Origin of the sequence: Caballeronia terrestris, from assembly GCF_001544515.1 — a bacterium.
GTDB classification, from domain to species: Bacteria; Pseudomonadota; Gammaproteobacteria; order Burkholderiales; family Burkholderiaceae; genus Caballeronia; species Caballeronia terrestris.
The window spans coordinates 55,973-112,549 of sequence record NZ_FCOL02000017.1 but is presented as its reverse complement, the minus strand read 5'-3'; the positions used below and the strand labels follow the sequence as shown (position 1 = coordinate 112,549).

The following is a 56,577-nucleotide window of genomic DNA, read 5'->3' as shown; positions in this document are numbered from 1 at the left end:
GCCGCTCGACGACGATCCCCTCGCGATCCACCGCCACGTGCGCGATTTTTGCGCCGAGCGCGGCGAAAAGCGCGCGCGCCGGCGGATAGCCCGGCTCCTCCAGCGCGACGGTATCGCCCGGCTGCAGCACGACGCGCGCGAGCAGATCGAGCGCCTGCTGCGCGCCCTGCGTCACGACGACGTCCTGCCAGTTGCACACCACCGCGCGACTGAACGCCAGATAACGCGCGATGCCGAGCCGCAGTTCCTGCTCGCCGCCCGGCTCGCGATACCCGCCCACGCCGCTGCCCGCGCGCTGCTGCGTGCGCAGCGCCTGATTGATGCAGCGGCGCCAGACGTCCCACGGAAAAAGCGTCTTGTCGGTGACGCCGCCCTTGAAGTCGTAGGCAAACGCGGGGCCCGAAACCGGCAGCGGAATCGACATGTCTTGCGGCATAGCGCTCCAGATTCCGGCCGCGCGCGCCTTCGCCGACGATGGCTCTTTTGGCGCGGTCGGCAGGCGCGTGAGTCCGTCGGCGACGAACGTGCCGTCGCCGGCGCGCGTCGTCAGGAAGCCTTCGGCAATCAGGCGTTCGAAAACGTCGAGCGTCGTTTTTCGGGATACGCCGAGTTGTGTCGCGAGGTCGCGCGTCGACGGCAGGCGCGCGTTCGCGGCGAGCCGTCCTTCGATGATGCCCGCGCGCAACTGCCGGTAGATCTGGCCGGTGAGATCGCGCCGGCCTTCCAGCGTGACGTGGATATCCATTTCAGTGAAGCGGTCCGCCGAAAACCTGCGAGCACAGGACCTTGCCCATGCCGGTCAGGCGCGCGGTACCGGTACCCTCCTCAGTGAACGTCGTCTCGACGATTCCGCCGTCGGCGAGCGCGGTTAGTTGCCGGCGAAGCGCGCTCATCGGCAGGTTGGCTTGCTTCGAGAGCTTTGCTAAAGACCAGGCGTCGTTGGGCCTTTCCTGTTCGGCGCGCCAGAGTTGTGAGAGCACGGCGGCGAGGGCTGGGTCAATTTCTTCGGTCATTCGGATTGGTTCCTTTGTCGGCTGGAGTTAGCGCTGTCGATCAGAGATGGCGCTGTCGGCCAGAGTTGGCGCTTTAGCGCTTACTCTGGCCCCATGCGCCTTACTCTGATCCCATGCGCTTACTCCAGCTTCATGCGACGAAGTTGCGGTCGGCATCGACGCCTTGCTTTGGTCCAATGCGCCCCACTCCGGCCCCATGCAACGAAGTTGCCGTCGGCCAAGTTGGCGCTTTAGTGTTTTACTCCAGCCCTACGCGCCTTACTGTGGCGCCAGCAACGAAGTTGCGGTCGGCCGGAGGTTAGCGCTTTAGCGCATGCTTCGGCCCTATGCAACGAGGTTGCAGTCGGCCAAGTTGGCGCTTTTGTGCTTGCTCCGGCCCGTGCAACGAAGTTGCTGTCAACCGTGGTGGGCGCTGTCGGCCGGAGCCGGCGCTCTAGCGCCTTAATCTGATTCCATGCGCCTTACTCCGGTCCCCTTGCAACGAAGTTGCTCAAGCCATCTGCGCCACCAACTCACCCAGCGTCCGCAGCGCGCTTTCCGTCTGCGACGTCCACGGATAGCTGTAGTTCAGCCGGATAAAGTGGCGAAAGTCATTTTTTGTCGAAAACATCATGCCGGGGCCGATCGTGATGCCATGCCCGAGCGCCGCCTGATAAAGCCGCATTGAATCGACGCGTTCCGGCAATTCCACCCACAGCACATACCCGCCCTGCGGCGACGAAACGCGCGTACCCGCCGGAAAAAACCGCAAGACCATCGCGCTCATGATGCGCGCCTGCTGGCGATACGCCTTGCGCACCTGACGCAGATGTCGGTCGTAGCCGTCCTGCCGCAGATAATCCGCGACCGCGACTTGCGGCACCGAAGGCGTCGTCAGCGTGTTGAGGAACTTGAGCTTTTCGACCTGCGCGCGATAGCGCCCCGGCATCGCCCAGCCGATCCGATACGACGCCGTCAGGCTCTTCGAAAACGACGCGCAATGCAGCACCAGGCCCTTCGTATCGAAATTCTTGAGCGTCGAAGGCCGCGTCTCGCCGAAATAGAGCTCCTGATAGACATCGTTTTCGATCACCGGAATCTCGTGCGCGGCGAGCAGCGCGACGAGCCGCTCCTTTCTCGCATCCGGCATCTGAAAACCAAGAGGATTCTGAAAATTCGGCATCACCATGCAGGCGGCGATCGCCTGCTTTTCGATGATCTGCGCCAGCACGTCGATATCGATGCCGTCGGCGGGATGCGTCGGCACTTCGATCGCGCGCATGCCGAGGCGCTCGATCGCGTGGAGCATCGCGTAGTAGGTCGGCGACTCGACGGCCACCGTATCGCCCGGCTTCGCGACCGCCTGCAGGCTCAGGTTGATCGCTTCGGTCGCGCCGACGGTGATGATGATCTCGTCCGGATCGACCGGCACGCCGTTCTCGGCATAGCGGCGCGCGATCTGGCGAATCAGCTCCGGATTGCCTGGCGGCAGGTCGTCGATCAGGTTCCAGCTCGCGTGACGTCGCGCGATCGCGTTCGCGTACTGGTTGATACGGCGCCAGGGAAAAAGCGTCGGGTCGGGATACGGCGAGCCCAGCGGCACGGCGTCGTTCGCGCGGATGCTGCGCAACGTGGAAAGCACGAGCCGGCTCACATCGACCTCCGACGCGACCGTGCTCGCCTGCGCCTTCTTCCCAACGGCGCGCGGCGCGGCGAGTTCGCGCACGAAGTAGCCCGACTGTGGGCGCGTCTCAACGATGCCCCGACTCTCCAGCAGCGCATAGGCATGCAGCACGGTCTTGATGCTCACGCCGTGTTGCTGGCTCGCGTGCCGCACCGACGCGATCCGCTCGCCGGGCGCGAACACGCCGCGCCGTACAGCTTCCTCGATTTCGTCGGCAAGCTTTTCGTAGAGGTTCAAGGTTTCTCGCGCACTTGAGATCACGCCAGTCTATGACAAATATCAACGAACTGTATCCCTCAATTTTTCGGATTTCTGTGCGCCGCGGTGATTTCGGAACACAGTAGTCTTGAGTCCATCGGCTAGTTCGCCTGATCCCGGTCCCAAGATCATGAAAAAACCAGAAGCCCGCATCGAACCCTATACCCATCCGGCGGCCGGCTGGGGCGCGCTCAAGTACGTCGCAATCAACCTCATCAAGGAAAAGGTGACGGGCGGCAACTACCGCACGTTGTTTTCCCAAAACCAGCCGGACGGTTTCGATTGCCCGGGCTGCGCGTGGCCGGATCGCGAGCATGCATCGACGTTCGAGTTCTGCGAGAACGGCGTGAAGGCAGTGGCCGCTGAAGCGACGAGCAAGCGCGTGACGCCCGCGTTCTTCGCGCAGCACACGGTTTCGGAACTGATGGCGCAATCGGACTTCGAACTGGAGCAGCACGGCCGGCTGACCGATCCGCTCGTCTACGACGCCTTGAGCGATTGCTACGTGCCAATCGCCTGGGACGACGCGTTCGCGTTGATCGCCCGCCATCTCCACGCGCTCGACGACCCCAACCGCGCCGCCTTCTACACCTCCGGCCGCGCGAGCAACGAAGCGGCGTTTCTGTATCAATTGTTCGTGAGAATGTTTGGCACGAACAACTTCCCTGACTGCTCGAACATGTGCCACGAAGCGACGAGCCGCGGCCTGCCGCACACGGTGGGCATCGGCAAGGGCACGGTCACGCTCGACGATTTCGAGCACGCCGACACCCTGCTCCTCTTCGGCCAGAATCCCGCGACGAACCACCCACGCATGCTCGGCGAACTGCGCGAGTGCGCGAAACGCGGCGCGACGATCGTCTCGATCAATCCGCTGAAGGAGCGCGGGCTTGAGCGCTTCGCTAGCCCGCAGCACCCGGTCGAAATGCTCACGATGGGCAGCACGAAGATCAGTTCCGTGTTCATCCGGCCGAAGGTCGGCGGCGATTTTGCGCTGATCAAGGGCGTCGCCAAGCGCGTGATCGAACTGGATGACGCCGCCCTGCTGACCGGCGCCGAACGCGTGCTCGACGTCGAATTCATCGCCGAACATACCGTCGGTTTCGACGCCTTCGCCGCGGACCTGCGCGCCGAAAACTGGGCGTCGATCGTCGCGGAATCGGGCGTCCCGATGGACGACATCCTGCAACTCGCCGACATCTACGCGAAGGGGCGTGCCGTCATCGCGACGTGGGGCATGGGGCTCACGCAGCACAAGAACTCCGTGCCGACGGTGCAGATCCTGTCGAACCTGATGATGATGCGCGGCAATATCGGCCGGCGCGGCGCGGGGTTGTGCCCGGTGCGCGGGCATTCGAATGTTCAGGGCGACCGGACAGTCGGTATCGAGGAGCAGCCGACGCAGGAATTTCTCGACCGCCTCGGCGAGGTTTACGATTTCAAGCCGCCGCGCGAACACGGACTCGACGTCGTAAGCACAATCCAGGCGATGCTCGACGGTCGCGTGAAGGTGTTCATCGGCTTGGGCGGCAATTTCTCGATCGCGACGCCCGACACGCCGCGCACCTGGCAAGCGATGCGCGCATGCGACCTGACCGTCCACATCACGACGAAATTGAACCGAAGCCATCTCGTTCACGGTCGCGACGCGCTGATCCTGCCGACGCTCGGCCGCACCGAGATCGACGCGCAGAACGGCTTGGCGCAAGGCGTGAGCGTCGAGGATTCGATGAGCATGGTGCATATTTCGTACGGTATGAACAAGCCTGCTTCGCCGAATCTGCTGTCGGAGATCGCGATCGTCGCGCGGATGGCGCACGCTACGCTCGGCAGCGGCAAGGTTGATTGGCTCTCCCACGCGAACGACTACGCGCTGATCCGCGATGGCATAGCGCAGGTGATCGACGGTTTTCATGACTACAACGAACGGCTGAAGCATCCTGGCGGGTTCCATTTGGGTGTGGCGTCACGCGATCGCGTCTGGAAGACGCCCAGCGGCAAGGCGCAATTCCTCGTGCACGCGATTTCCGTTGATACGCCGATCCATCGGGCACGCGCGCAGCACGGCGAACGCCTCCTCACATTGATGACGACGCGCTCCCACGATCAATACAACACGACGATCTACGGTCTCGACGATCGCTATCGCGGCGTCTACGGCCAGCGGCGCGTGCTGTTCGCCAACCGCGAAGACATCGACATGCTCGGCTTCGAACCCGGCGAGCGCGTGGACATCACGAGCGTATGGGACGATGGCATCGAGCGGCGCGTGGACGGGTTTTTACTCGTCGAGTACGACATTCCACGCGGTTGCCTCGGAGCGTACTACCCGGAAACAAACCCGCTCGTGCCGCTTTCCTCAATTGCAGATGGAGCGGGAACGCCGACTTCGAAGTCGATTCCGGTGCTGCTGACGAGGGCGCTGGAGGTGCTGGCGGCTTGAAAACGCAGAGCGGCGAACCTCCCTACTTCGCCGGAGCGAGCTCGTTCTGCTCCTCGACATCACCCGGAACCGGCACCACGCCCGACGGGCCGACCTCGCGCGGCTGCAGCAATAGCGCGACGAGCCCCGTCCAACCGGTTTGATGCGATGCTCCGACGCCACGTCCGTTGTCGCCGTGGAAGTATTCGTGGAACAGCACGAGATCGCGTGAACGCGCGTCGGTCTGAAGCAGCGGATAGGCAGCCATCACCGGGCGCTCGCCGTTCTTGTCGAGCAGGAATAGCGTGGTGACACGGCGCGCGAGTTCGTCGGCGATTTCGGAGAGCGAGAGCGTCGTGCCCGACCCGGTCGGATACTCGACGCGAAACTCGTCGCCGTAATAGCGATGGAATTCGTACAGCGATTCGATCAGCAAATAGTTGACCGGCATCCACACCGGCCCGCGCCAATTCGAGTTCCCGCCGAACACGCGCGAATTCGATTCAGCCGGCAGATACCGCACGCAGAAGCTGTCGCCGTTGTGGTGGAACACAAACGGCTCGTCGCGATGCACGCGCGACAGCGCCCGTACGCCGTGCGCCGACAGAAATTCCGATTCATCCAGCATGCGCTTGAGCAGCGCCTTCATCCGATGCCCGCGCAATAGCGACAGCAGGAGGCTATTGCCCTTGCCCGGTTGATTCCACCGAGACACGAGCCGCGCGAGATCCGGCCGATGCTCGAGGAACCACACAAGGCGGTCGCGCAGCCCCGGCAGATCGCCGTGGACGCTCTGCTCCAGCACATGGACGGCGAATAGCGGAATCAGCCCGACGATCGAGCGGATGCGCAGCGGAAAATTCGTACCGTCGGGCAGGCGCAGCTTGTCGTAGAAGAACTCGTCCGGCGTGTCCCATAGTCCTGTGTCGCAGCCGTCCTCGCAACTGACGGCTTCCGCGATGTACAGGAAATGCTCGAAAAACTTCACAGCGATATCGACGAACACATGGTTTGCGTAGGCGAGTTCGAGCGCGATGCGCATCAAGTCGAGCGCGTAGGCCGCCATCCACGCGGTGCCGTCGGCTTGATCGATGTGGCCACCTGTCGGTAGCGGCGACGAACGGTCGAAGATGCCGACGTTGTCTAGCCCCAGGAAACCGCCTTGGAAAATGTTGTGACCGTCGGCGTCCTTACGGTTGACCCACCACGAAAAGTTGAGCAGCAGCTTGTGGAACACTAGTTCCAGGAAGTCGCGATCGCCCTTGCCGGTGATCGCACGATCGATTTCGTAGACACGCCACGTGGCCCACGCATGCACCGGTGGATTGGCGTCGCTGAACGCCCATTCGTAAGCCGGCAACTGGCCGTTCGGATGTTGATAGCGGTCCTTCACCAGCAACAGCAACTGACGCTTTGCGAACGCCGGATCGATCAGCGCGAACGCCGCCGCGTGAAACGCGAGATCCCATGATGCGTACCACGGGTACTCCCACTTATCCGGCATCGACACGATGTCCGCGTTGCACAGATGCCGCCAATCGGCGTTACGCCCATGCCGGCGGCCTTTCGGCGGCTTCGGCTGCGCGGGATCGCCGTCCATCCAACGTGTGACGTCGAACTGGTAGTACTGCTTCGACCACAACATGCCCGCAAGCGCTTGCCGTTGGACGAGGCGTGCGTCGGCATTGTCGATATCGGCTTGCAGTGCCGCGTAAAAAGCGTCGGCCTCTGCGATGCGTCGCGCAAAAAGCGCGTCGATGTCGAGCGGCACGACGTCCGGCGCTGACTCCGGCCGCCAGCGCATCACCACGACTGCGCGGCCGTGAGCTTCCAGTGTCAGATGCACATGCGCCGCTGCGCGCGTGCCCGACGTGTGGCTCACGGCGTCTTGATCGTGCTGCACGATGTAATCGTTAAAGCCGTCCTTGAACGGGCCCGGGCCGTCCATGTTGAACAGGCGCTTGACATTGGTTTCGTTCTCGCAGAAGAGCCACGTTACGTTCGCGCCATTCGCCGATGCCGTGACGATCATCGGCTCGTGCCCGTCATGCCGCGCGACGAGGTGCGGTTCACCCGAATTCGTCATCATGGTCAGCGACGGCTTCTTCGACGCAGCCTTCCACGACCACGTATTGCGCGCCCAGATGAGCGGCAGCACGTCGATCGCGGCTTCGTCCGAGGCGCGGTTCTCGATCGTCACGCGCATCACGATGTCGTCGGCCGTGTGCTTCGCGTATTCGACCTGGACGTCGAAGTAACGGTTGTCATCAAATACGCCAGTGTCTAGCACCTCGTACTCGGGAAGATCGGGACCGCGACGTGCGTTCTCGCGAATCAGGTCATCATACGGATACGCGCCCTGAGGATACTTGTACAGCATGCGCATATACGAATGCGTGGGCGTGCCGTCGACATAGAAATACAATTCCTTCACGTCCTCGCCATGATTGCCCTGCGCGTTCGTGAGGCCGAAGAGGCGCTCCTTCAGGATCGGGTCGCGGCCGTTCCAGAGCGCCAGCGAGACGCACCAATTCAATTTATCGTCACCGAAGCCGGCGACGCCGTCCTCACCCCACCGATACGCCCGACTGCGCGCGTGATCGTGCGGAAAATAGTCCCACGCGGTGCCGTTCTCGCTGTAATCCTCGCGGACAGTACCCCACTGGCGCTCGCTGAGATACGGCCCCCAGCGCTGCCAGCGGGCGCACTCGCTGGAATGGAGCCGGGCACCTTCGATGGTGTCGAGAAGGTTGGTGGCGCGCAGAGGTGGCATGGATGTCTCCTTCGTACTGAACTTCAGGGTTTCCCACCGCGGAAAGACCCACAATTTAGCGCTTTTGGCCAGTGATGTGTTTGACCATTGCTTAACGGAAAACTTAGCGAAGCCGCAGTATCGCTCATGACTTTGGCGAACGGGTATCGATGAAAACTCATAACCGCCATGATGAAATTTCGCTGGACAGCCAAAAGCTCGGTATTGCTAACATCGGCCCGTCGATTGAACAAGGCAAGCACATGAACACAGGCACCACTCACGCACATCGGTCATCGTCTGCCGATCAGCTTCTCCATTCGCAGCAGTTCCCCGAGCGACCACGCCTGGCACGGCGTGCCGCCGGGCATATGCGGCGCGTCGCCATCCGCCACTTCGCAAATGTGACCGAGGCCGCCATGATCCAGATGCGCGTAGAGCGGCGCGAGGAAGCGCTCGCGTACGCCTTGCGTCCCGTGCAGCCTGATCCACGCTTCGATGAACGGGCCGATGAGCCACGGCCACACCGTGCCCTGGTGATAGGCCGAATCGCGTTCAAAAAGACCACCACTGTAGAGCCCTCGATAAGCCGGGTCGGAAGGCGCGAGCGTGCGCAGCCCAAGCGGTGTGAGCAGATGCGCTTCGACCTGCGCGACCACGGCATTTGCGGCGGCGCCGTTGAGCAACGCGAACGGCAAGCCGCCCACAGCGAAAATCTGGTTCGGACGAATCGAGCGGTCGATTTTCCCCGGCTCGTGATCCACATCGACGACGTCGAACAGCGCACCCGTCGACGGATCGACGAAACGCTGTTCGAACGAGCGCCGGGCGCGCGCTTCGAGTTCGCTCCAATTCGGGTTCCAGTCGAGTGCGATGCGCAGCGCGTTGATCCAGAGCGCCTGCACCTCGACCGGCTTGCCGATGCGCGGAGTCACCACCCAGCCGTCGACTTTCGCGTCCATCCACGTCAGTTGCACGCCCGGCACACCGGCGCGCACGAGGCCGTCGTCATCGACCGCGATGCCGAAGCGCGTGCCTCGCGTATAACCGTCGAGGATCGCGTCGACGGCCCGTTGCAGCCGGCTGCGAGTAGCGGCGAGCGCGTGATTTGTCGCAAGGTAATCGTGCACAGCCACCGCAAACCACAGCGAGGCATCGACCGAGTTGTATTCCGGCATGCCGCCGCGGTCGGGAAAGCGGTTTGGCAGCATGCCATCGGAAAGCATGTCGGCCCATTCGAGCAGGATCGATTCCGCGTATTGAAGGCGTCCCTGCGCGATCAGCAGGCCGCGCATCGAGATGAACGTGTCGCGGCCCCAATCGGTGAACCACGGGAAGCCCGCGAGGATCGTGTGCCCGTCACCGCGCGCGATGACGTAGGCGTCGGCAGAACGCTGGAGGCGCGAGCCGAGCGCGGCGCGGCGTTCCACTTCGATTTCAGCGAGTCCAACTACGCGTTCCCGCGCAGGGCTCGCAGTGCCTGTCTCTGCGCTCAGGATCATCACTGCCTCGCCTTGCGTCAGGTCGAACGAAAAGACGCCTGGCGTCGCGAGGTCCTCAGTGAAATCGAGGCCCCGCTCCCGCTCGCGGACATAGCAGAAATTGCGATACCAGTCGGGCGCATGGGCATACACGCCATTCGTCGACGCCACGACGACAGGCAAGCCGCCGTAGGGCTGCCAACTCACGCGCTCGCCATCGACATGCGCGTCGAAGCCGAACGCCGGATTCTCGTGATGCATCGAGTGGTAGTCGCGGCCCGAGAGCAGCGGCCGCACGTGCAGCGTGGCGGCGTTCGGGACGTCAGCGCCTTCGAAGCGCCATCTCAATACCGTTTCGCGGCTCTCTTTCGCGACAAACACTTCCGCAATGACCACCAACCGCTCATTGATTCGGAAACGCCAAGTGGGCCAAGGCGTGGTGTCGAAAGAAAGCAGGCTGGCGGAGGCGTCGGGGTAGATCACGTCCGGCGCGTAGCACTGCATCGTCAGCGGAAAACGCGTGTCGTTCACGTCGAGCCAGGCCTCGATGCCGTTCACCAGCACGACGCGGCCCGTCGGCGGCTGCGTCGCGGTGAGCAGCAGCGCGTGATAGCGGCGTGTACGCATCAAACCGACGGTGCCCGACGCGAAACCGCCGAAGCCATCCGCTTCGAGCCATTCGTCTTCGAGGCGCGCGCGATCGAAAGGCTGATCGACGCGCGTCATGACGCGGCCTGCCTGCGATATTCCGCCAGACCTTTGCGCGCTTCCTTGCGGATCTTGTCTTGCACGAACGACGTCCCGCCGAGCAGCCAGCCTTTCAGGCCGAGCGCCTGCCGGCTCCAGCGCCAGAGATCGAAGGTATCGGTGTGTTCGACGATCAGGCCATCGCGGATCGCGAACTTCGAGTGGATTTCGTTGATCACCTTGCGTCTGGTGCGCGAGAACAGATACGTCGCGACGCAGCTTGCGGTCGCGGTCTGGCCCGAAGTCTTGATATCGCTATACGTCAGCGAAAAGTCCGACGCGCGCGCGAGCAGCATGCGCCACATGTCGCCCGCTTCGCGGCCGCGCAGCGTGCCGAACACCGGGTCCTCGAAGCGGATGTCGTGCGCGTAGCACTCGGTCATCGCTTCGGCGTCGAGGTTCTGAAAGGCGCGGTAGAAGCGCTCGATCAGTTCGGTGTTCGGATTGGCCATATTTAACGAGCTCACGAAAATGTTCGAAACCCCTCAGACCGCGCGATTCGTCTCAAACGGTCAAAAGCGACACCGCATGAATCAGCAGCCCGACCGCGCCGCCTACCAGCGTACCGTTCACGCGGATGAACTGCAGGTCGCGACCGATGTTCAGTTCGACGTCGCGTACGAGCGTGGCATCGTCCCATTGGCGAACGGTCGTCGCGATGTGCTTCGCGATGCCTTCGCGCAGTTCGGGCGCGAGCGCCTTCAACGCATCGCGCATGTGCTCGTTGATCGAGCCGCGCAGCGCCGGATCGCTGCCGAGCGCCTGCGCGAAAGTCGCGGCCACGCTGACCACCTTGGTATGCAGCGTCGAAGACGGGCGTTCAAGATCAGCGTGCAGCCAAGCGGTGAACTCGTCCCACAGGCCGTTGACGTACGCGCGCAGTTCCGGCCGATCGAGCCATTGCCGCTTGTGCTCGTCGATGCGCGACTTGAACGCCGGATCGGACTTCAGCCGTTCGACGAACCCTTCCACCGCGCGGTCGAATGCCTTGCGGCGCTCGTGTTCCGGGTCGCTGCTGATGTCGTGCAGCCACGTGTTCGCGCCGCGCACGAGGCCCGCAGCGAACTTGTTGCCGAGTTCCTCGGCGTTCAGTCCGATGAAACCAAGCGCGCCGACGAGCTTCGGATACTCCTCGCCCGCCACTTGCACGATCTTGTCGGCGAGCATCTGCTGCACGTCGCCGCGGTCCAGCCAGTCGGCCAGTTCGCGCAGGCCTTCGTCGAGCAGCAGTTGATGGCGCTGGTCGGCGGTCAGCGTGGAGAGCAGGCCACCCGCCGCGCCCGCGAGGTCGAATTTCTCGGCGCGGCGGCGCAGCGCGTCGTAGAGCATCGTCTTGATGCGCGCGTCGTCGATGAAGTTCAAGAGCTGGCTTGCCGACGTCACCGCCTTTCTGCCGAGCAGTTCGGCGTTCTTCGGCTCGGCGAGCCATATCGAGAGACGGCCGGCGGGGTCGAACGCGTTCACGCGATCGACCAACGCGTCGGTGCCGAGAAAGCGGTCGCGCACGAACGCGGCGAGGTTGTCGGCGACGCGTGCCTTGTTCGCGGGCAGGATCGCCGTGTGCGGGATGGGCACGCCGAGCGGATGGCGAAAGAGCGCGACGACCGCGAACCAGTCCGCGAGCGCGCCGACCATCGCCGCTTCTGCGAACGCCGAGACCCACGCCCACGCGCCGGCATCGTGCTGGCTCTTGGCGAGCGCGAACAACGCGCCAGCCGCCACCAGCAAGGCCGCCGCGAACCACTTCATGCGTTTGAGTGCTGCTGCTTTATCCTGCGTTTCCATCTTGAAGTTTGTTCTGGTCCTGATTGGTCGAGGGGGCAAGCATACCAGCGTGTAGCGTGTGCTTCATTCTCTCGCCGAAGCGCGTTTTTGGAGCGCTTCGAGCGCGGCCAAGGCACGCCCGGCATCGTCGACAGGTACGAAAATATGGTCATGAAACGCGGCCGCGACGACATTGCAACTGATGTTCGCGTCGCCGAGTGCGCGGGCGAAGGCGGCGGTTAGGCCGACGGCGTTCAAATCGGAGTGAACCGTCAGCGTAATCCAGGCAGCGCGAAAGAGTGGTGTCAGCCCGGCTCTCGCGGCTTCGCTTTCCTCGACGACCACGGTTAGCCCTTCCCATTCGCGGACAGTCGCGATCGGTTCAATACCACGCAAATCGGCATCGAACGGCACCGACGCGAAAACATACACGCCCGCGTGCAATTCGGGTTGCATCGAAGCAAGCAGCACGTCGAGATTCGAGATCGCCTGAGTCATGATTTTTGTCCACCTAAACTCGATCGGTTTCTTTCAAGGAGTGACAGCGATGATTTCAGATCGTAGCGAAGTGACGCGGATGATTCTCGCCGCGAAGGTCGGCAAGGGGCTGAAATGGGCCGATGTCGCGCAAAAAGTCGGCCTGAGCAAGGAATGGGTGACGGCTGGCTGCCTCGGCCAGATGACCTTCACCAAAGACAAGGCGACGACCGTAGGCGAAATATTCGAACTTTCCGATGAAGCCGTCGCGTGGCTTCAGATCGTTCCGTATAAAGGCTCGCTGCCAAGCGCCGTGCCGACCGATCCGCTGATCTACCGCTGGTACGAAATCGTCAGCGTCTACGGGACGACGATCAAGGAACTGATTCACGAGGAATTCGGCGACGGCATCATGAGCGCGATCGATTTTTCGATGGACATTCAGCGCCAACCCGATCCCAAGGGGGATCGGGTCAACGTGGTGCTGTCGGGCAAGTTTCTGCCCTACAAGAGTTATTGAACGGTGACCCAACCGCAGTCAGGCGGCGTTTTCCTCCGCCGCCACCCGCGCCAGCACCGGCCGCAACGCCGCGCCGGTATGGCTGCGCGCGTTGCGTGCGAGCGTCTCGGGATCGGCGGCCGCGACGATCATCCCGCCGTTCACACCGCCTTCCGGGCCGAGGTCCAACACCCAGTCGGCTTCAGCGATCACGTCGAGATCGTGCTCGATCACGACGACGCTATGGCCGCCGTCCACCAGCCGGTGAAGCACGCGGATCAATTTTGCGACGTCCGCCATATGCAGGCCGACAGTCGGCTCGTCGAGCACGTAGAGCGTGTGTGGCACTTTTTGCCCGCGCCGTGTGACATCGTCGCGAACCTTGCTCAGTTCCGTCACGAGCTTGATGCGCTGCGCCTCGCCGCCCGAGAGCGTCGGCGACGGCTGGCCGAGCGTCAGATACCCGAGCCCGACGTCTTTCATCAACTGCAGCGGATGCGCGATGCTCGTCATCGAGCCGAAAAATTCGACGGCCTCGTCGATTTCCATCGTCAGCACTTCGCCGATATTCTTGCCGCGCCACGTCACCGCGAGCGTTTCCGGGTTGAAGCGCTGGCCGTGACAGACATCGCACGGCACTTTCACGTCGGGCAGGAAGCTCATCGCGATCGTGCGCACGCCCTGCCCCTCGCACGCGGGGCAACGGCCGTCGCCGGTGTTAAACGAAAAACGCGACGGCGTGTAACCGCGCGCGCGAGCTTCGAGCGTATCGGCGAACAGCTTGCGGATCGTGTCCCACATGCCGATATAGGTCGCCGGACACGAGCGCGGCGTCTTGCCGATCGGCGTCTGGTCGACTTCGAGCACGCGATCGATCGATTCCCAGCCGGTGACACCCGAGCAGCCCTGCCAGTTGTGCGCGACGTCGAATTTGGGACGCGGCGCCTCGCGGGACAGGACGCTCGAGCGGTTGCGCGCGGGCGCGTCGGCTTGTGCGGCTTTGCGCGCGCGGCGCGTCGCGGGCGACGACAGCACCGAACGGCCGACCGCATCGAGCAGATTCGTCATCAAAACGTCGCGGGCGAGCGTCGATTTGCCGGAGCCGGAGACGCCCGTAATCGCGACGAGACGCGTAAGCGGCATGCTTGCCGTGATGTTGCGCAGATTGTGCAGCGTTGCGCCTTCGACCGTCAGCCATTGCTCGGGCGTCGCCGCGCGCTTGGCTGTGCCCGCGCGCACGTCGCGGCGCGGTTTGAGCGGATGCACGATCGGGTTGGCGAGAAACTGGCCGGTCAGCGAATCCTTGTGCGCCGCCAGATCGCCGACGCCGCCCTGCGCGACCACCGTCCCGCCGCGCTTGCCCGCGCCCGGCCCGATATCGATGATGTGATCGGCGCGCCGAATCGTGTCCTCGTCATGCTCCACGACGACGAGCGTATTGCCCTTGTCGCCGAGCTTTTTCAGGGCGTCGAGCAGGATCTGGTTGTCGCGCGGATGCAGGCCGATGGTCGGTTCGTCGAGCACATAGCAGACGCCCTGCAGATTGCTGCCGAGCTGCGCCGCGAGCCGGATGCGCTGCGCTTCGCCGCCCGAGAGCGTCGGCGCGGCGCGGTCGAGGCTCAGATAGCCGAGGCCGACCTCCTCCAGAAACTGCAGGCGCCCTTCGATTTCGCTGACGACGTCGCGCGCGATATCGGCGTCGCGGCCTTTCAACGCGAGCTTGCGCACCCACTGGCGCGTGTCGCTGACCGTCCAGCGGCCAACTTCCGTGATCGGGAAGTTGCCGAATGTCACGGCGCGCGCGACCTCGTTCAGGCGCGTGCCTTCGCAATCGGGACACGGCACGTCCACGACGTCGTCCGGTTCCTGATCGACCGAGCCGATGGTCTGCTCGCGGCCGCGGTCGTCGCCGGCGAGGATCGTGTCGTCGTAGGCGGCGCGTTGTTCGCGCGTGAGCTTCAGGCCCGTGCCGACGCAGGTCCCGCACCACCCGTGCTTGCTGTTGTACGAAAACATGCGCGGATCGAGTTCCGGATAGCTCGTGCCGCACACCGGACAGGCGCGTTTTGTCGAGAACACACGCGTTTCCTCCTTCCCGCGACGATGCCCGTTGCTGAGCGCGCCGTGCAGGTCGTCGAGCGGCGCGAGCAGATGCATCACGCCTTTGCCGATTTCGAGCGTCTCGTCGAGCAGCTTGCGCAGAGCCGATTCGTCGTTCGCCGACACGACGAGATCGCCGACCGGCAGTTCGATCGTGTGCTCGCGAAAGCGATCGAGCTTCGGCCACGGGCTGACGGGCAAAAACTCGCCGTCGACGCGCAGATGCGTATTCCCGCGCGCCTTCGCCCATTTCGCAATATCGGTATAGACGCCCTTCCGGTTCACGACGAGCGGCGCGAGCAGCCCGACGTGCTGGCCCTTGAAATCGCGCAGGATCTGCGCGGCGATCGATTCGGCGCTCTGCGCCTGAACCGGCGCGCCGTCGTGGACGCAGTGCTGGATGCCGAGCTTCACATACAGCAACCGCAGGAAGTGCCACACCTCGGAAGTCGTCGCGACCGTACTTTTGCGCCCGCCGCGCGACAAACGCTGTTCGATCGCGACCGTCGGCGGAATGCCGTAGACGGCATCGACTTCCGGGCGTCCGGCCGGCTGCACGATCGAGCGCGCGTATGCGTTGAGAGATTCGAGATAGCGGCGCTGGCCTTCGTGAAACAGGATGTCGAATGCGAGCGTCGATTTGCCGGAGCCGGAGACGCCCGTGATCACGTTAAACTTGCCGTGCGGAATGTCGACGTCGAGCGACTTCAGGTTGTGCTCGCGCGCGTTGACGATGCGCACCACGTCCTCGCCCTGCAACGCGCGCCGCGCGCTCGCGACTTCCGCCGCGAGCTGCAGCGGGACGCCCGACGCGCGTTTTTCGGCGGCGCCGGGCGCCATCGATTCCTCGTAGTCGAGGAGCGCGCGGCCCGTGTGCGACTGCTCGCACGCGGCGACGTCGTCCGGCGTGCCGATGCACACGACCTGCCCGCCACCGTCTCCGCCTTCCGGGCCGAGGTCGATGATCCAGTCGGCGGCGCGGATCACGTCGAGGTTGTGCTCGATCACGATCAGCGAATGGCCGCGCTCCAGCAACCGGCGCAGCGCCTGCATCAGCTTGGCGATGTCGTCGAAATGAAGGCCGGTCGTCGGTTCGTCGAACATGAAGAGGCGGCCTTGCTTTCCGCCCTTCGCTTGAGACGTTTCCGCAAGGAAGCCAGCCAATTTGAGACGTTGCGCCTCGCCGCCGGAAAGAGTGGGAACCGGCTGGCCGAGTTTCACGTATTCCAGCCCGACATCGACGATCGGTTGCAGCACGCGCAGCACTTCGGCGTCGTTCGCGAAGAGCGCGACGGCCTCGCTCACCGTCAGTTCGAGCACGTCGGCGACGCTCAGATGACGCCCGCCGCGTTCGATCTTCACTTCGAGGATTTCCGCGCGATAACGCCGTCCGTCGCAGTCCGGGCAGCGCAGGTAGACGTCGCTCAGGAACTGCATTTCGACGTGCTCGAAGCCCGAGCCGCCGCAGGTCGGGCAGCGCCCGTCGCCTGAGTTGAAGCTGAACATACTGGCGCCGTAGCCACGCTGGGCGGCGAGCGGCGCCTTCGCGAACAGCTTGCGGATTTCGTCGAACGCGCCGACGTAGCTCGCCGGATTCGAGCGCGCCGTGCGCCCGATCGGCGACTGGTCGACGAAAACGACGTCGCTCAACTGGTCGGCGCCTTGCAGCGTACGGAACGCACCCGGCGCTTCCGTCGCCTTGCCGAAATGGCGGGCGAGCGCGGGCGCGAGCACGTCCTGGATCAGCGTCGACTTGCCCGAACCGGATACGCCCGTCACGCAGACGAGCCGTTGCAGCGGAATCTCGACCGTGACGTCGCGCAGGTTGTGGTCGCTCGCGCCTTCGAGAATCAGGCGCGGCGTGCTGCCGTCGACCAGACGGCGCAGCCAGTTCGACGCATGCGCCACGTGTTTCCGGCCACCGAGATAGGCGCCGGTCAGCGTGTCACTGTTCTGGATTTCGTTGGGCGAACCGTCGTAGACAATGTCGCCGCCGCGCTCGCCGGGGCCCGGCCCCATGTCGATCAGGCGATCGGCGGCCAGCATCACCGAAGGATCGTGCTCCACCACGACGAGCGTGTTGCCGGCGTCGCGCAGCCGGTGCATTGCCTCGACGATTCGGTTCAGGTCGCGTGGATGCAGCCCGATGCTTGGTTCGTCGAGGACGAACAGCGTGTTGACGAGCGACGTTCCGAGCGCCGTCGTCAGGTTGATCCGCTGCACTTCGCCGCCCGATAGCGTGCGGCTCTGGCGATCGAGCGTCAGATAGCCGAGGCCGACGTCGCACAGGTATTTGAGACGCGTGCGGACTTCGGCGTGCAGCAGCTTCAGGGCTTCGTCGAGGAGCGTGCTCGGCAGCGTCAGCGAATCGAAGAAACGGCGGATACGCTCGATCGGCATCAGCATCAGGTCGTGCAGCGTGAGGCCGGGCATCGCTTCGAGCTGCGGACGTGTCCATTCGACGCCGGTCGGCATGAAGCGATCCGCCGGCGAAAGCACCGCGTCGGCCTGTTCCTTCGTGCCGAGCCGCCACAGGAGCGCTTCGGTTTTCAGGCGCGCGCCGTCGCAAGCGGGACACTTCGTGTAGCTACGATATTTGGACAGCAGCACGCGGATGTGCATCTTGTACGCCTTCGACTCCAGATAGTCGAAGAAGCGCTGCACGCCGTACCACTGGTTGCCCCATTTGCCCGTCCACTCCGGCGAGCCCTTGATGACCCAGTCGCGTTCCTTTTGCGTCAGTTCGCTCCACGGCACGCCGAGACGAATGCCCGCCTTCGCGCCGTAGCGCACCAGATCGTCCTGGTTCTCCTTCCACGCGGGCGTCTGCAGCGTCTTGACCGCGCCTTCCTTGAGCGTCTTGCGCTCGTCGGGGATCACGAGCCCCAGATCGACGCCGATTACCCGGCCAAAGCCGCGGCACGTCTCGCACGCGCCATAGGCCGAATTGAAGGAAAAGAGCGCGGGTTGCGGATCGGCATAGCGGATATCGCTCTCCGGGCTGTGCAGGCCGGTCGAAAAGCGCCAGATTTCCGGCTCCCCTTCGTCGGCGAGGACGTAGACGTTCACGCGCCCCGTACCCCGCAGCAGCGCGCCTTCGATCGCCTCCAGCGCGCGCGAGCGCTCGGTGTTCTGCAAGCGGAACCGGTCCGCGACGACATCGAGCAATTGCCGCGCGCCGCTCTCCGTCTCGACGTGGCGCTTCGCCTGCACGCGCGTGTAGCCGCTCGCGGAGAGCCATTGCGTGACTTCCTCGTCGCTGGCGGTATCGGGGAGTTCGACCGGAAACGTGATCGCGATGCGCGGATCGCCGGCGCGCGTGCGTTCCAGCAGCTCGGCGTAGATCGTTTCGGGCGTATCGTGCCGCACCTGATGCGACGTCTTTCGATCGAACAGTTCGGCGGCGCGCGCGTAGAAGAGCTTCAAGTGGTCGTTCAGCTCGGTCATTGTGCCGACCGTCGAGCGCGAACTGCGCACCGGATTCGTCTGGTCGATGGCGATCGCGGGCGGCACGCCGTCCACGCGATCCACCTGCGGCCGGTCCATCCGGTCGAGAAACTGGCGGGCGTAGGCGCTGAAGGTTTCGACGTAGCGACGCTGGCCTTCCGCGTAAAGCGTGTCGAACACGAGGCTCGATTTACCCGAGCCCGACGGGCCCGTGACGACCGTCATCTGGCCGGTGAAGAGGTCGAGATCGAGGTTCTTGAGGTTGTGCTGACGGGCGCCGCGGATGCGGATTGCGTTATTCAATGCCACTTTTTTGCTAACCGGTTCAATGAGTTATGTCGCTCAGGTCCGGCTCGGTGTGCACACGGCTTATGCCATCCGCAGGCTCCCGGCCGCCAAGCTCGCCACTGTACACTCATACAGTGTTTGTCGCAAAAAGAGCCGAGCACGCGGTAGTCCAGCAGAAGCCGTTCCGCCCCAGCGGAATCCACGAAAAATAGTTTGCCGCTTGCCGGCAAACGGCATAGAATAACGACCAATGATTGTTTCTTTCGAGTGCGCCGAAACGAGGGCGCTGTTTGAAACCGGGAGCTCCCGGCTCTTCGCGAACATTCTGGCCGCAGCCGAGCGCAAGCTCACGTTGCTCGACGCCGCCGCCACGCTCAGCGCGTTGCGCACGCCGCCGGGCAATCGGCTCGAAGTATTGCGCGGCGATCTCGCCAATACGTACAGCATTCGCGTGAACAATCAGTGGCGCCTTCTTTTTTCATGGACGCCGGACGGACCCGCCGACGTGCGGCTAATCGACTACCACTAAGCGACCACCATTAAGCGAGACTACACACATGGCCAATTTCACGAACGGCATGCGGCCGGTCCACCCGGGCGAAGTGCTGCGCGAGGACTATCTCGTGCCGCTCAACATGACCGCGAACGCGCTCGCCCGCGCGCTCGACGTCACGGCGAACCGCATCAACGACATCGTGCTCGAGCGGCGCGGCATCACGCCCGAAACGGCGCTGCGGCTCGCGCGCTACTTCGGCGGCGACGCCCAGACGTGGCTCAATCTGCAAGTGACGTACGACCTGAAGATTGCCGAGCGGGAGCACGCGGAGGAGATCGCGCGCACCATTGCTCCGCGCGAAGCGGCGTGACCCTGCACGAGCCATGAAGACGGGAAAAACCGGATGCTGAACAGAGACGCCATCAACTCGGGAGCGTATCTCGAGAGCTTCGACACGCTGCCGAAGGAAATCCTCTGGAGCCAGGAGCGCATCGATCAATCGCTCACGGAGACCATGCGGTTGCGTCCCACCGACGGCGACGTCTGGGTTTTCGCCTACGGCTCGCTGATGTGGAACCCGATTTCCGTCTACGACAGCCGGCGTATCGCGACGCTGCACGACTGGCACCGCAGCTTCTGTCTCAGCGTGATCGCCGGGCGCGGCACGCCAGAGCGGCCCGGACGGATGCTGTCGCTGGAGCCGGGCGGCAGTACGCAAGGCGTCGCGCTGCGGCTGTGCAACGCCACGCTCGACGAAGAACTCAGAATCCTCTGGACGCGCGAGATGGTGACCGGCGCCTATCGCCCAACGTGGGCGCCCGTCACGCTCGACGACGGCACCGAAACGTCCGCGATCGCCTTCGTCGCGGATCACGAAAAGTCACAATACGAAGCCGACGCGCGCCCGTCCACGATTGCGCCGCTGATGCACGTCGCGGCGGGTTTGTTCGGCACGAACGCGGAGTATGTGTTTATGCTGCAGCACGCGCTCGCGGAGTGCGGCCTCACCGACGCCTATATCGACGAACTCGCCGCGGAACTCGCCCGCCTCGCCGTAAGCGCGCCCTTTACCGGTCGATGACAAGTAGCGTCGAGGTCGCGGAGGCGTGCAGGCGGCCGCTCGCGTCCTTGAGCGTCGCCTCGGCGAACGCGGCGCGCCGTCCGATCGACAGCACTCGGCCTTCGGCGCGCAGCAGACCCGAATCGCGCGTGATCGCCTTGTGGTACGCCACCTTCAGTTCGAGCGTCGTGTAGGCCTGCGCCGGCGTGAGACACGAGTGCACGGCGCATCCGCACGCCGAGTCGAGCAGTGTGGCCGCGTAGCCGCCGTGCACGGTGCCGATCGGGTTGTATGCGTGTTCGCCCGCGATGCCCGCGAACACCGCCCTGCCCGCCTCGACTTCCACGAAGTCGAAATCGAGCGCGACGAGAATTCCGGGCTTGCGTCCCGAGGCGATCAGCGCGCGCAGTTGCGACAGGCCGTCGAGGCCGGCGCCGGTTTCTTCGATCAGGCTCATATTCCCGTTCTCCTTACTTGACCGCTTCGACGAGCGACGGCGTGCGGCTCGCGAGCGCATCGGCATCGGCGGGCGTCTGGCTCCATCCGCCGCCGAGCGACCGGTACAGCGCCACCGCCGCCAGCGCATGCTCGCGCTTCGCCAGATTCAGTGAATCCGCGTCCTGCAGATATGACTCCTGCGCCGCCAGCACGTCCAGGAAGCTCGCCGCGCCGCCTTTGTATAGCTGCGTCGAAAGTGTCAACGACTTGTCCGATGCGGCGAGCGCATCCGTGAGACGCGCGGACTGCTCGGTCGTGCTGACGAGGTCGCTCCTCGTATCTTCGACTTCCTTCAGCGCCTGGAGCATCGTCTGCCGCAGGTTCAGATCAGATTCGCGCAACCGGCTCTCGCTCTGCTCGATCCCGGCCGTGATCCGGCCCGCATTGAAAATCGGGCTGGTCGCGTTGAGGGCGGCGCTGAAGAGGTTGTCGGTGAGGGTGGGCAGTCCAAGATACGACGACGCCAGCAAGCCGTCCGTCAGCCGCAGCGAAAACTTCGGATAGCGCTCCGCCCTCGATACCCCGACCTCCGCCGCGCGCTGCTGGACGGTCGCGTACGCGGCGAGCACGTCGGGGCGGCGCAGGAGAGCGTCCGACGGCAGCGTCTGCGGCACGCCGCTCGCGGGCATCGGGATCACGGGTGCGTCGCCAGCGTTCGCGAGCATCAGCCGGTCGACGGATTCGGGCGTCCGCCCCGAGTACACGGCGATCAGGCTCAACTGATGCTGAATCGTCGACTGAGCGCGCGGAATGCGCGATTGGAGGTCGCTCAACTGATTCTGCGCGCGCGAGACGTCGAGTTGCGTCGAGAGGCCGTATTGCAGGCGGCGCTGCGTCAGCCGCAGCGCGCGTTCGCGGATCGCGAGATTGTCCTGCAGGATCTTCAGTTCCGCCTGCGCCCAGCGCAAATCGACATACGCTGACGCCGTATCGGCTGCGAGCGCGAGCCGCAACTGATCGGCGGCATGTTCGCGTCCGACGAGTTGCGCCTGCGACGCCAGCAGTTCCAGCCGCTCACCGCCGAACACATCGGGCGTCCAGCTCAACGACAACCCGATCCCCGCCTGACGCACGTAGCCGAGCGGCGGCGGCGTGTTCTGGCGGGCATCGGAGGCGCCGGCGTTCGCATCGAGTTGCGGGAGGAGCGCGGCGCGGCGCTGCGTCGTGAGCGCCTGCGCCTGCTTCACGCGCTCGACGGCGGCTTGCAAGTCGAGGTTGTCGTTCAATACCGACGCCACGAGTTCGTGCAGCACCGGGTCGCCGAACTGGGTCCACCACGCGGCAGGATCGGCGGGATCGCGCGGCACGTCCACGCTCCAGGCGGCGGGTGCCGTAGCTGTGACCGTGGCCGGCAAATCGGCGTGCGTCGCGGGTTGCACCGCACACGCGGCCAGCGACAGACAAGCCAGGATTTCAACGAGAAGTTTTCTCATGATCGTCTCAAATTTCCGCGTGGAGGCTCAGTGCGCGTCGGAAGAAGGCGGCGCGCTAGTGATCGGCCGCGAGAACAGGACGCTGACCACGCCCACCGTGAAACACAGCGCCAGCAAGTAGAAGCAATCGGCGAACGTCAGTACGAGCGCCTCGCGAAACACGAGCGCGTGCAGGTTCGCGAGCCCGGCCTGCGTGGCGTCGAGCGCATCGCCCGCCACCGACGCGAAGTGCCCCGCACTGCGCGCGAGCAGCCCCTCGACCTGCGGATTGCCGACCGTCACGCCCTCGTTCAGCCGCAGATAGTGGAGATTCAGGCGATCGTTGAGCATCGTCGCGCTGACCGCGATGCCGATCGCGCCGCCGAGATTGCGCATCAGGTTGAAAAGCCCGCTCGCCGATTTCAGCCGCGACGGCGGCAACGAGCCGAGCGCCATCGTGACGATCGGCGGTACGGCGAACTGCTGGCCGATGCCGCGCAGCGCCTGCGGCAGCAGCAGTTCATGCCAGCCCCACTGGTTCGTGAGCGGTGTGTAGAGATAGCAACCCGCGCCGAAACACACGAGGCCGAAAACCAGCAGCACGCGCATATCGATGAACTTCGTCGCGAGCGCGTAGGCGCCGAGCGCGAGCAACTGGAAACATCCGACCGACAGCAGCGCGATCCCGATTTCGAGCGAATCGAAGCCCCGCACGCGGCTCAGGAACACCGGCGTCAGGAACACCGATACGAAAATTCCGATGCCCGTCACGAACGACAGCAGGCTGCCGATCGCGAAATTGCGCACCGCGAGCGCCTTCAGATCGACGATCGGGTCCTTCGCCGTGAACGCGTGCACGAAGAACAAAAAGCCACAAATCGCCGAAATCCACGTACACGCGACGATGACGTGATCGCCGAACCAGTTCTTGCGCGGCCCTTCTTCCAGCACATATTCGAGACAGCCGAGAAAACCGGACATCAGCACGATGCCGAGGTAGTCGCCTTTTTTCAGGAGCGAGAGATCGGGCTCGTCGATGTGCACGAACTTCGGCACGAGCGCCGCGACCGCGATGCCCGGCACGACGTTCAAATAGAACAGCCAGTGCCACGACCATTGCGACGTGATCCACCCGCCGATCACCGGGCCGATCGCCGGCGCCAGCGAGGCGAGCGCGCCGATCGTCGTCGAGGCGATCAGGCGCTGCTTGCCGGGGAATAGCACAAAGGCAGTCGTGAAGACGGTCGGGATCATCGCGGCGCCGAGCGCGCCCTGCAGGCCGCGAAAGAGGATCATCGAGTTGATGTCCCATGCGATGCCGCACAGCATGCTCGTAATCGTGAAACCGACCGCCGACGCGGCGAAGAGCCAGCGCGTGGAGAACACCTTCGAGAGCCAGCCGGACATCGGGATCACGAGGATTTCGGCGATCAGGTACGACGTCTGGACCCACGAAAGCTCGTCCTGGCTCGCCGATAAACCGCCGCCGATGTCCTTCAGCGACGACGCGACGATCTGGATGTCGAGCGTCGCCATGAAAAAGCCGAGGCACATCAGCGCGAACGCGAACACGCGCTGTTTCGTGGGCTGGCTGGCGGGATCGAGTGGAAGGGTCGCGGTCATGTCAGTTCGCGCCGGCCAGATGCACCGTGACCGTCGCCGACAAGCCCGGGCGCAGCACCGCCTGCATCTCCTTCGGTATGTCGAGTCGTACGCGCACCGGCACGCGCTGCACGATCTTCGTGAAGTTGCCGGTCGCGTTTTCGGCGGGGAGCACGCTGAAGGTTGCGCCGGTCGCCGGGGCGAGGCTTTCCACGCGGCCGTGGATCGGCGTGCTGGAGGCGTCGAGATCGACGTCGACTTCATCGCCGACGCGCATCTTTTTGAGCTGATCCTCCTTGAAATTGGCGTCGATCCAGAGTCCCGACGACGGCACGATCGTCAGAAGCGCCACGCCCGTGTTCGCCAGCATCCCGACCCGCGCCGTGCGGTTGCCGACGTAGCCGTCCACCGGCGAGCGGATCGTCGTGTACTCGACGTTCAGTTCCGCGACGCGACGCGCCGCTTCGGCCGTCGCGACGCGCGCATTGGCATCGGCGATCTGCGCTTCGATCACGGCCAACTGGCGTTTTGCCGCGACGAGCGACGCCCCGCTGCGCTCGACGGACGCGCTCGCCTTCGTGTAATCGGCGTCCGCGCGCTCGACGATCTGGCTCGATACGGCGTCGTCCTTCACCAGCTCGCGATAGCGCACGCGGTCCGACGCGCTGCGCGTCAATTCCGCCGACGACGCCCGCACTTCCGCCTGCTGCTGGTTGATCACGGCGGCCTGCAAGTCGCGCTTCGCCTGCAATTCGGCGACGGCGGCCTGTGCGCTCGACACTTCCGCGCCTGCCTGCGCGAGGCGCGCGTCGTAGTCGCGGGCATCGAGGCGCACGAGTTCCTGGCCCGCGGTCACGCGCTGGTTGTCCTGTACGAGCAGATCGGCGACGAAGCCGTTGACCTTCGGCGCCATCACCGTCACGTTGCCGCCGACGTAGGCATCGTCGGTCGTCTGGACGAAGCGCAGCACGAGCGCCCAGTACGTCGTTGCAGCGATCACCACGACACCAACCGCGCCGAGGGCGAGCAGCATCCACGGCGTGCGCCGCGCCGCTTTCGGCAGCGCTGGGGTAATTACCGGTGAAACGTCAGTTGAGGGGCTGGACATTGTCGTATAAAGTGCATATGCACCATAGAGATTGGAAGAAGTGCCTTTCAATGACACTTGTGGATAGGCGACAGGCTAGTTGTGCATATGCACCACGTCAAGCCGCATCGCGCACATGAGTGAATAACGCGGCTGGCAATAATCGGCGGTGAGGCCTATCGGATAAGCCTCCGCGCGGTTCAGGCCGGTCCGCCGCCGTCGAAGAATTCCGCCGCGAGATCGACGAACGCGCGCACTTTTGCGGGCAGCAGCGCGCGCGTGCTGTATGCGAGCCGGATCTCGATCGCGCCGCTCATCAGTTCGAACGGGTCGAGCAGCGTCACCATCCTCCCCGACGCGATTTCCCCCTGCACCAGCCCAAGCGGCAATATCCCGATTCCGAAGCCCTCCAGCACCATTTGTCGATTGAAATCGGCGCTGTTCGACGAGATGTCGAACCTCAGCGGCACCGTGATTTCCTCCCCGCCGATGCGAAACGTCAGCTCGGGCTTGCGTATCGATGCCGACATCGGCACGAATTCGTGATCCACGAGTTCCGACGGATGCCGCGGCGCCGGATGCGTTTCGAGATAAGCGGGCGCCGCCACGAGCACGAGCGGAATGCGCTCCAGAAGACGCGTGATGACGTTATCGGTCGTCAGCATGAAGGGCAGCACGAGCGCGAGGTCGTACCCTTCCGCGACGAGATCGACCGGGCGCTCGGTCAGCGTCACGTCGAGCCGCACCTGCGGATGCCGGCGCCGGAACGCGGCGATCAGCGGCACGAGGCGATTGACCGTCGCGGTCGTATGTGCGACGAGCCGCAGCACGCCGGTCGCCTCGCTCGCGCGCGTCGAGGCGCTCTCCTCGAGCGCGTCGAGTTCGTCGAGCAGGCGCGAGCAGCCCGCGAAGAAGTGCTCGGCCGTCTCGGTCAGCGAAATCTGCCGCGTCGTGCGGTTGAAGAGGCGGCTGCCGAGGCGCTGTTCGAGCGTCGAAATCGCACGCGAAACGACGGGCGGCGTCACGCCGAGAATGTCGGCCGCGCGCGTGAAGCTCTTTGCCTCGACCACCGTGCAGAACACCTTCAGGGTCGTCAGGTAGTCCATCCGGAATCCTTCTCTTTTTTGAAACCACAAAGACTTCAACCAGGAAAGCAATTTCAAGCACGGCTAGCGTCCCGAATCACCTTCTGCAAGGATACAATTCCCGGCCTTCCATCAGGAAAGCCAACTAAAAAAGGAATCGCTCATGTCACGCCTCGCAACCATCAACGTCAACGAAGCCACCGGCGTCACCGGCGATCTCTTCGCTGGCATCACCAAGGCCATCGGCCGCGTGCCGAACGTCTACGCGACCATCGGTACGCACAGCCCGGCAGCGCTTTCCGTGGCACTCGGCGGCGACGCCGTGCTCGCCAAGAGCGGGCTCGACAAGCGCGATATCGAAGCGATCATGCTCACGGTCAGCGAAGTGGCCGGCTGTGACTACTGCGTCGCCGCTCATAGTGCGATCGCCAAAATGGTGGGCCTGCCGCCCGATGATGCGAAACGGATTCGTGCGGGCCACGCAACGGGCAATGAAAAACGCGACGCGCTCGTTGCTTTCGTTCGCCACCTTGTGACCACGCGCGGCACCATCGACCAGGCGAGCCTCGATGAGGTGCGCGCGGCCGGCTACAGCGAAGCCCAGGTGATCGGCATGCTCTACGCCATCAGCGCGGTCACGTTCACGAACCTGGTGAACCGGGTCAACGACACCGTCATCGACTTCCCTGCTGTCTCCTGAGCCTGCACGCTATCAATCCCGCTTCAGCTTGTCCAGCAGGGACGTAGTTGAGTCCATCGGCATCGGGGACGCGATCGTCGGATTCTTGTCACCGGCGATCGTCGTCAAAGTCTGAAGGTAGCGAAGCTGCAACGCCTGCGCGACCATGCGCGCCGCCTGCCAGCCTTTCCGATGCCTGCAACTCGCCTCCCGCATGAATGACCTTCGTGCGCCGCTCGCGCTCGCCTTCGGCCTCGCGGGCAAACGCGCGGCGGATCATCGTCGTGGATATACACCTTCGATTCCTTGATGCCCCAGACGCCGGTCTGCACGTCGAGTACGCGCTGGACGTTCGCGTTCCGGCGCTCGCGCCCGGCGAGCCGCTCTTCGTCAGCCGCGCGCGTGCACGGACGATGCAATCGGCGCTCGCCGGTCCGATCGTCCCCGCGATCAGGGTCGTCAGGTATTCCATTGCTCTCGTTCACTCCGACATCGTGAGCCGATCGAGCATGTTTGCGATCCCGTCGCGCATTCACGCGCCAGGCGCCGCGCCATAAAGTTCAATCACGCCATACGGATGGCTGTCCAACGAATCAGGAGCTCACCATGTCACGTTTTTCCCAAATCAACGTCAACGATGCAACCGGCGTCACCGCCGACCTTTTCGCCGGCATCAAGCGCGCGATGGGCCGCGTGCCCAACGCCTACGCAACCGTCGGCACGCACAGCCCGGCCGTGCTCGCCGCCGCGCTCAACGGCGACGCGGTGCTCGCCAAGAGCAGCCTCGACAAGCGCGACGTCGAAGCGATCAAGCTCGCCGTCAGCGAAATCGCCGGCTGTGACTATTGTGTGGCCGCGCACACCGTCGTCGGCAAGATGGTGGGATTGTCGCTCGAAGAAACGAAACAGGTGCGCGCAGGCGACGCCACCGGCAACACAAAGCGCGACGCGCTCGTGCGCTTCGTGCGCCACGTCGTGACGACGAGCGGCACGGTCGATCAGGCGCGCGTCGACGAAGTGCGCGCGGCCGGCTACAGCGAAGCGCAAGTCGTCGAAGCGCTGTTCGCGATCAGCGTGATCACGTTCACGAACCTGCTGAACCGCGTCAACGACACGGAAGTCGATTTCCCCGCGGTCGACTGAGCGGCTAGTCCTTCCTCAGCTTGTCGAGGAGGGACGTAATCAGGTCGATCGGCATCGGGAAGACGATCGTCGAATTCTTGTCGCCGGCGATCGTCGTCAGAGTCTGAAGGTAGCGAAGCTGCATCGCCTGCGGCGCCTGCGCGAGCATCTGCGCCGCCTGCAGCAGCTTTTCCGATGCCTGCAACTCGCCCTCCGCGTGGATGATCTTCGCGCGCCGCTCGCGCTCGGCCTCGGCCTGGCGGGCGATCGCGCGGATCATCGTCTCGTTGATATCGACGTCCTTGATTTCTACATTCGACACCTTGATGCCCCACGCGTCGGTCTGCGCATCGAGCACCCGCTGAATGTCCGCGTTCAGGCGCTCCCGCTCGGCGAGCAGTTCGTCGAGTTCGTGCTTGCCGAGGATCGCGCGCAAAGTCGTTTGCGAGAGCTGGCTCGTCGCCTCCAGGAAGCGCGCGACCTGGATCACGGCCTTCTCCGGATCGACCACGCGAAAGTACACGACCGCGTTCACCTTCACCGACACGTTGTCGCGCGTGATCACGTCCTGCGGCGGCACGTCGAAGACGACGGTGCGCAGGTCCATCCGCACGACTTGCTGCACGGCCGGGATAATGAGCACGAGCCCCGGCCCTTTCACCTTCCAGAAGCGCCCGAGCATGAACACGACGCCGCGTTCGTACTCGCGAAAAATCCGTATCGATGAAAACAGCAGCAGGATGATCAGCGCCAACAGCACGCCGCTGAAACCGAATGTGAAACCCATCATTGCCGCTCTCCTTCGTTCGTGGCTTCGTTCAATGGCTCGACCGTGAGTGTGAGACCCTGGCGTGCCGTCACGCGCACGCGTGAGCCACGTGCGGGAAGCGCGCGCGGCTCGGCGGTACGCACGCGCCAGCGCTCGCCGTGGACGCGCGCCCAGCCGGCGCCGTCGCCCTCTTCCAGCATCACGCCGATGCTGCCGAGCATCGCCTGATCGCCCGACACGACCGGCCGCCGGCGCGCCTTCAACGCGAACGTCGACACGCCGAAGATGAAGAGCGCGCTCACGACGGCGAGCGTCACGACGACGCCCACCGGAATGCCGAAGCCGGGCACGTCGGTATCGATCAACATCAGCGCGCCGATCGAAAACGCGACGATCCCGCCGATGCCGAGCGTGCCGAACGTCGGCAGGAACATTTCCGCGACGAGAAAGCCGATGCCGAGCACGATCAGACCGAGGCCGACGAAGCTGATCGGCAGGAGTTGCAGCGCGAACAGGCCGACCAGCAGGCAGATCGCGCCCGCGACGCCCGGCAGCATGAAACCGGGATTCGCGAATTCGAAGAAAAGGCCGTACATGCCGATCATCACGAGGATCAGCGCGACGCTCGGGTCCGTGATCGTCGCGAGGAAACGGCTGCGCCAATCCGGCCTGAACAAGATGATCTGAGCGTTTTTGGTCGAAAGGACAGTCTCGCCCGAGAGGGTGCGCACGCGGCGGCCGTCGAGTTTCGTGAGGAGATCGGGCACGTCGGCGGCCGTGAGGTCGATTACGCGCTGCGCCAGCGCCTCGCTCGCCGACAGGCTCACGGCTTCGCGCACCGCGCGTTCGGCCCACTCGGCGTTGCGGCCGCGCATCTGCGCCAAACCGCGAATGTAGGCGGCGGCGTCCTGCACTTGCTTGCGCGATTCGGTCGATTGCGTGTCCGCGCCGGATGCCGGCGCGTCAGGCTTGCCGCCCGCGCTGATCTGGATCGGCGTCGCGGCGCCGAGGTTCGTGCCGGGCGCCATCGCGGCGATGTGGCTCGCGTAGACGATATAGGTGCCCGCGCTCGCGGCGCGCGCCCCGCTCGGCCCGATGAACGCCACGACCGGCACCGGCGACGCTAGGATCGCCTTGATGATCGAGCGCATCGAGAGATCGAGGCCGCCGGGGGTGTCGAGTTCGAGGACGGCGAGCTGGGCGTGGTCGTCGGCGGCGCGCGCGAGTGAGCGGACGATGAAATCGGCGCTCGCCGGGCCGATCGCCCCCGCAACCGCGATCACCGCCACTGGCGCGCTAGCGGAGTGCGCCACGCGCGGGACTGAACCGGCGCCGAGTGCCAGCAGCAGGATCGCCAGGGCACGCAGCACGACGCCAAACCGGCAGAAAGGGTTCGTTTTCATCGATGAAAACCGACGGCTCGCGAGCGCCGTGGTTCCTGTTTTAACGAGGCTGGTCTGTTATCAAGCTTATGCCAAATTGGCTCACTTGCCCGAAAACACCGTCCGGTCGATGACCTTTTCGACGTCCGCCGTCTCGCCGAGTTGCGAGACGAAGAGCGCCTTGTCGAAATTGCGCGCGACGCAGCCGTCGAGGTAGATAAAGCGGCGCTGCACCGTCAGCCAGAGGCTCGTTTTATCCCGCCACTGGGTGTCCGCGTTGAGCGAGGCGAGGCGCCGCGTCACGCTTTCCGCGATTTCCGTGTCGTACGCGTAGCTGTTCGACAGCCGGCAGCGCCCCGCGATCCAGCAGCTATTGCCGCGCTCGATGCGCCAATGCGCCTCCGCAAGCCACTCCGCCTGCGTTTCGAACGGGCCGCGTGGCGCGGGGCAGCCGGCGATTGCCGTCGAGACGTGCAGGAACGGGTCGTTGCCGTGGTTTTCGCGCGGTTCGTCGGCGAACGCGTTCGTCACCGGCAGGCAGAGATAAAGGAGCAGCGCGCACTTCGAAGGAGACATGTCAGTCGGCTCATCGCGGAAACGTCCACGAACAGGATAGACGCGCCGGACGCCCTATCAAAACGCTTTCCAGCCGATACACTGGAAGGACGGCATTCGCGAGAAACCGACATGAAACAGGCTCTGCAACATCTGACGGTCGCGACGCGCACGCGCGGCCTGCACGAATTCACCGCCGAGATCGACAACTGGATCGACCGGCAGGACGTCCGCACCGGCATCCTGACGGTGTTTTGCCGGCATACGTCCGCGTCGCTGCTGATCCAGGAGAACGCCGATCCCGACGTGCGCACCGACCTCGAACGCTTCTTCGAGACGATCGCGCCGGAGTCGCCCGAGCGCTACGTCCACGACGCCGAAGGTCCCGACGACATGCCCGCGCACCTGCGCACCGCGCTCACGACCGTGCAGCTATCGATTCCGGTCGAAGCGGGACGAATGGTGCTCGGGACGTGGCAGGGCATTTATCTCTTCGAACACCGGCGCGCGCCGCATCGGCGGGAAGTCGTGTTGCATCTGATCGGCGAGTGACCTAGTATACGCTCCGCGTACATTAACGATACCGGAGCGACACATGGCCGTTCAGCAGCAAACCGTCTTGCGCGACGCAATGCGCCGTCTCAACATGACGCGCGATGCGTTCGCAAGCCGTATCGGCGTGTCGCGACGGGCGCTCGATACGTGGCTCCTGCCCGACGGCTCGCCCGAATCGCGCGCAATGCCGGAGATCGCCGGGCGCTACGTCGCCGAGATTCTCGAACGGGCGCCTGACGGCGGCGAATATACGCAGCGCGTACAGCCATCGATTGCGTTCGAAGGCCGTTCGCAACTGCTCTCGGTCGACCAGTTTTCGCGCGATTCGGCCGAAGCGCTCTTTCGCGTCGCCGACGTCATGCAGCCCATCGCCTGGCGCCAGAAAATCACCCGCGTGCTCGAAGGCGCCGTGCTCGCCAATCTGTTCTTCGAAGCCAGCACGCGCACCCGCGTGAGTTTCGGCGCGGCGTTCTGCAGGCTCGGCGGCTCGGTGTGCGACACGACCGGCTTCACGTTTTCATCGATGGCGAAGGGCGAATCGATCTACGACACGAGCCGCGTGATCAGCGGTTACGCCGACGCGCTCGTCGTGCGGCATCCGGAGCAAGGCTCGGTCGCCGAATTCGCGCGCGCGACCAATATCCCGGTGATCAACGCCGGCGATGGCCCCGGTGAACACCCGAGCCAGGCGCTGCTCGACCTCTACACGATCCAGCGTGAGTTTTCGCGCATCGGCAAGATCGTCGACGGCTCGCATATCGCAATGGTCGGCGACCTCAAGTACGGCCGCACCGTGCATTCGCTTGCGAAGCTGTTGTCGCTGTATCGCGGGCTGAAATTCACGCTGGTGTCACCGCGTTCGCTCGAGATGCCCGACTACATCGTCGAGAAGCTCGCGCGGGGCGATCACGTGGTCGAGCAGACCACCGACTTGCGCGCTGGGCTCACGGGCGCGGACGTCGTCTATGCGACGCGCATTCAGAAAGAGCGCTTCGCGGACGAATCGATTGAAGGCTATACACCCGATTTCCAGATCAACCAGGCGCTGGTGAACGCGGTTTGCGGCCCCGACACGCTGATCATGCATCCGCTGCCGCGCGACGGCCGCCCCGGCGCCAACGACCTCGCCACCGACCTGAACCACGACTCGCGGCTCGCGATCTTTCGCCAGACGGACAACGGTATTCCGGTGCGCATGGCGATTTTCGCGATCCTGCTGGGCGTCGAGCATCAGGTGCAGCATTCGATGCGCGACGCCGCGTGGCGTTCGCCCGCCTACGTCGGCCCGGACGATGCGGTGTTTCACGGCATCGACTGAGCCAGTTTTATACGCCGGCGACGCGTTTCTTTTCGCGGCGTTTACGCGCTCGCGCCTATGCTTCGAAGCGTTCACTTCTGGAGCGTGCCGTCTATGGAAAGGGTTCTTTCACCGCAGCGCGTGCTGGTGTCGGCGGTGGTGCACGGCGCACACGACGATGCCGCCCGCGAGCGCATGCGCCGTCTCTTTCACTCACCGCTGGGTGTTTATGTGAGCCACGCGTCGCGCGATCATGCGGAGCTGAGCCTCGAATTCGATGTCGCGTGCGAGGATCTCGCCTTCACGATCCGCACGCTGAGGCAGGTGTTGCCCGAGGCGGCCATCGAAGAGGTGCGGCCGCGTGTTTTCGGTCAGCGCTTGATCCGCAGATAAGCGCGGCTGAGCGCCGGGCGGCTGTGGACCCACAATCGGCTCGCCAGCCACGACGCCGGGCGGTCGCGCACTTCGAGGCGGTTGATCGAGCGTTCCACGCCTTCCCGGCGCGTCACGTTCGTGCCCGCATCGCAAGTGTAGAAGTGCCGGAAGCCGGCATCGAGCGCGATTTCTCGGTAATCGTCGTCGTAATAGCCTTCCGGCCAGCACAAATGATCCGACGCAGTGCCCAGGCGCGCATCGAGCGTCGCGCGGGCGGCGCGCAAGTCGTCGCTAAGGCTCGCGCGCTTTTCCTCGCGGCTGCCAGCCACCCGATCCCAGCGCACGTGCTCGTGCGTATGGCTGTGGAACTCGAACGTGCCGGCCCGGCGCATCGCGTCGATTTCGGACCACCGCAGGATCACGTCGTCGGCGCGGCCCGCTTCGATCGCGAGCGCGCCATCGTGATGATTCAGCAGGCTCGGCAATTCCCCGGCATCCGACGCATTCGCGCGCGGCGCGCCCGCGCCCGGCCAGCCGCTGACGAGAAAACACATCGCCGTGAAGCCGTGCCGCTGCAGCACGGGATGCGCATGGACCCAGTTGTCGAGATAGCCGTCGTCGAAGGTTAGCACGACGGATTTCGGCGGCACCGGTTCTTCGCCCGCCAGAAACCCCGCGAGCTGCTGCGCGCCGATCGTCCGGTAGCCCGCCTCCGCGAGATACGCCATTTGCGCCGAGAAATGCGCGGGGCTGACGGTGATCATTCCCGGCGAGGTGCTGACATGGTGGTACATCAGCACAGGCACGGCGCGCGCGCTGCGTTTCATGCGAAGAGCCTCCGCTCGCTCAGGCTGCGCCGGTAAAAATCGACGGTTTCATCGGCCATGCCGCCGATCGTGAAACCGCCTTCCGTGATGCGTTGCCCTTCCCGGCCGAGCCGCGCGCGCAGTTCCGGATCGTCGACCAGTTTCAGGATCGCCGCGCGCAGGGCGCCGGGGTCCTTCGCGGGCACGAGCAAACCGTTGACGTCCTCCTCGATCAGTTCCGGCACGCCGTCGACGCTCGTACCGATCACCGGCAGCCCCGCCGCCATCGCCTCGATGAACGACTGGCCGAGCGCTTCCTGATGCGTTGGCAGCACGAACAGATCGCAGCCGCGCAGCACGTTCGGAATATCGGAGCGAAAGCCGAGCAGATGGATGCGCTGTGCTAGTCCGCGGCGCACGACGGCCGCCTTGACGCGCGCGAACGTGTCGCCGTCGCCGGCCATCACGAAGTGCAGGTTCGGACGCGTCGCGAGGAGCGGTTCGGCGGCCTCGATCAGGTCTTCGTGGCCCTTCTTCTCACGCATGATCGCGACCATGCCGCCGATCACGGCATCGGGACCGAGGCCGAGTTCCGCGCGCAGCGTCGATTGCGCGATCGGCTCGTGTCGCGGGATGCCGTCGTAAATGGTCTGCACGCGGCCCGCCACCACGCCCGCCGAGATCAGGTACTGGCGCACGTAGCGGCTCACCGCGATCACCCGGTGCGGTATCCAGTTGTAGGTGGCGAGCGAGCTGATCGGCAGCGCGAGATGGCGCGTGCGCACGATGAGCGGCGTGCCCGCCAGCCGCGCAGCCGAGCCCGCGACGATGCTGTCGTGGCCGCTGTGCGTATTGAGCACGTCGAACGCCTTGCGGCGCAGGAGCGCCTTGATCGAGATCATCGAGCGGACGTCGCCGCCGCCGCGCATGCGCGAGTGATGCACGGCAAAGCCGAGTTCCGACGAACGCAGGCCGATGCACGCATCGGAAGGACACACGAGTTCGACCCTGTGTCCGAGTTCGCGCAACGCCACCATTTCCTTCAACGTTCGGACCTCCTGCCCGCCCCATCCTCTGGATGATTCGCTATGCAATATCTTTAGTGACTTCATGGACTTATCTGGGCGAAACCTTCGGATTGTCTTAGGGCGGGTCGGAAATATATCGTAATAATTGAGTCGGAATCTTAGGACTTGCTTTCTTTACGGGAATGTCCTGACGGTAAATTTGGGAAGCCGAAATGGCAGATCGCGCGCTAGCGTTGCTCTAAGCCATCTAAGCTTTCTTGAGATTACAAAAGAAGGCCTATGGAAAGGTAAGAAGTCGTAAGACGCTGGGTGCTATAACGAAAGCCATCGACGGCGCGTTGACACGCCATCGGCGATTCGCACGCGTCTTATCGCGCAAACGTTTGGATCGCGATGGTCGCCAAGAGGAGAACTGCGTCGCGGCACGACGGCACAAAAAAAAGCCGCTGGACCATGCCCAGCGGCTTCGTTCGATGCTAATGCGTCAAGCGGTCAAGCTGCCCGATGCGTCTGCAACCACTCGCGCAGCGCGTTGTTCATGCGCGTCTGCCAGCCTTCACCCGTCGCCTTGAATGCCTCGACGACATCGGCGTCATAACGGACCGTCAACTGCACTTTCGGCGATTCAAGACGCGGACGGCCCAATGGTTTCAACCGCGCGAACTCTTCGTCGGAAGGGATATACGCGTCCGGATTTTCCGCTATCTGGCGGTTGATCTCCGCTTCTTCTTCGGGCGAGTGCCTCTTTACTTTCTTGAACATAGCGATCTACCTCCCTGTAGTTTGCTTTGCGCAGGCTGATGATGCGCAACGATAAAACACGCTGCGTGAATACCACGCAGTAAAGCCGGCTTTCGATCGGCCCATAGCCGACCTCGCGGACTTCACCGTAATCCCGACGGGAGTCGACGTACGTCAGATCCGCCGACCAATCGATCTGCCGGGCGAATTCCATGGCGCTTCCAAGTCCCTCGGCTCATGTTGCAGCCGGCTCACGCTGCGCGTTGTCACTTTTCATCGCTTCGAGTCATCGAGTGTTCGAGTCGATGACATCGGATTCGCGCGCGATCGCGCACGTGTGATCCTGCAGTTCCTCGGACGACGCCCAGTCGCCCGGCTGGACATGGTCGTTGAGCAGATAGAACGCCGGCGTGCCGTCGCGCAGGACGGCACCCGCGAGCAGCAGCGTCTGCTCGCCCATCACCTGCCCTTCCCGCGCGATATCCGGCGCGAGCACCTTGAAGGGATCGGTGTGAAGGAGGTCGGCGTCGTCGATACGGCGTATGCGATACGCATGCCCCCGCAACAGCACGGGCAGCGTCGTCCACTCGGTGCCGATGCGCGGTCCAACCTCGCGCAAGGTCTTCACGACATCTCGCGCAAGGCAGTCGATATGAATATGCAACTGGTTTTGCGTGCGTCCGTGCGCGGAGTTGATCGCAAGCGACAGCGTGTCGCGCGGCATCTCGCGATGCAGCGCCTGTTCGGTGTAGCGGCGCGCTTCCCAGGCCGCGCGCCAGTAATTGGGCGCATCGGGCATCAGTAGTTCAGGGCTTTCGATCCCGCCGACCCGCGCGGTCGGGATCAGCAGATACTGCGCGATGCCGACCAGGTCCTTCAGCACCGCATAGCCGCCCGCTAGATTCACGTCGATGCATTTCTGCGCGACGTTCGCGCCCTCTGCCGCCGGCACGCAGCTATCGTGGACGATCTCCCAAAGCGCGTTCGGATCGTAGGCGCGCGCGGGCGGCGCGCCGCAAGCGGAGGCGATGGCGACGAACAAAGTCGCGAGCAGGGTCGATGTTTTCTTCATGGCGACCTGCATCGTAGCCGCGTTTCGTGACTTTACGCAGACGCCGCGCTCACATCACCGGCGAATGCAGATGATGCGGATGTTCGAGCGTATCCGCGATCATGCGCAGCGCGTCTTCGCATTCGTCGAGAGTCTTCGGGCCGCCGAGGCATACGCGCACCGCTTCGGGCGGATTGCCGTCGGTGGCGAACGCAGCCGCCGATACCGCGCCGATGCCGCGCGTGCGCAGTTGCATCGCGAGTTCGGACGCCTGCCAGCCGGACTCGTGTGGCACCGGCAGCCACAGGTGGAAGCCGTCGCGGTCGGCATCGAACGGCCAGTCCGACAGCACGCGCGATGCCGCCGCCTGCCGCGCATTCGACTCCGCGCGGATCGCGGCGAGCATGTCGGACGCGGTGCCGTCGACCACCCATTGCGTCGCGAGCAGCACGGTAAACGGGCTTGCCATGACGGTCGTCGCGCGCAATGCGCCGGCGAGATGCTGCGCGCGTCTCGTGTTCGGCGCGCGAATGTACGCGACGCGCAAGCCCGCTCCGAAGGTCTTCGAAAACCCTGTCACGTAGTAAGTGAGATCGGGCGCGAGCGCGGCGAACGCTTCCGGTGGGGCTTCGGGCAACAGGCCGTAGGCGTCGTCCTCGACGATCGGCACGCTGTAGCGCAGCGCGACGTCGGCCAGGGCTTCGCGGCGCTTCGATGAGAGCGTGACGGTGCTCGGGTTCTGGATCGTCGGATTGATGTAGAACGCGCTCGGCTTCTCGGCCTTGCACAGCGCTTCGAATGCATGCGCGAGCGGGCCTTCGTCGTCGCGAGCGAGGGCTTGCAGGCGCACGCCGAGCTGCGCGGCGATCGCCTTGATGCCGGGATACGCGAGCGTGTCGAGACAGATCGTGCCGCCGGGACGCGCGAGCTGCGACACGAGCGCGACCAGCGCGCCGTGGATGCCGGGGCACACGAGCACCTTGTCTTCATCGCATTCTGTGAAACGGCGTTTGAGCCATTGCGTCGCGGCCGCGCGATCCTCGCCGCTGCCGCCGAAGTCCTGATAGCGCAGCAAGCGATACGGATCGCTCGACGCCATCAGCCGCGCCGACGATTCGCGCAGGCGCGACGCGAATTCGGCGGGCTCGGGCGGCATGTTCATCGTCATCTCGACGCTGCTGCCGCCCGCGAGCGGCAACGTCGCCGTGCGACCGCGCACGAAGGTGCCGCTGCCCGCGTGCGAATCGAGCAAACCGCGCTTGCGTGCTTCCGCATACGCACGCGCGACGGTCGTGTAGTTGAGCTGCAACTCCTCGGCGAGATCGCGCAAACCCGGTAAACGATCGCGCGGACGGAGCCTGCCGTTAGCCAGATCGTCTTCTATCAATTCCGGAATCAGCAGATAAGCCGGCTTGCGGCTTTCAGACAGCTTTTTTATCCAGTGATGCGTGACGCTAGCCATGATTTTCATTCCAAATTAAGCACTAGAAAAAACAATATCACGGATAAAACGTCGAAATAAAAAATGATCGCATTGAATGATCGCATGGTATCGGACGACAAGCCGCGCCATGCACAGTTGCCGCGCGCGTCGCACCACGCACGAGCGTTCGCACCGCGACGGATCATCCACATTGGTGCGCAGCCCCGTCCTGCAAGACTCATGGCCAAGCGCGATTTTGAGCCCGTTCAAAATTTTTTCATCGCGGCGATGCACTCACCTTGGAATTGATCGCATGTTGATCGCATTTTAATTAATGACGAATGGCATGGCGGTTGCATTAACTGGCTTGTGTCACTCGCTACTTTGCGCCGCAGCCCGATAAGCGCATCGATTAAATCAGTCCGACAAATTGGAGATTTTAAAATGCCTGCAGTCAATAGACCAATGCATCAGAAAGGCGATTATCTGGTTGATTATGAAGACAAGGTCTTCGAGGACGTGAAGGCCGAACCCGGCGAGAAGGCGCTCGTCACGTTCCATACGGTGGCCTTCGAAGGGTCGATCGGTTTCGTCAACATGCTTCAGGCGACGCGCCTGCAACGCAAGGGCTTCGAGACGTCGGTGCTGCTCTATGGACCGGGCGTCACGCTTGGCCTGCAACGCGGCTTCCCCACGCTCGGCGACGAAGCGTTCCCCGGCCATCTGAACTTCAACAAGCAACTGACGAAGTTCATGGAGGAAGGCGGCAAGGTCTATGCATGCCGCTTCGCATTGCAGGCGCTGTATGGACACGGCGAGGCGTCGCTGATCGAAGGCATCAAGCCGATCAGCCCGCTCGACGTACTCGATATCCAGCTTCTTCATCGCAAGGACAACGCGCTCGTCATTCATACGTGGACGGTGTGAGCCCGTCATCACAACAGGAAGCGACCATGCCCCCAAAACGAATCGTCCGAGCCGCGGCGGTGCAGATCGCGCCGGACTTCGAGCGGCCCGGCGGCACGCTGGAAAAGGTATGCGCCGCCATCGACGAGGCCGCGCGCAAGGGCGTGCAGCTCATCGTGTTCCCCGAGACCTTCGTGCCGTATTACCCGTATTTCTCGTTCGTGCGGCCGCCGGTTGCCTCGGGTGCGGAGCACATGCGGCTCTATGAGGAAGCGGTCGTCGTGCCCGGCCCCGTCACGCAGGCGGTGGCCGAGCGCGCGCGGCGGCACGGCATGGTCGTCGTGCTCGGCGTGAACGAGCGCGATCACGGAAGCCTCTACAACACGCAGCTCATCTTCGATACCGATGGCGAACTGCTACTCAAGCGCCGCAAGATCACGCCGACGTTTCATGAACGTATGATCTGGGGCCAGGGCGATGCGTCAGGGCTAAAAGTCGCGGAGACGCGCATCGCGAAGGTCGGCGCGCTCGCGTGCTGGGAGCACTACAACCCTCTCGCTCGCTACGCGCTGATGACGCAGCACGAGGAAATCCATTGCAGCCAGTTCCCCGGCTCGCTCGTCGGCCCGATCTTCTCGGAGCAGATCGAAGTGACGATCCGGCATCACGCGCTGGAGTCGGGCTGCTTCGTCGTCAACGCGACGGGATGGCTCACCGAGCAGCAGATCGAATCGGTGACGAGCGACCCCAATCTGCAAAAAGCGCTGCGCGGCGGCTGCAACACGGCGATCGTCTCACCCGAAGGACAGCACCTGGCGCCGCCGTTGCGTGAAGGCGAAGGCATGGTGATCGCCGATCTCGACATGTCGCTGATCACGAAGCGCAAACGCATGATGGACTCGGTCGGCCACTACGCGCGGCCCGAGTTGCTGAGCCTCGCGATCAACGACCGGCCCGCAACGACGTCCTCACCGATGACCGATTTTCCTGACGGGAGCATGAACCTTGAACGCCAACGCGAGCATGTCGGCCGCGAGCCGGCAATTGATGACTGAGTTGCAATCGACGGGGCTGCGCCTCGTCGATCCCGCCGCGGGCGCGAGCCTCGCGAGCCGCCGCGGCGGCGCGGGTCCGTCGGATCACAAGGCGGTCACGATCGACGGCGTGACGATCATGGTGCCCGTGCATACAAACACGGCATGGCACTCGCCGTTCGTCGCGTCGACGCCGGATGGCAATGGCACGAGCGCCCTCTTGCGCGGCACGATTCCGATCGCAAACATCAGCTTCCCGAAGACGCCGCGCTTCTACAAGATGCAGACGTTCGACGGCGTGCCGTATTCGCATATCGCGATGTTGCATGGATCAGACGTGCTCGCGACCACGGTTCTGCAAACCTGCATCCGCTATGAAAGCCGCCGCAAGACGTGCAAGTTCTGCGCGATCGGGCAATCGCTCGCGGCGGGCCGCACGATTGCGCGCAAGACGCCCGAGCAACTCGCCGAAGTCGCGCGCGCCGCGGTCCTGCTCGATGGCGTGAAGCACATGGTGCTCACCACAGGCACGCCGCCCACGAGCGACCGTGGCGCGCAGATTCTTTGCGAAAGCGCGTTCGCGATCAAGGCCGCCGTCGACCTGCCGATTCAGGCGCAATGCGAGCCACCCGACGATGACCGCTGGTTTGAACGCATGAAGGCGAGCGGTATCGATACGCTCGGCATGCATCTGGAAGTGGTCACGCCCGCGTTGCGCGCAGACATCATGCCGGGCAAGGCGAGCGTGCCGATCTCGCGCTACATGGAAGCGTTTCGTGCTGCCGTTGGGGTGTTCGGGCGCGGGCAGGTCAGCACGTACATCCTCGCGGGCCTCGGCGACACGGCCGAAGCGATCCTGGCGATCTCGCGCGACCTCGTCGATATCGGTGTGTATCCGTTCGTCGTACCGTTCGTGCCGATCAGCGGCACGCCGCTCGAGGATCACCCCGCGCCCTCGCCCGAGTTCATGAAGTCGGTATTGCATCCGCTCGGCGCGATGGTCTCGCAAGGCGGCATGCGTTCGGGCGACATCAAGGCGGGCTGCGGAAAATGCGGTGCGTGTTCATCCCTTTCATCTTACGAGGCGTGATCATGCTAGCCGATAGCGAAGACCTTGCGACGCTCTACGCGCCCGCTGAATACATCGTTAAATGGACGACGCTGCCCTGGGAAGCAGACGAGGCCTACAAGTTGCGCCGTGCCGTGTTCTGTATCGAGCAAGGCATTTTCATCGGCGACGATCGCGATGAGATCGACGATCGCGCGCAGTTGCTCGTTGCGGTAAGTTGCATCGCGGGGATGCCTGAGCAAGTGGTCGGTACAGTGCGCATTCACGAAGAAGGACCGGGGCTGTGGTTCGGCTCGCGGCTCGCCGTGCATGCTGCGTTCCGTCGTCACGGCAAGCTCGGCGCGACGCTGATTCGCTTGGCGGTAAGCAGCGCGCATGCAATCGGGTGCGAGACGTTCCTCGCGCATGTGCAAAGCCAGAACGCGTCGCTCTTTCATGCGCTTCACTGGACCACGCTCAAGGAAGAAGCGATGCACGGCCGGCCGCATCATCTGATGCAGGCCGACCTCGATTTCTATCCGCCATGCCGGACGCCGCATAGCGGCTTCGTTACGAAGGCGCTGCCTGTGCGGAGTGCCGCATGAGCGTCGCGGAACTCGTCGAGGCGCTGCGCGAAACGCGCGGCTTCAGGCACAAGACGGATATTGCCGATGTCGTAGCGACGCTCGCGCGCCATTTGCCGCGCGGCACGAGTGATCTCGCGCAGGCGGTGGCCGTCGGCGACGACTGCGCGGCCATCGCCGATAGCGACGGTTATCTGCTCTTTGCGATCGAAGGCATGGTCAGCGACTTCGTGCGAGACATGCCGTGGTTCGCGGGCTACAGCAGCGTGATGGTCAACGTAAGCGACGTCTACGCGATGGGCGGCCGGCCGATCGCTGTCGTCGATGCGATGTGGAGCGACGGCATCGGCATGGCCGAGGACGTGCTCGCCGGGATGGCGGCGGCATCGTCGGCATATGGCGTGCCGATCGTCGGCGGACATAGCAACGCACGGAGCGATCACGCGCAACTGGCCGTCGCGATCCTCGGGCGCGCGTCGAAGTTGCTCTCCAGTTTCGATGCAAAGCCCGGCGACGCGTTGATGATGGCCGTCGATATGCGCGGCGCATTCATGGACCCGTATCCGTTCTGGAACGCCTCCGTCGATGCCCCGCCGACGCGCTTGCGCGACGATCTGGAGTTGCTTCCGATTATCGCGGAGAGCGGCCTTTGCCGCGCGGCCAAGGACATCAGCATGGCGGGTGCGTTAGGCACTGCGCTGATGTTGCTCGAATGTTCGCAGGCCGGCGCGACCATAGATCTGGCGCGTATTCCGATGCCGCCCGGTGTCCCCGCATTGCGCTGGCTGAGCGCGTTTCCGAGCTATGGCTTTGTGCTGTCGGTGGCACGTGAGAACGTCGATGCGGTAGAACGGCTCTTCACCGCGCGAGAAATTGCATGTGCAACTATCGGTACCGTCGATGCCTCGCGCGAGGTCGTGCTGCGTCGAGGCGATGATGCCGCCGTGCTATGGAATTTCAACGAACATGCTTTCATCAAACCCTAAGGTAACCACGATGCCCGTCATGCACTTTCGCATCCGATGGCCCGACAGCAAAGAGGACATTTGCTACTCACCATCGACTGTCGTCGGCGATTTCCTCACGCCGGGCACTCACTATCCGCTCGACGATTTCCTGAAACGTGCGCGCGAGGCGCTGGGCGTTGCTTCGGAACGCGTGCGGCAGAAGTACGGCTTCGCGTGCTCATCCGCGATGGACCAGCTCGCGCGCATCGAGATGGAAGCCGAGCGTTTCGCGAGCGATCCGCATGCGAAGGTTCTGGTGATCGACCTCAGCTAATTTCAATCTCAAGGCAAGGACGCATCATGTCGCAGACATCGAATCATTACAGCGTGATCGTCGTGGGCGGCGGTCAAGCGGGGCTTTCGCTCAGCTATTACCTTAAGCAGGCAGGCATCGATCATCTCGTGCTCGAAAAGAATACGGTCACGCACACATGGCGCACGCAGCGCTGGGACGCATTCTGCCTCGTCACGCCCAACTGGCAATGCGCGCTGCCGGGCTATCCGTATCGCGGCGACGATCCGCATGGTTTCATGAAGAAGGATGAAATAATCGCGTATCTCGATGGCTTCATCGAGATGGTCGAAGCTCCCGTGCTCGAACATACGGAAGTGCGGCGCGTAAGCTCGACGGATGATGGCGGGTTCGCCGTTTCGACGTCGCAAGGTACGTTCACCGCCGATCAGATCGTGGTCGCATCGGGCGGCTATCACACGCCGATCGTGCCGCGCATGGCCGAGCGCCTGCCCACTTCGATCGTGCAGATGCAATCGTCGGAGTATCGCGACCCGGAAGCATTGCCGGACGGTGCGGTGCTGGTCGTCGGATCCGGGCAATCGGGCGCGCAGATCGCAGAGGACCTGCACCTCGCAGGACGCAAGGTCGTGCTCGCGGTGGGCGAAGCGCCGCGCTGTGCGCGCTTTTATCGCGGACGCGATGTCGTCGATTGGCTCGCGGACATGAAGTATTACGACATGCCCGTCGATCAGCATCCGTTGCGCGAAGGCGTGCGCGACAACACGAATCACTATGTAACCGGCCGCGATGGCGGACGCGATATCGATCTGCGCCGCTTCGCTTCTGAAGGTATGGAACTCTACGGAAGGCTTGAGGATTTGCAGGACGGCGTGCTTCACTTCGCGCCGAATCTCGCAGCGAATCTCGATAGCGCCGACGGCGTTTATAACCGCATTAACGCGGGCATCGATGCATTCATCGAAAAGAACGGGATCGATGCGGAAGGCGGTGGTGTTTATGAGCCGCTATGGCGGCCGGATAGAGAACGCACGACGCTTGAGCTTCAAGGCAGCGGCATCGGCTCGATCGTGTGGTGCATCGGGTTCACGCCGGACTTCAGTTGGCTCGATGCGCCGGTGTTCAATGGCCGCGGCTATCCGGCGCATCGGCGCGGCGTGACGCAGTTTCCAGGGCTTTACTTCTTGGGACTGCCGTGGCTTCACACATGGGGATCGGGGCGCTTCTCAGGCATCGCGCGCGACGCCGAGCATATCGTCAAGACGATTTGCTCGACGCGGGAAGCAAGGGCCGTTTCGGTGGATGCGTTGACGGCTTGAGCAACTATCGCTACCGGACCCTCATTCAAGATCGACTTCGGGCCATAGCCGGGGAAACAAAAAGCGCAGGCTTTTCAGCGGCAACGCGAATGAAAGCGGGTCCTTATGCGAGGCGGATTGCAACACGCCGAAGTCGAGCAGGCTGCGCGTGATGCGGCGGACCGTCGCCTCGCTCTCTCCGATGATCTGCCCAAATTCCGCTCGCGACAGCGGACGCAAGAGCGCTACCGTCTCGAGCGCGAGCAACACCTTGTCAGGCTTCACGATGGATTTGTCCGAGCCTATCCGCCAGGGATTCGCGTCGAGATAGATCAGCAGGTCGCGTAGCCGCGAGCGGACTCCATCGAACGCCATCATCCCGAGCATGAAATTGACCTGATCGAGACAGCAGTCGAGGAAGTAGTGAACGAACTTCACCAGTTCCTCTTGCGATAAGTTGCCGCGACCGTCGAGTTCGTTCCTGCGCCGCTGATCAGCCGCAGCAAGCCGAGCGTAGTATTCGTCGCGAGTACGCGCGAATCCGCGCAGCGGCGACCAAAGTCCGTCGGTCAAGCCCAGTGCGCGCAGCGTCAAGTGTGAATGCAGGCGGGAAACGCGCCCGTTCCCATCGATGAACGGATGCACCCACGCGAGGCGCTGATGCGAACAAGCCGTCGCGATGAGTTTAAGTTCCGAGCCTTTCACGCGCTTGTATCGCTTGCCCCACTCGTTCAACAGCGCCGGAATCAGGTCCGCTTCGGGCGCAAGATGGTTGCCAACCTTGACCATCTCTTCTCTGAAGGCGCCCGGGATGATCGGCTGCTGTTCGGACGTGATGCAGTACTCGTCGGGCAGATTCGCAAAGAACAGCCGATGGATGGCGGTGACTTTTTCGGCAGCGAATAGTTCTTCTGCACGCAAATCACTCCACTCCGATTCGAGTGCCTCTTCTGCCCGGATATGCGCAATCGCTGCGAACTGCTTGTCCCGGTCGCCTGAATCCGGCGAGTAGTGCGTCTCTAGCGCCTGTTCGATACTGACAGGCGTGGCGTGTTGTCCCTCGATCTTGTTCGAGTAATACGAGTTCATGTTGCGCAACAGCGGCGTCATAGCGGTCGCCATCGGGCCGTGCTCTTTTGCGAGAAGTGCGCGCGACTTGGTGGTGAGATCGGATGCTTTGTCGATCAACGGACCAAGTACGCGAGGCTGCGCAACCGCGACCGGCGGGAATAGCGGTGCTCGTCGGGTGGTTTGTAGGGTTTCGTGTAGGGATTATCGCGTTATTATTCTAATGTGAATCAGATATTTATCAAATCTATTCGATGGTTAAATGTAGGGTTCATTCTCGGGGTGTACGAACGGGCTCGGCAGCTCCTCTTGCCAACAGCTTTTCCTTGACAAATCACAGCTACCCTCAAGTCCCCCTCCCCCGCCGCCGTAAACAAGGAAGCCCAGGCCGAGAGCGCCTGAAATCGCTTCAACCCGCCCAAGCATGCGTTCAAGAACGAAAAGCACCCGAGTGGCCGTAGCCACCGCCGCACTATTGTCGACCTCCGTCCCCGCCTTCGCCGATGTCCCCGACGTCCCCGTCACCGGCGGCAAGCTGCTGCTCACCGGCGGCGTTTCCGAAGTGGAAGGCGCGGCGGGCGGCGGCCTCACGCCGTGGGCCGTGATCGGCGGCTATGGCACGGCCGGCCAGTTCGGCGGAAACGCACACGGCACGTATGTGCGCACGCAAGATTTCGCGCTGTCCACCTACGGCGTCGCTGTCGGCGTCGCGAATCGCGTCGAGCTTTCGCTCGCGCGCCAGACTTTCGATACCCGCGACGCTGGTGCGCAGCTCGGCCTCGGTTCGAACTTCAAGTTCAACCAGAACATCTTCGGCGTGAAAGTGCGCGTCCTCGGCGACGCCGTGCTCGATCAGGACACGTGGCTGCCGCAAGTATCGGCGGGCATCCAGTTCAAGCACAACGAACAGGGCGACGTCGTGAAGGCCGTCGGCGCGGCGAGCAACTCCGGCACCGACTTCTATCTCTCAGCGACGAAACTTCTGCTCGCCCAAAGCCTTCTGCTCAACGGCACCTTGCGCTTCACGAAGGCAAACCAGTTCGGCTTGCTCGGCTTCGGCGGCGACAAGTCCAACAACTATCACGCCGAGTTCGAAACCTCGCTGGCGTACATGCTTTCGAAGAACGTCGTGATCGGCGCCGAGTATCGCACCAAGCCGGACAACCTCAGCTTCGCGCGCGAACAGAACGCCTACGATGCATTCGTCGCATGGGCGCCGAACAAGCACGTCTCGCTGACCGCCGCCTATGTCGCGCTGGGCGACATCGCGACGATCAAGAATCAGCGCGGTCTCTATGTCTCTCTTCAGGCGGGGTTCTGATGCAATCGTTTCTTGGTCACGCCATGAAAGCAGCACTGCTATTCGCGGCGATCTTCAGCGCCAGCGCGCACGCCGACGATGCACTCTATCGCGAGTTCGGCGAGAAACCCGGCCTCGCGAAAATCGTCGACGATCTCTACGACAACGTACTCGCCGATCCACGCACGCAGCCCTACTTCGAAGACGCGCCGATAAAGCGCATCAAGCAGAAGCTCGTCGAGCAGTTCTGCGTGCTGCTCGACGGCCCATGCGAATACACGGGCCGCACGATGAAGCGAACTCACGAGGGGCAGAACATCGATCGTGCGGCATTCAATGCGCTTGTCGAGGATTTGCAAAAAGCGATGGACAAGAACGGCGTGCCCTTCCATTCGCAAAACAAGCTGCTGGCGAAGCTCGCGCCGATGTATCGCGACGTGCAGGACAGGGAATAAGAACAGGCGCCTCAAGTTCGAGATACGGCTGCCGTTATTAGCACTTGCGTGCGCATATCGCGTGCGACGAGCACAATAGAACTTACCCAATGCGATTCAGCACAACCGTATTCGCAGCACTATTTTGCTGCTTATCGAGCGTGACCACACTCGACGCTAGCGCCACAAGCGTGCGTGTGCAGGTGGTCGATCAGGCGGGCGCGGCCGTCAGCGACGCAGTCGTCTACGCGATGCCCGTCAGCGGCAAGCTGCCGCCCGCAAAACCGGCAGGCGCCATCATCGATCAGGTGAAGCGGAAATTCGTGCCGCTCGTCTCCGTCGTGCAGACGGGCGCGTCGGTCACGTTTCCGAACAAGGACAACATCGAGCACGACGTCTATTCGTTCTCGCCGCCCAAGCGCTTCGAGTTGAACCTGTATCACGGCATTCCCGCGAGCCCCATCGTCTTCGACAAGCCCGGCCTCGTCGTGATGGGCTGCAACATCCACGACTCGATGCTCGCGTACCTGCTGATCGTCGATACGCCCTGGTTCGCCAAGACCGATGCGAGCGGTCGCGCAAGCATCGACAATCTTCCCGCCGATAACTACCGCGTCGTCGCGTGGCACCATCGCCTGAGCGATCCGAACGCGCAGCCGTCGCAAAAGATCGGCGCCGGCACGGACGACGCCGGCAAAATCACGTTGCAGTTGAAGGCCGAGTAAGCGCGCCATGCGACTCCACAGCCTGCGTGCGCGGATCACACTCGTCTTCGTCCTGCTGATGCTCGCGGCCCAGGCGGCTGCGTTTGTCGTCATCAATTCGGTGATCACGTCGATCGCGCATCGAAATGCGGACGAGCAGTTGGCCGTTGCCCAGCGCGTGTTCAAACAGGTCCTGCGCTCGAACAGCGAAATGCTGACGCAGGCCGCAGGCGTCGTCGCGGCGGACTTCGGCTTTCGGCAGGCCATCGCCTCGCATGACGAGAAGACCGTCGCATCGGCGCTCGCGAATCACGGCGACCGTGTTCATGCGGACATCGTGATGCTCGCGGACCTCGACGGCAAGCTGATTGCCGATAGCAGCGGCCCCGTCCACGCGGGCATGGCCTTCCCGTTTCCGAAACTGCTGCATGCGGTGGAACGCAACGGCGACGCTTCGACTATCGGAATGATCGACGGCAAGCCGTATCAGATCGTCGCGGTGCCGATCAAGGCGCCGCTCGTCATCGCCTGGGTCGCGATGGGCTTTCTCATCGACGACAGCATGGCAAGCGACATGAGCAGTCTGACCGCACTCGATGTCTCGTTCCTCGACGGTCACGCCGATGGTCGATGGAGCGTGCTCGCCAGTTCGTTGCCAGCAGCGGCGAGGCGTACGATGCAAAACGCATCCACGCTCTCCGACGACAACTACGCGACGCGCCTCGTCAAGCTGCAATCCGATGGCGAGCCCATCGCCGTGATGTTGCAGCGATCGTTGAGCGAAGCGATGGCGCCGTTCCATCGCCTGCAAAGCACGCTGCTGCTGATTACGCTCGCGGGCGTGCTGATATCGATCATCGGCAGCATGTTCACCGCACGCAGCGTCACGCGCCCGATCGCGGCGCTCACGCAATTCTCGCGACGTATCGGACAAGGCGATTACGCGGAACCGATCGACGTGACTCATCAAGACGAGATCGGTGAACTCGCGAGCGCGTTCAATCAAATGCAGGAAGGTATTGCGGAGCGCGAGCAGCGCATTACCGAACTCGCCTACATGGACCGCCTGACGAGCCTGCCGAATCGCGCGCTCTTCAACGATCGGCTGCAACAGGCGATCGGTGTCGCGTTGCGTGCGGAGCATCCGTTGTCCGTCATGATGATGGACCTCGACCGTTTCAAGTACGTGAACGACACGCTAGGCCATCCGATCGGCGACCTGCTGCTGTGCGAAGTTGCGAAGCGCCTGCGCGGTGCGCTTCATCGCAGCACGGACACGGTCGCGCGCTTGGGCGGCGACGAGTTCGCGGTCCTGCTGCCGACCGACGACACCGACGCCGCGAAGCTCATCGCCAATCGCATGCTGAAGGCGCTCGAAGAGCCGATCACGATCGAGGGGCAACTCGTCGACGTGGGCGCGAGCATCGGGATCGTGACGTGTCCGCACAACGGTGAGGACATGAACGTGCTGCTGCGCCGTGCGGACATCGCGATGTATGTCGCCAAGCGCACGAATACAGGTTACGCGCTCTACGACGAAAAGCACGACCAGAACAGCGCCGAGCGCCTCTCGCTGATGAGCGAATTGCGCCAGGCCGTCGAGCACGATCAGTTGACGCTCTACTATCAACCGAAGGTCGATCTGTGCACGCAGAAGGTGAAGTACGTCGAGGCGCTGGTTCGCTGGGACCATCCGACGCGCGGCTTCGTCGCGCCCGATCAGTTCATTCCGTTTGCCGAGCAGACCGGCTACATCAAGACGATTTCGCGCTGGGTGGCCGACAAGGCCATCCGCCAATGTGCGCTGTGGCATGAGCAAGGGCTCGAACTCGCGGTGTCGGTGAACGTGTCCGCGCGCGAACTGATCCAGTCATCGTTGCCGGATACCTTTAGCGCGCTCTTGCGGAAGTACGGCGTGGCGCCCGAGTGGATATGGATCGAGATCACCGAAAGCGCGATCATGGACGATCCGAATCACGCGATCGAAACGCTCGACCGTCTGCACGCGTTGGGTATTCGCCTGTCCATCGACGACTTCGGCACGGGCTATTCGTCACTCGCGTATCTGAAGCGCATGCCCGTCGACGAGATCAAGATCGACAAGTCCTTCGTGATGGGCATGTTCGACCACAAGGACGACGAGACCATCGTCCGCTCGACGATCGACCTCGGCCACAACATGGGCCTGAAGGTCGTCGCCGAGGGCGTCGAGACGGAAGAGATGCTGATGCGGCTCAAGGACCTGCGCTGCGATCTCGCACAGGGTTACCACTTGAGCCGCCCGCTGCCACCCGAGAAGCTCGAAGCGTGGCTGCACAAGTGGCAGGAATCGGCTGAGGCGGCTTGAGTTTCGATCAAGCCGTTCGCGCCTTGTCCCCCTCGCGCTCGACGGGATGCGGCTCCTTCAATTTGTTCGCAACGCGCGTCGCCTCGAAGTAGCCTGGGTTTGGCGGACGCTTCAAATATTGACCCGCGCCTCGAACCGCTCGCAGGTCGCCATTGGCCCACGCGAGTGCGCCACGCGTAAGCGTATGCGTCGCGACGCCCTGCACAGTCATGCCTTCGAACACGTTAAAGTCCACTTTCTGGTGATGCGACTTCACCGAGATCGTCTTGCTCGCCGCCGGGTCCCACACGACGAGATCCGCGTCCGCGCCGACCTGCACCGCACCCTTGCGCGGATATAGATTGAAAATCTGGGCCGCATTGGTCGACGTGACGCGCACGAATTCGTTCGGCGTGAGACGCCCCTTGTTCACGCCGTGATGCCACAGCACGGACATGCGATCTTCCACGCCGCCGCAACCGTTCGGGATCTTCGTGAAGTCCTCGCGGCCCATCGCCTTTTGCGATGCGCAGAACACGCAGTGATCGGTGGCTGTCGTGTGAAGCTGCCCCGATTGCAACCCGCGCCACAGCGCCTCGCGATGTTCGCTCGATCGGAACGGCGGGCTCATCACGTGCGCGGCGGCGCGCGTCCAGTCCGGATCGCGATACACCGATTCGTCGATGACGAGATGCCCTGGCAGTACTTCGCCGAACACGCGCTGGCCCTCGTTGCGTGCCCGCGCGATCACGTCGACGGCATCCTTCGACGATACATGCACGATGTAGATGGGCACGCCGAGCACTTGCGCGATGCGGATCGCGCGATTGGCCGCTTCGCCTTCGACTTCCGGCGGCCGCGACAACGGATGCGCCTCGGGGCCGGTGAAGCCGCGCGCAAGTAGTTGCTTCTGCAACTGAAATACGAGCTCGCCGTTTTCCGCATGCACGGTCGGCAGCGCGCCGAGTTCGAGCGAGCGCGTGAAGCTGTTCACCAGCACTTCGTCGTCGGCCATGATTGCGTTCTTGTAGGCCATGAAGTGCTTGAAGCTCGATACGCCGTGCTCATGCACGAGCGTGCCCATATCGCGATGCACCGATTCATCCCACCACGTCACCGCGACGTGAAAGCCGTAATCCGCCGACGCCTTCTCGGCCCAGCCGCGCCATTCCTTGAAGGCCTGCATCAGCGGCTGCTTCGGGCTCGGGATCACGAAGTCGATGATGCTCGTCGTGCCGCCCGAGAGACCCGCTGCGGTGCCCGTATAGAAGTCGTCGCTTGCGGTCGTGCCCATGAAGGGCAACTCCATGTGCGTGTGCGGATCGATGCCGCCGGGCATCACGTACTGCCCGCCCGCATCGACAATCTGCGTGCCGGCCGGCGCTTCCAGATCAGTGCCGATGGCGAGGATCGTGCCGCCGTCTTTCGGGTCCGCGCACAGCACGTCGGCGCGATAGGTGCGATCGGCGTCGATGACCGTGCCGCCGCGAATCAGGATCGTCATGTTGCTGTCTCCCTTGCAAAACTGTTGATCATGCACTCGCCACGCGCGCGCTCGGGCTCTTGCGCGCCTTCATCCAGACGCCATAGACGACCGATGCCAGCGCAAGTCCCACGAACCATGCGTACGTGTAGAGCGTGTTGAAGAATGCGGGCACGTTCGGAAACGCGGCTGGAAATGCTGTGTGCAGAAAGCCCGGCAGGTTCGGCAACACGCCGATCACGAGCGCGACGACCGCCGCGATGTTCCAGCCACCCGTATAGCTGTATTCGCCGTTCTCATCGAAGAGTTCGCGATGCGAGAGGCGCGTGCCGCGTATCAGGAAGTAATCGACCATCAGAATGCCGGCGACTGGACCCAGCAACGCCGAGTATCCAACGAGCCACGTGAAGATATAGCCCTGCGTGGTCGCGAGAATCTTCCACGGCATCATCACGATCGCGATGGTCGCGGTGATCATGCCGCCCGCGCGATACGAAATCCCCTTCGGCCACAGGCTCGAAAAATCGTATGCGGGACCGACGAGATTCGCCGCGAGATTGCAGCACATCGTATCGAGCGTGAGGATGATGAGCGCGACGCCCACGCCGATGCCCGTCATGCGGCTCGTGAGGTCGATCGGGTCCCAGATCGCCTTGCCGTAGATCACGACCGTCGCCGACGTGACGACCACCGAAATCACCGAGAGCAGCGCCATCGGTGCAGGCAGGCCGATCGTCTGGCCGATCACCTGGTCGCGCTGCGAGCGGGCGAAACGCGTGAAGTCGGGGATGTTCAGCGCGAGTGTCGCCCAGAAGCCGACCATCGCGGTCAGGCCCGGCCAGAACGTGGCCCAGAACAGGCCCTCCTTCTTGCCGCCCGCGACGAACTGCGAAGGCGCCGACAGCATCGAGCCCAGGCCGCCCGCCTTGGACGTCGCCCACCAGACGAGCGCGATGCACATCACGACCTTGATCGGCGCGGACCAGCTTTCGAGCCAGCGGATCGAATCGGTGCCATGCACGATGAAGTAGATCTGCAGCGCCCAGAACACGAGGAAGCACGCAAGCTGGCCGATCGAGATGTCGAGGAAAGGCAGCGCCGCGCCATGCAGCGCGTTACCGGTGAGAATGTTCAGGAGCGTATAGATCGCGCTACCGCCGAGCCACGTCTGAATGCCGTACCAGCCGCACGCGACGATCGCACGCAGCATCGCGGGCAGCTTCGCGCCCTGCGTGCCGAACGACGACCGCACGAGCACCGCATACGGTATGCCGTGCTTGGCGCCCGCGTGACCGATGAGGAGCATCGGCACGAGCACGATCAGGTTGCCGAGCAGCACGGTGACGACGGCCTGCCACGGCGACATACCCTCTTCCGTGAGCCCGGCCGCAAGCATGTACGACGCGATGTTCATCACCATGCCGACCCACAGTGCCGCGAAGTGATACCACTTCCACGTACGTTGGGCGGGACCGGTCGGCGCGAGATCGTCGTTATAGAGGCTGCTGTCCTGTGCGCCCGCCGCGAAGCTGGGATCGACGGAATGCGCTTTCTGGTTCATCGGTGCATCTCCACGAGAAATGTTGCGTGAACGTTCTTAGGCGGCCTTCGCGGGCTCTTCCACTTCGACGCGTGAAGGGTTGTTCGGATGCGTGGTCCAGTTCGCATACTCGCCGGCGTCCACACGCTCCATCGTGATGCATTGCTCGACCGGGCATACGTGCATGCACAGATTGCACCCGACGCATTCCGAGTCCACCACTTCAAAATGACGCACGCCATCTTTTTCGCGCGTGATCGCCTGGTGCGAAGTATCCTCGCATGCGATGTGGCACAGGCCGCACTGGATGCACTTGTCCTGATCGATGCGCGCCTTAATGTCGTATTTCAGATTGAGGTACTTCCAGTCGGTGACGTTCGGCACGGCGCGGCCGCGAATGTCGTCGAGCGTCGCGTAGCCCTTCTCGTCCATCCAGTTCGAAAGGCCATCGGCAAGATCGGACACGATGCGAAAGCCGTAGTGCATCGCAGCCGTGCACACCTGCACGCTGCCCGCGCCGAGCACGATGAACTCCGCCGCGTCGCGCCAGTTCGTGATGCCGCCGATGCCCGATATCGGCAGATTCGGCGTCTCTTGATCGCGTGCGATTTCGGCGACCATGTTGAGCGCGATTGGCTTCACAGCGGGACCGCAATAGCCGCCGTGCGTGCCCTTTCCGTCGACGGTGGGCATCGGTGCCATTTCATCCAGATCGACCGCGACGATCGAGTTGATCGTGTTGATGAGCGACACGCCGTCCGCACCGCCCTTGTAAGCGGCACGCGAGCCGACACGAATGTCGCTGATGTTCGGCGTGAGCTTCACGAGGCAAGGCAGCTTCGAGCTTTCCTTGACCCAGCGCGTGACCATCTCGACATACTCCGGCACTTGCCCGACCGCCGCGCCCATGCCGCGTTCGCTCATGCCATGCGGGCAACCGAAGTTGAGTTCGACCGCGTCGGCGCCGGTGTCTTCGACGAGCGGCAAAATCCACTTCCAGTCAGCCTCGTTACAGGGCACCATCAACGAGACGATCAGCGCGCGGTCCGGCCAGTCGCGTTTGACTTGAGCGATCTCGCGCAAATTCACGTCGAGCGGACGATCGGTGATCAGTTCGATGTTGTTGAGCCCCGCCATGCGCTGCCCGTTCCACTGCACCGCGCCATAGCGCGAGCTGACGTTCACCACATGCGGGTCGAGGCCCAGCGTTTTCCATACGACGCCGCCCCAGCCCGCTTCGAATGCGCGGTTGACGTTGTACGCTTTGTCGGTCGGCGGCGCGGACGCGAGCCAGAAAGGGTTCGGCGAGTTGATGCCTGCAATCGTGCAGCGTAGGTCGGCCATGTGGGGCTCCTTATCCTGGGGTCTTGTTGGTCAGGCGGCTTTGATGGCGGTCAGCGCGAACGATGCATCGATCGATGCCGCTGCGAGCTTGCCGTCCTGTACCGCTTGCACCGTGAGGTCGAGTCCTTCGTGCGTCGCGCAGTCGCCGCCGGCCCAGACGTTTGCGAGCGTCGTCTGACGGTTTTCATCGGTGGCGATGCGGTTGCCTTCGAGGGTCAGCAGTTCGTGATCGAGTCCGATCGGTACCAGTGTCTGGCCAATTGCTTTTAACACCATGTCCGCTTCGATCGTGAAGCGTTCCTGGCCCCGTTCGAATTCGACGCCGCTCACTTGTCCGTCGATGCCGACCATGCGCACCGGCTTCGCGTGAGTGACAAGCGTCACGCCGTTCATCTGCGCGAATTCGCGTTCGGCCCACGTCGCGCTCATGTGCTCGACGCCGCGCCGATACACCATCGTCACCGACATCGCCCCGATCTTGTGGCTCTGCACCGCTGCATCGACGGCCGTATTGCCGCCGCCGATCACCACCACGCGACGGCCCACGGGCACGGTCGCGAGATCGTCGGCCTGGCGAACTTGCTCGATGAAATCGACCGCGTTCATCACGCCGCCAAGCGCTTCGCCTTCGAGCGCGAGCGCACGCACGCCACCGAGACCGGTCGCGAGGAACACGGCGTCGTATTGCTTGCGAAGCTCGTCGAGCGTCACATCGCGTCCAAGCATCACGCCCGTCTTCAACTCGATGCCACCGATCGAATACAGCCACTCGACCTCGCGCTGCGCGAAGTCCTCAACGGTCTTGTATGCCGCGATGCCGTATTCGTTGAGGCCACCGGGCTTTGCACGCGCATCGAAAATTGTTGCGCGATGGCCTGCGAGTGCCAAGCGATGCGCGCACGCAAGACCCGCAGGTCCCGCACCGACGACCGCGATATGCCGCCCCGTGTCCGCAGCGCGCTTGAAGAGCGGTTCGCCGCGCGCCATCGCCCAGTCGGTCGCATGACGCTGAAGCGCGCCGATCGCGACGGGCTTGTCGTCCTGGTGATTGCGCACGCAGGCGCCTTCGCAAAGAATCTCGGTCGGGCAGACACGCGCGCACATGCCGCCCAGCGGATTCGCCGACAGAATATCGACGGCCGCGCCCTTCAGGTTGCCGTTGCCGATCTTGCGGATAAAGCTCGGAATATCGATCGACGTCGGGCACGCCTGTATGCAAGGCGCGTCGTAGCAGTAGTGACAGCGGCTCGATGCAGCGGCGGCGGCGGTCGCGTCGAGCAAGGGCGCGACGTCCGAGAATTCGCACGCAAGCTGTTCTTGCGAAAGGCGATGCGCCGCGATATCGCCGGTTTGCTTCATGGTCATACGCGTTCCTTCGTCAAAGTGAAGACGTAGCCGTGCCCGCCGGCTTCACATGAAGGCGAAGCCGGGACGGCGTTGCAGATTCAAATTCGACAGACGTTACGAAGCTGGTTCCGAAGCTCGCTCCAGCATCGCGTGAAGCAGGACGTTCGCGCCCGCCTCGATCCATTCCTGCGAGGCGTCCTCGATTTCGTTATGACTGATGCCATCGACGCAAGGCACGAAGACCATGGACGTCGGCGCGACTTGCGACAGGTAGCACGCATCGTGTCCCGCACCCGACACCATGTCGCGATGCGAATACCCAAAACGCTCGGCCGCGGCACGCACGGACTTTACGCATGCTGCATCGAACGCAACGGGCTCGTAATAGAAGATTTGTTCGAGCTCTGTTTCGAGTCCGATCCCACCCGCGATGCGCGCGACGCCTTCGCGCAACGCGGCGTCCATTTGCGCGAGCACGGCGTCCTCTGGATGACGGAAGTCGACGGTGAAGAACACGCGGCCCGGAATCACGTTGCGCGAGTTCGGATAGACCTGCATCATGCCGACCGTCGCGCATGCGAGCGGAGCATGATCGAGACCGATGCGGTTGACGAGATCGACCACGCGCGAAGCGCCAAGCAGCGCGTCCTTGCGACGCGGCATCGGCGTGGGGCCCGCATGCGCTTCCTGGCCCGTCAGCGTGATCTCGTACCAGCGCTGGCCTTGCGCATCGGTGACGACACCAATCGTCTTGTTCTCTGCTTCGAGAATGGGGCCCTGCTCGATATGCAGTTCGAATGCGGCATGCAGTTGACGCCCACCGCAAAGCACGTCGCCCGCGTAACCGATGCGCTTCAGTTCTTCACCGATCGTCTTGCCGTCGACATCCTTGCGCGAGAGGCCATAGTCGAGCGTGAACACGCCCGCGAATACGCCCGATGCAACCATCGCCGGCGCGAAGCGCGAG

Annotated in this window: 50 protein-coding genes and 2 pseudogenes (2 of these 52 only partly in view); 22 read left to right on the top strand and 30 right to left on the bottom strand. The window is 63.5% G+C overall.

All coding sequences use genetic code 11. From position 1 onward, the window contains the following. From pdxR to AWB67_RS16555, 3 genes are all read right to left on the bottom strand, one after another. Window positions 1-745, bottom strand: the 5' portion of a protein-coding gene (gene pdxR, locus AWB67_RS16565; RefSeq protein ID WP_087657340.1) for a MocR-like pyridoxine biosynthesis transcription factor PdxR. It extends 707 nt beyond the left edge of the window; only the first 745 of its 1,452 coding nucleotides appear in the window; the start codon lies at window positions 743-745; its stop codon lies beyond the left edge, outside the window. A 1-nt stretch (window position 746) separates the two neighbouring features. Continuing rightward, a complete protein-coding gene (locus AWB67_RS16560) occupies window positions 747-1,013 on the bottom strand; it encodes a helix-turn-helix domain-containing protein (protein ID WP_087657339.1) in 267 nt (88 codons plus the stop codon). Window positions 1,014-1,503: 490 nt separating this feature from the next. After that, window positions 1,504-2,913: an aminotransferase-like domain-containing protein gene (locus AWB67_RS16555; protein WP_087657338.1), complete on the bottom strand. Its 1,410-nt coding sequence runs from the start codon at window positions 2,911-2,913 to the stop codon at window positions 1,504-1,506. Between the two features lie 151 nt (window positions 2,914-3,064). Here AWB67_RS16555 and AWB67_RS16550 point away from each other — a divergent pair, with 151 nt between their 5' ends. Continuing rightward, window positions 3,065-5,377 (top strand): FdhF/YdeP family oxidoreductase, encoded by a 2,313-nt coding sequence (locus AWB67_RS16550; RefSeq protein WP_087657337.1) that lies wholly within the window; start codon window positions 3,065-3,067, stop codon window positions 5,375-5,377. 22 nt (window positions 5,378-5,399) lie between these two features. Here the strand turns inward: AWB67_RS16550 and AWB67_RS16545 are convergent, their stop codons facing one another. From AWB67_RS16545 to AWB67_RS16525, 5 genes are all read right to left on the bottom strand, one after another. Beyond that, window positions 5,400-8,129, bottom strand: coding sequence for an MGH1-like glycoside hydrolase domain-containing protein (locus AWB67_RS16545; RefSeq protein ID WP_087657336.1), 2,730 nt, complete (start codon window positions 8,127-8,129; stop codon window positions 5,400-5,402). A gap of 272 nt (window positions 8,130-8,401) precedes the next feature. Then, window positions 8,402-10,315: an amylo-alpha-1,6-glucosidase gene (locus AWB67_RS16540; RefSeq protein ID WP_087657335.1), complete on the bottom strand. Its 1,914-nt coding sequence runs from the start codon at window positions 10,313-10,315 to the stop codon at window positions 8,402-8,404. Further along, the gene (locus AWB67_RS16535) at window positions 10,312-10,788 is read right to left on the bottom strand and encodes a nuclear transport factor 2 family protein (protein ID WP_087657334.1); all 477 of its coding nucleotides are present in this window, start codon (window positions 10,786-10,788) and stop codon (window positions 10,312-10,314) included. Before AWB67_RS16535 ends, AWB67_RS16540 begins: the two co-directional genes overlap by 4 nt. 52 nt (window positions 10,789-10,840) lie before the next feature. After that, window positions 10,841-12,121 (bottom strand): DUF445 domain-containing protein, encoded by a 1,281-nt coding sequence (locus tag AWB67_RS16530; protein WP_087657333.1) that lies wholly within the window; start codon window positions 12,119-12,121, stop codon window positions 10,841-10,843. Between the two features lie 63 nt (window positions 12,122-12,184). After that, window positions 12,185-12,598, bottom strand: coding sequence for an ACT domain-containing protein (locus tag AWB67_RS16525; protein ID WP_087657332.1), 414 nt, complete (start codon window positions 12,596-12,598; stop codon window positions 12,185-12,187). A 49-nt stretch (window positions 12,599-12,647) separates the two neighbouring features. On the opposite strand from AWB67_RS16525, the gene cynS reads away from it, so the two are divergent. Continuing rightward, entirely contained in the window at window positions 12,648-13,097 is a 450-nt protein-coding gene (cynS, locus tag AWB67_RS16520; protein WP_087657331.1) for a cyanase, read from the top strand. An 18-nt stretch (window positions 13,098-13,115) separates the two neighbouring features. On the opposite strand, the gene uvrA is transcribed toward cynS, so the two are convergent. Beyond that, entirely contained in the window at window positions 13,116-18,932 is a 5,817-nt protein-coding gene (uvrA, locus tag AWB67_RS16515; protein ID WP_125477607.1) for an excinuclease ABC subunit UvrA, read from the bottom strand. A gap of 229 nt (window positions 18,933-19,161) precedes the next feature. Here uvrA and AWB67_RS16510 point away from each other — a divergent pair, with 229 nt between their 5' ends. The 3 genes from AWB67_RS16510 to AWB67_RS16500 are packed head-to-tail and all read left to right on the top strand — an operon-like array spanning window position 19,162 to window position 20,488. Next, window positions 19,162-19,440: a type II toxin-antitoxin system RelE/ParE family toxin gene (locus tag AWB67_RS16510; RefSeq protein ID WP_087657329.1), complete on the top strand. Its 279-nt coding sequence runs from the start codon at window positions 19,162-19,164 to the stop codon at window positions 19,438-19,440. 28 nt (window positions 19,441-19,468) lie between these two features. Beyond that, window positions 19,469-19,777 (top strand): HigA family addiction module antitoxin, encoded by a 309-nt coding sequence (locus tag AWB67_RS16505; RefSeq protein ID WP_087657328.1) that lies wholly within the window; start codon window positions 19,469-19,471, stop codon window positions 19,775-19,777. A 33-nt stretch (window positions 19,778-19,810) separates the two neighbouring features. Next, window positions 19,811-20,488 carry a gamma-glutamylcyclotransferase gene (locus tag AWB67_RS16500; protein ID WP_087657327.1) on the top strand — a complete coding sequence of 226 codons (678 nt, stop codon included), beginning with the start codon at window positions 19,811-19,813 and terminating at the stop codon, window positions 20,486-20,488. Here AWB67_RS16500 and AWB67_RS16495 read toward each other — a convergent pair. From AWB67_RS16495 to AWB67_RS16475, 5 genes are all read right to left on the bottom strand, one after another. Beyond that, entirely contained in the window at window positions 20,475-20,924 is a 450-nt protein-coding gene (locus tag AWB67_RS16495) for a PaaI family thioesterase (protein WP_087657326.1), read from the bottom strand. The two genes, AWB67_RS16500 and AWB67_RS16495, sit on opposite strands and share 14 nt — an antisense overlap. Before the next feature lie 13 nt (window positions 20,925-20,937). Beyond that, a complete protein-coding gene (locus tag AWB67_RS16490; protein ID WP_087657325.1) occupies window positions 20,938-22,398 on the bottom strand; it encodes an efflux transporter outer membrane subunit in 1,461 nt (486 codons plus the stop codon). A gap of 27 nt (window positions 22,399-22,425) precedes the next feature. Next, window positions 22,426-24,000, bottom strand: coding sequence for a DHA2 family efflux MFS transporter permease subunit (locus AWB67_RS16485; RefSeq protein WP_087657324.1), 1,575 nt, complete (start codon window positions 23,998-24,000; stop codon window positions 22,426-22,428). A gap of 1 nt (window position 24,001) precedes the next feature. Continuing rightward, the gene (locus AWB67_RS16480) at window positions 24,002-25,087 is read right to left on the bottom strand and encodes an HlyD family secretion protein (protein ID WP_087657323.1); all 1,086 of its coding nucleotides are present in this window, start codon (window positions 25,085-25,087) and stop codon (window positions 24,002-24,004) included. Between the two features lie 179 nt (window positions 25,088-25,266). Beyond that, window positions 25,267-26,172, bottom strand: coding sequence for a LysR family transcriptional regulator (locus AWB67_RS16475; protein ID WP_087657322.1), 906 nt, complete (start codon window positions 26,170-26,172; stop codon window positions 25,267-25,269). A 142-nt stretch (window positions 26,173-26,314) separates the two neighbouring features. Between AWB67_RS16475 and AWB67_RS16470 the strand changes: the two genes are divergently transcribed. After that, a complete protein-coding gene (locus AWB67_RS16470; RefSeq protein WP_087657321.1) occupies window positions 26,315-26,851 on the top strand; it encodes a carboxymuconolactone decarboxylase family protein in 537 nt (178 codons plus the stop codon). A 12-nt stretch (window positions 26,852-26,863) separates the two neighbouring features. Here AWB67_RS16470 and AWB67_RS41865 read toward each other — a convergent pair. Further along, window positions 26,864-27,210, bottom strand: a pseudogene (locus AWB67_RS41865) (SPFH domain-containing protein); the annotation flags it as partial. 226 nt (window positions 27,211-27,436) lie between these two features. On the opposite strand from AWB67_RS41865, the gene AWB67_RS16455 reads away from it, so the two are divergent. Continuing rightward, window positions 27,437-27,973, top strand: a complete 537-nt coding sequence (locus AWB67_RS16455) for a carboxymuconolactone decarboxylase family protein (RefSeq protein ID WP_087657318.1) — start codon at window positions 27,437-27,439, stop codon at window positions 27,971-27,973. A gap of 4 nt (window positions 27,974-27,977) precedes the next feature. On the opposite strand, the gene AWB67_RS16450 is transcribed toward AWB67_RS16455, so the two are convergent. The 3 genes from AWB67_RS16450 to AWB67_RS16440 form a co-directional block, all read right to left on the bottom strand. Then, a complete protein-coding gene (locus AWB67_RS16450; protein ID WP_087657317.1) occupies window positions 27,978-28,742 on the bottom strand; it encodes a slipin family protein in 765 nt (254 codons plus the stop codon). Continuing rightward, window positions 28,739-30,124, bottom strand: coding sequence for an NfeD family protein (locus tag AWB67_RS16445; protein WP_087657316.1), 1,386 nt, complete (start codon window positions 30,122-30,124; stop codon window positions 28,739-28,741). The genes AWB67_RS16450 and AWB67_RS16445 overlap by 4 nt, the downstream gene beginning before the upstream one ends. A gap of 81 nt (window positions 30,125-30,205) precedes the next feature. After that, complete coding sequence (locus AWB67_RS16440) at window positions 30,206-30,679, bottom strand: BON domain-containing protein (RefSeq protein WP_087657315.1); 474 nt, start codon at window positions 30,677-30,679, stop codon at window positions 30,206-30,208. 111 nt (window positions 30,680-30,790) lie between these two features. On the opposite strand from AWB67_RS16440, the gene AWB67_RS16435 reads away from it, so the two are divergent. The 3 genes from AWB67_RS16435 to AWB67_RS16425 all read left to right on the top strand — a co-directional run bounded on the left by AWB67_RS16435 (window position 30,791) and on the right by AWB67_RS16425 (window position 32,903). Beyond that, a complete protein-coding gene (locus tag AWB67_RS16435; protein WP_087657314.1) occupies window positions 30,791-31,210 on the top strand; it encodes a secondary thiamine-phosphate synthase enzyme YjbQ in 420 nt (139 codons plus the stop codon). 43 nt (window positions 31,211-31,253) lie between these two features. Beyond that, complete coding sequence (locus tag AWB67_RS16430) at window positions 31,254-32,531, top strand: aspartate carbamoyltransferase (RefSeq protein ID WP_087657313.1); 1,278 nt, start codon at window positions 31,254-31,256, stop codon at window positions 32,529-32,531. 93 nt (window positions 32,532-32,624) lie between these two features. Beyond that, on the top strand, window positions 32,625-32,903 hold the full coding sequence (locus tag AWB67_RS16425) for a hypothetical protein (protein WP_235025192.1): 279 nt from the start codon (window positions 32,625-32,627) through the stop codon (window positions 32,901-32,903). Here AWB67_RS16425 and AWB67_RS16420 read toward each other — a convergent pair. The 6 genes and pseudogenes from AWB67_RS16420 to AWB67_RS16395 all read right to left on the bottom strand — a co-directional run bounded on the left by AWB67_RS16420 (window position 32,882) and on the right by AWB67_RS16395 (window position 37,973). Continuing rightward, window positions 32,882-33,712 carry a polysaccharide deacetylase family protein gene (locus tag AWB67_RS16420; protein WP_087657311.1) on the bottom strand — a complete coding sequence of 277 codons (831 nt, stop codon included), beginning with the start codon at window positions 33,710-33,712 and terminating at the stop codon, window positions 32,882-32,884. The genes AWB67_RS16425 and AWB67_RS16420 overlap by 22 nt on opposite strands. Then, window positions 33,709-34,803, bottom strand: a complete 1,095-nt coding sequence (locus AWB67_RS16415) for a glycosyltransferase family 4 protein (RefSeq protein WP_087657310.1) — start codon at window positions 34,801-34,803, stop codon at window positions 33,709-33,711. Before AWB67_RS16415 ends, AWB67_RS16420 begins: the two co-directional genes overlap by 4 nt. Before the next feature lie 408 nt (window positions 34,804-35,211). Next, on the bottom strand, window positions 35,212-35,481 hold the full coding sequence (locus tag AWB67_RS16410) for a BrnA antitoxin family protein (RefSeq protein WP_374729824.1): 270 nt from the start codon (window positions 35,479-35,481) through the stop codon (window positions 35,212-35,214). Then, a pseudogene (locus AWB67_RS43365) lies at window positions 35,468-35,674 on the bottom strand (BrnT family toxin); the annotation flags it as partial. The pseudogene AWB67_RS43365 and the gene AWB67_RS16410, both read right to left, overlap by 14 nt. 72 nt (window positions 35,675-35,746) lie before the next feature. Further along, window positions 35,747-36,532 carry a CDP-diacylglycerol diphosphatase gene (locus tag AWB67_RS16400; RefSeq protein WP_087657354.1) on the bottom strand — a complete coding sequence of 262 codons (786 nt, stop codon included), beginning with the start codon at window positions 36,530-36,532 and terminating at the stop codon, window positions 35,747-35,749. 49 nt (window positions 36,533-36,581) lie between these two features. Continuing rightward, complete coding sequence (locus AWB67_RS16395) at window positions 36,582-37,973, bottom strand: aminotransferase-like domain-containing protein (RefSeq protein WP_087657308.1); 1,392 nt, start codon at window positions 37,971-37,973, stop codon at window positions 36,582-36,584. 63 nt (window positions 37,974-38,036) lie between these two features. Between AWB67_RS16395 and AWB67_RS16390 the strand changes: the two genes are divergently transcribed. The 8 genes from AWB67_RS16390 to AWB67_RS16355 all read left to right on the top strand — a co-directional run bounded on the left by AWB67_RS16390 (window position 38,037) and on the right by AWB67_RS16355 (window position 44,085). Further along, entirely contained in the window at window positions 38,037-38,243 is a 207-nt protein-coding gene (locus AWB67_RS16390) for a hypothetical protein (protein ID WP_087657307.1), read from the top strand. A gap of 135 nt (window positions 38,244-38,378) precedes the next feature. Then, window positions 38,379-38,861, top strand: a complete 483-nt coding sequence (locus tag AWB67_RS16385; protein WP_087657306.1) for an MSMEG_0572/Sll0783 family nitrogen starvation response protein — start codon at window positions 38,379-38,381, stop codon at window positions 38,859-38,861. Between the two features lie 26 nt (window positions 38,862-38,887). Next, a complete protein-coding gene (locus tag AWB67_RS16380; RefSeq protein ID WP_087657305.1) occupies window positions 38,888-39,895 on the top strand; it encodes a Nit6803 family nitrilase in 1,008 nt (335 codons plus the stop codon). Continuing rightward, window positions 39,888-40,964 carry an MSMEG_0568 family radical SAM protein gene (locus AWB67_RS16375; protein WP_374729825.1) on the top strand — a complete coding sequence of 359 codons (1,077 nt, stop codon included), beginning with the start codon at window positions 39,888-39,890 and terminating at the stop codon, window positions 40,962-40,964. The genes AWB67_RS16380 and AWB67_RS16375 overlap by 8 nt, the downstream gene beginning before the upstream one ends. Before the next feature lie 2 nt (window positions 40,965-40,966). Beyond that, a complete protein-coding gene (locus AWB67_RS16370; RefSeq protein WP_087657303.1) occupies window positions 40,967-41,527 on the top strand; it encodes an MSMEG_0567/Sll0786 family nitrogen starvation N-acetyltransferase in 561 nt (186 codons plus the stop codon). Beyond that, the gene (locus tag AWB67_RS16365; RefSeq protein WP_087657302.1) at window positions 41,524-42,492 is read left to right on the top strand and encodes a sll0787 family AIR synthase-like protein; all 969 of its coding nucleotides are present in this window, start codon (window positions 41,524-41,526) and stop codon (window positions 42,490-42,492) included. Before AWB67_RS16370 ends, AWB67_RS16365 begins: the two co-directional genes overlap by 4 nt. Before the next feature lie 10 nt (window positions 42,493-42,502). Next, window positions 42,503-42,787, top strand: a complete 285-nt coding sequence (locus tag AWB67_RS16360; RefSeq protein ID WP_087657301.1) for an MSMEG_0570 family nitrogen starvation response protein — start codon at window positions 42,503-42,505, stop codon at window positions 42,785-42,787. A gap of 26 nt (window positions 42,788-42,813) precedes the next feature. Continuing rightward, window positions 42,814-44,085, top strand: coding sequence for an MSMEG_0569 family flavin-dependent oxidoreductase (locus AWB67_RS16355; RefSeq protein WP_087657300.1), 1,272 nt, complete (start codon window positions 42,814-42,816; stop codon window positions 44,083-44,085). Window positions 44,086-44,106: 21 nt separating this feature from the next. Here the strand turns inward: AWB67_RS16355 and AWB67_RS16350 are convergent, their stop codons facing one another. Next, window positions 44,107-45,186, bottom strand: coding sequence for a Fic family protein (locus AWB67_RS16350; RefSeq protein ID WP_087657353.1), 1,080 nt, complete (start codon window positions 45,184-45,186; stop codon window positions 44,107-44,109). A 397-nt stretch (window positions 45,187-45,583) separates the two neighbouring features. On the opposite strand from AWB67_RS16350, the gene AWB67_RS16345 reads away from it, so the two are divergent. The 4 genes from AWB67_RS16345 (at window position 45,584) to AWB67_RS16330 (ending at window position 49,917) form a co-directional block, all read left to right on the top strand. Continuing rightward, window positions 45,584-46,453 (top strand): DUF3034 family protein, encoded by an 870-nt coding sequence (locus AWB67_RS16345; RefSeq protein WP_235025191.1) that lies wholly within the window; start codon window positions 45,584-45,586, stop codon window positions 46,451-46,453. Between the two features lie 23 nt (window positions 46,454-46,476). Then, window positions 46,477-46,887, top strand: a complete 411-nt coding sequence (locus tag AWB67_RS16340) for a group I truncated hemoglobin (RefSeq protein ID WP_087657352.1) — start codon at window positions 46,477-46,479, stop codon at window positions 46,885-46,887. Between the two features lie 140 nt (window positions 46,888-47,027). Continuing rightward, window positions 47,028-47,591, top strand: coding sequence for a methylamine utilization protein (locus tag AWB67_RS16335; protein ID WP_235025190.1), 564 nt, complete (start codon window positions 47,028-47,030; stop codon window positions 47,589-47,591). A 7-nt stretch (window positions 47,592-47,598) separates the two neighbouring features. Beyond that, complete coding sequence (locus tag AWB67_RS16330) at window positions 47,599-49,917, top strand: putative bifunctional diguanylate cyclase/phosphodiesterase (RefSeq protein ID WP_087657297.1); 2,319 nt, start codon at window positions 47,599-47,601, stop codon at window positions 49,915-49,917. A gap of 7 nt (window positions 49,918-49,924) precedes the next feature. On the opposite strand, the gene hydA is transcribed toward AWB67_RS16330, so the two are convergent. The 5 genes from hydA to AWB67_RS16305 all read right to left on the bottom strand — a co-directional run. Next, the gene (gene hydA / locus AWB67_RS16325) at window positions 49,925-51,400 is read right to left on the bottom strand and encodes a dihydropyrimidinase (protein ID WP_087657296.1); all 1,476 of its coding nucleotides are present in this window, start codon (window positions 51,398-51,400) and stop codon (window positions 49,925-49,927) included. 28 nt (window positions 51,401-51,428) lie between these two features. Then, entirely contained in the window at window positions 51,429-52,940 is a 1,512-nt protein-coding gene (locus AWB67_RS16320) for an NCS1 family nucleobase:cation symporter-1 (RefSeq protein WP_087657295.1), read from the bottom strand. Between the two features lie 36 nt (window positions 52,941-52,976). Then, window positions 52,977-54,263, bottom strand: coding sequence for an NAD-dependent dihydropyrimidine dehydrogenase subunit PreA (preA, locus tag AWB67_RS16315; protein WP_087657294.1), 1,287 nt, complete (start codon window positions 54,261-54,263; stop codon window positions 52,977-52,979). Between the two features lie 30 nt (window positions 54,264-54,293). Then, window positions 54,294-55,628 (bottom strand): NAD(P)-dependent oxidoreductase, encoded by a 1,335-nt coding sequence (locus tag AWB67_RS16310; RefSeq protein WP_087657293.1) that lies wholly within the window; start codon window positions 55,626-55,628, stop codon window positions 54,294-54,296. A 96-nt stretch (window positions 55,629-55,724) separates the two neighbouring features. Next, on the bottom strand, window positions 55,725-56,577 hold the 3' portion of the coding sequence (locus tag AWB67_RS16305; RefSeq protein ID WP_087657292.1) for a Zn-dependent hydrolase. It continues 428 nt past the right edge of the window; only the last 853 of its 1,281 coding nucleotides appear in the window; the start codon falls outside the window, past its right edge — the gene reads right to left on this strand; the stop codon is at window positions 55,725-55,727.

Excerpts from the sequence above, each read along its gene's own strand:
- AWB67_RS16560 (WP_087657339.1), bottom strand. The coding sequence starts at position 1,013 with ATGACCGAAGAAATTGACCCAGCCCTCGCCGCCGTGCTCTCACAACTC.
- AWB67_RS16550 (WP_087657337.1), top strand. The coding sequence starts at position 3,065 with ATGAAAAAACCAGAAGCCCGCATCGAACCCTATACCCATCCGGCGGCC.
- AWB67_RS16545 (WP_087657336.1), bottom strand. The coding sequence starts at position 8,129 with ATGCCACCTCTGCGCGCCACCAACCTTCTCGACACCATCGAAGGTGCC.
- AWB67_RS16540 (WP_087657335.1), bottom strand. The coding sequence starts at position 10,315 with ATGACGCGCGTCGATCAGCCTTTCGATCGCGCGCGCCTCGAAGACGAA.
- AWB67_RS16535 (WP_087657334.1), bottom strand. The coding sequence starts at position 10,788 with ATGGCCAATCCGAACACCGAACTGATCGAGCGCTTCTACCGCGCCTTT.
- AWB67_RS16530 (WP_087657333.1), bottom strand. The coding sequence starts at position 12,121 with ATGGAAACGCAGGATAAAGCAGCAGCACTCAAACGCATGAAGTGGTTC.
- AWB67_RS16525 (WP_087657332.1), bottom strand. The coding sequence starts at position 12,598 with ATGACTCAGGCGATCTCGAATCTCGACGTGCTGCTTGCTTCGATGCAA.
- cynS (WP_087657331.1), top strand. The coding sequence starts at position 12,648 with ATGATTTCAGATCGTAGCGAAGTGACGCGGATGATTCTCGCCGCGAAG.
- AWB67_RS16510 (WP_087657329.1), top strand. The coding sequence starts at position 19,162 with ATGATTGTTTCTTTCGAGTGCGCCGAAACGAGGGCGCTGTTTGAAACC.
- AWB67_RS16505 (WP_087657328.1), top strand. The coding sequence starts at position 19,469 with ATGGCCAATTTCACGAACGGCATGCGGCCGGTCCACCCGGGCGAAGTG.
- AWB67_RS16500 (WP_087657327.1), top strand. The coding sequence starts at position 19,811 with ATGCTGAACAGAGACGCCATCAACTCGGGAGCGTATCTCGAGAGCTTC.
- AWB67_RS16495 (WP_087657326.1), bottom strand. The coding sequence starts at position 20,924 with ATGAGCCTGATCGAAGAAACCGGCGCCGGCCTCGACGGCCTGTCGCAA.
- AWB67_RS16490 (WP_087657325.1), bottom strand. The coding sequence starts at position 22,398 with ATGAGAAAACTTCTCGTTGAAATCCTGGCTTGTCTGTCGCTGGCCGCG.
- AWB67_RS16485 (WP_087657324.1), bottom strand. The coding sequence starts at position 24,000 with ATGACCGCGACCCTTCCACTCGATCCCGCCAGCCAGCCCACGAAACAG.
- AWB67_RS16480 (WP_087657323.1), bottom strand. The coding sequence starts at position 25,087 with ATGTCCAGCCCCTCAACTGACGTTTCACCGGTAATTACCCCAGCGCTG.
- AWB67_RS16475 (WP_087657322.1), bottom strand. The coding sequence starts at position 26,172 with ATGGACTACCTGACGACCCTGAAGGTGTTCTGCACGGTGGTCGAGGCA.
- AWB67_RS16470 (WP_087657321.1), top strand. The coding sequence starts at position 26,315 with ATGTCACGCCTCGCAACCATCAACGTCAACGAAGCCACCGGCGTCACC.
- AWB67_RS16455 (WP_087657318.1), top strand. The coding sequence starts at position 27,437 with ATGTCACGTTTTTCCCAAATCAACGTCAACGATGCAACCGGCGTCACC.
- AWB67_RS16450 (WP_087657317.1), bottom strand. The coding sequence starts at position 28,742 with ATGATGGGTTTCACATTCGGTTTCAGCGGCGTGCTGTTGGCGCTGATC.
- AWB67_RS16445 (WP_087657316.1), bottom strand. The coding sequence starts at position 30,124 with ATGAAAACGAACCCTTTCTGCCGGTTTGGCGTCGTGCTGCGTGCCCTG.
- AWB67_RS16440 (WP_087657315.1), bottom strand. The coding sequence starts at position 30,679 with ATGTCTCCTTCGAAGTGCGCGCTGCTCCTTTATCTCTGCCTGCCGGTG.
- AWB67_RS16435 (WP_087657314.1), top strand. The coding sequence starts at position 30,791 with ATGAAACAGGCTCTGCAACATCTGACGGTCGCGACGCGCACGCGCGGC.
- AWB67_RS16430 (WP_087657313.1), top strand. The coding sequence starts at position 31,254 with ATGGCCGTTCAGCAGCAAACCGTCTTGCGCGACGCAATGCGCCGTCTC.
- AWB67_RS16425 (WP_235025192.1), top strand. The coding sequence starts at position 32,625 with ATGGAAAGGGTTCTTTCACCGCAGCGCGTGCTGGTGTCGGCGGTGGTG.
- AWB67_RS16420 (WP_087657311.1), bottom strand. The coding sequence starts at position 33,712 with ATGAAACGCAGCGCGCGCGCCGTGCCTGTGCTGATGTACCACCATGTC.
- AWB67_RS16415 (WP_087657310.1), bottom strand. The coding sequence starts at position 34,803 with ATGAAGTCACTAAAGATATTGCATAGCGAATCATCCAGAGGATGGGGC.
- AWB67_RS16410 (WP_374729824.1), bottom strand. The coding sequence starts at position 35,481 with ATGTTCAAGAAAGTAAAGAGGCACTCGCCCGAAGAAGAAGCGGAGATC.
- AWB67_RS16400 (WP_087657354.1), bottom strand. The coding sequence starts at position 36,532 with ATGAAGAAAACATCGACCCTGCTCGCGACTTTGTTCGTCGCCATCGCC.
- AWB67_RS16395 (WP_087657308.1), bottom strand. The coding sequence starts at position 37,973 with ATGGCTAGCGTCACGCATCACTGGATAAAAAAGCTGTCTGAAAGCCGC.
- AWB67_RS16390 (WP_087657307.1), top strand. The coding sequence starts at position 38,037 with ATGATCGCATTGAATGATCGCATGGTATCGGACGACAAGCCGCGCCAT.
- AWB67_RS16385 (WP_087657306.1), top strand. The coding sequence starts at position 38,379 with ATGCCTGCAGTCAATAGACCAATGCATCAGAAAGGCGATTATCTGGTT.
- AWB67_RS16380 (WP_087657305.1), top strand. The coding sequence starts at position 38,888 with ATGCCCCCAAAACGAATCGTCCGAGCCGCGGCGGTGCAGATCGCGCCG.
- AWB67_RS16375 (WP_374729825.1), top strand. The coding sequence starts at position 39,888 with ATGACTGAGTTGCAATCGACGGGGCTGCGCCTCGTCGATCCCGCCGCG.
- AWB67_RS16370 (WP_087657303.1), top strand. The coding sequence starts at position 40,967 with ATGCTAGCCGATAGCGAAGACCTTGCGACGCTCTACGCGCCCGCTGAA.
- AWB67_RS16365 (WP_087657302.1), top strand. The coding sequence starts at position 41,524 with ATGAGCGTCGCGGAACTCGTCGAGGCGCTGCGCGAAACGCGCGGCTTC.
- AWB67_RS16360 (WP_087657301.1), top strand. The coding sequence starts at position 42,503 with ATGCCCGTCATGCACTTTCGCATCCGATGGCCCGACAGCAAAGAGGAC.
- AWB67_RS16355 (WP_087657300.1), top strand. The coding sequence starts at position 42,814 with ATGTCGCAGACATCGAATCATTACAGCGTGATCGTCGTGGGCGGCGGT.
- AWB67_RS16350 (WP_087657353.1), bottom strand. The coding sequence starts at position 45,186 with ATGGCGACCGCTATGACGCCGCTGTTGCGCAACATGAACTCGTATTAC.
- AWB67_RS16340 (WP_087657352.1), top strand. The coding sequence starts at position 46,477 with ATGAAAGCAGCACTGCTATTCGCGGCGATCTTCAGCGCCAGCGCGCAC.
- AWB67_RS16330 (WP_087657297.1), top strand. The coding sequence starts at position 47,599 with ATGCGACTCCACAGCCTGCGTGCGCGGATCACACTCGTCTTCGTCCTG.
- hydA (WP_087657296.1), bottom strand. The coding sequence starts at position 51,400 with ATGACGATCCTGATTCGCGGCGGCACGGTCATCGACGCCGATCGCACC.
- AWB67_RS16320 (WP_087657295.1), bottom strand. The coding sequence starts at position 52,940 with ATGAACCAGAAAGCGCATTCCGTCGATCCCAGCTTCGCGGCGGGCGCA.
- preA (WP_087657294.1), bottom strand. The coding sequence starts at position 54,263 with ATGGCCGACCTACGCTGCACGATTGCAGGCATCAACTCGCCGAACCCT.
- AWB67_RS16310 (WP_087657293.1), bottom strand. The coding sequence starts at position 55,628 with ATGACCATGAAGCAAACCGGCGATATCGCGGCGCATCGCCTTTCGCAA.